This window comes from Silvania confinis (assembly GCF_025564085.1).
GTDB classification, from domain to species: Bacteria; Pseudomonadota; Gammaproteobacteria; order Enterobacterales; family Enterobacteriaceae; genus Enterobacter; species Enterobacter confinis.
On the sequence record NZ_JAMGZJ010000071.1, the window covers coordinates 115,344 to 172,052 of the forward strand.

Here is a 56,709-nt window from a genome sequence, read left to right on the forward strand (position 1 = left end):
GGCCTCCTTCATCAGGGCCACGTCTTCACGAAAACGGTTGATGAAATCGGTCGCCACCGCCGGGCCATAGCCGTTATGCCAGACCTGACGATCGTTTTTGTACCACAGGTCGATCCACGAATCCTGTCCTGCTTTCTTGCCGCTCCAGCCTTCGGTTTGCCAGGCGGAGGCAGCAGCCCCGAGGATAAAATCCTCAGGGAGGGTCATCTGTTTTATGCTCATGCGTTATTAGTCGCCTGTTGGTTTTGCGCCTTCAGCGCAGCCTGCTCGGCACGGCGTGAAGCGATCTTCACAAACGGCAGGTAGATAAGGACGGCAGTGATGATGCAGATCCCCTGCGTGACCACCGCACCCATTGAGCCCGCGGTAGAAAGCCAGGCGTTAATCAACGGTGGCGTGGTCCATGGCACCATCACCACGGCCTTCCCGGCAAAACCGGTGACGGTAGCGAAGTAACCGATAGAGCCGGTGACCAGCGGGGTGATGATGAACGGGATCGCCAGAATCGGGTTGAGCATGATTGGCATACCGAAAATCACCGGTTCGTTGATGTTAAAGATCCCAGGGCCGATAGAGAGCTTGGCGATCTCCTTCATCTCTTTGCGCTTGGTGCCAATCATCACCGCAATCAGCAGGCCGATAGTCAGCCCCGAGCCGCCGATGCTCATGTACACATCCCAGAACGGCATGGTGATGATGTTCGGGATCTCTTTGCCCTGTTCAAAGGCGCTCATGTTGACGGTGATGGCCCCCAGCAGCAGCGGCTCACGGATCGGTTTGATCATCTGATTGCCGTGGATGCCGATCACCCAGAACAGCTGGGCGACAAACATCAGCAGCAGAATGCCCGGCAGGCTTTGCACCACGCGCTCCAGCGGCTGTTGCACCACCTGGTATACCGCATCGTAAAGGTACATGCCGGTAATCTGGTGGAAGACAAAACCCAAGGTGGCGATGGCGGTAGTGGTTATGATGGCCGGGATCAGCGCTGAGAACGAGGCTGCCACGTTCGGCGGCACGGTGTCAGGCATTTTAATTTTCAGGCCCGGACGCCCCTCCAGCCAGCAGTAAATTTCCACCGACAGGATGGCGATAAACATCCCGAGGAACAGGCTGCGGGTGTCGGAGAACTGGCGCATCAGCACATCTTTAACCATGTGCATTTCGCCGTCGACCATCATCTCGACGGTGGTTGGCGTCACGCAGATAAAGCAGATCACCGCCAGCAGGCCGGGGAACAGCGACTTGATGCCGTTGATTCGCCCCAGCTCAATGCCGATCAAGAACACTGCGCCGATATTAAGGAAGTTCAGCGTGGCGTAGTTTAGCGCACTGGTGATCGGCTTTAAGGTGGCCAGAAAAGAGAGCGACTGGAAACTGGCTAAGCCGTTTTTGGGATCCAGCACCATGTTGGAGATCAGCACCGAAAACGCGCCAACAATGATGACCGGCATTAAGGTGATGAAGGCGGATTTTATCGCCATGATATAGCGATAACTGTTGAACGTAGTGGCGAAACTGCCCAGCGAGTTGATCAGTTTTTCCTGTAATGCCATCGGGTAATACCTCAGTAAAAGGGCTTTTTATTGGGATAAGGTGGACAGCCTGCTTCTATTGGCATACCAAAAATAGCTTCTGATGATAATTTGTTCTGTGATTAAGCTCTCAACGCGGTAAGAGGTATTCCAGATTGTCAGTTATCGCCATTTTGGTATGCCACTTTTCAGCACGACGATCGTCGTAGCCAAAAAGCGTGATCCTGGTGGGGATTTTGCCCTTCCCGCCCGGCTTATGCGCCAGAAGGTCTGTGATAAACTGCCGGGCATAACGGGGAAGCAGGAATAATCAATGGCAACAATGCTGGATGTCTCACTGCGCGCGGGCGTGTCAAAAGCCACGGTGTCGCGCGTTCTGAACGGCACGGGTCAGGTCAAAGAGAGTACGCGCCAGCAGGTGTTTCGCGCGATGGAAGAGCTGGGCTATCGCCCCAATTTTCTGGCGCGCTCGCTGGCGAACCGCACCAGCAACAGCATTGGGCTGGTGGTGTCGACCTTCAACGGTTTTTATTTTGGCCGCCTGCTGCAACAGGCTTCTCGCCAGACCGAGTCACACGGTAAGCAGCTGATTGTCACCGACGGGCACGATACCCCGGAGCGGGAAGAAGAAGCCGTGCAGATGCTGGCCGATCGCCAGTGCGATGCCATAGTGCTGTATACCCGCTTTATGAGCGAAAAGGCGATCATGAAGCTGATTAACAGCGTGCCGATGCCGCTGGTGGTCATCAACCGCGACGTCAGCCAGGCGCGGGAGCGCTGCGTGTTCTTCGAGCAGCAGGAGGCCGCCTTCAAAGCCGTGGAGTACCTGATAAGCCAGGGCCATCGCGAGATCGCCTGCATGACCGTCCCCATCCACACCCCGACCGGCAAGGCACGCCTGATGGGCTACCGCCAGGCGCTGGAAAAGCACGCCATTGCCTGGGATGAAAGCCGGGTGAAGTATGGCGATGCGGGCATGACCCGAGGCTATGAGCTGTGTCAGGCGTTGCTTGACGAGAAGGTCTCGTTCAGCGCGCTGTTTGCCTGCAACGACGATATGGCGCTGGGGGCCTCGAAGGCGCTGCACCAGGCCGGATTGCACATTCCAGAGGACGTGTCGCTGTTTGGTTTTGACGATGCGCCGTGCGCGAAGTGGCTGGAGCCTGCCCTGTCGACGGTCTATCTGCCGATCGACAATATGATCACTACGGCTATCGATCAGGCGATTCGACTGGCTAGCAGCCAGCCGATCGAGGCGATCCCGCCCTTTACCGGCACGCTGGTGTTACGCGATTCGGTGGCGACGGGACCCTGGTTTGATCAGAACAGTTCGAGGGCGAGCAGTTCCTGAATAGTCTGGCGACGGCGAATCAGACGCGCCGCGCCGTTATCGAACAGCACTTCCGGCAGCAGCGGACGGCTGTTGTAGTTCGAGGACATGGACGCCCCGTACGCGCCGGTATCGTGCAGCACCAGATAATCCCCCGGTGCAACCGCTGGCAGGGCGCGGGTTTCTACTTTTCCGCCTTCCTGCTGGGTAAAGACATCCCCGGATTCGCACAGCGGACCTGCCACGACGGTTTCTACGCGTGGGGCCGCGCTTAAATCACGGCCATCGGCGGCCAGCGCCGAAATGTGATGATAGCTGCCGTACATTGACGGGCGCATCAGATCGTTAAAGCCCGCGTCGATCAGCACGAAGTGACGGCTGCCCATCGCCTTGACGCTGCGCACCTGCGACACCAGCACGCCCGATTCGGCCACCAGGAAACGGCCCGGTTCGATCTCCAGTTTGACCGCATGACCCAGGTGGGCGGCGATTTTGTCGCGCGCACCGTTCCACAGGCCATAGTAGTGATCGGTGTCGATCGCCTCTTCCCCTTCGCGATACGGGATCGATAAGCCACCGCCTGCGGAGATCGCCTCCAGATCCTGGCCAAACTCAATTACCTGGCGCACCATCGCGCCGCATACCTGCTCAAGGTGCGCATAATCCACCCCGGAGCCGATGTGCATGTGAATGCCCACCAGCTTCAGGTTGTAGCGTTGCAGCACTTCCAGCGCCGCAGGCAGGTCGCTGTACCAGATGCCGTGCTTGCTGTTTTCGCCGCCGGTATTGGTTTTTTGACTGTGACCGTGGCCAAAGCCCGGGTTAACGCGCAGCCAGACGCGATGGCCCGGTGATACCTGACCCAGTTGCTCGAGCATATCCACCGAACCGGCATTTACCGGGATCTGCAGTTCATGCACCCGGGCCAGCGTCGCGCTGTCGATCAGATCGGCGGTAAAGACAATCGCGTCGCCGTCGGCTTTTGGATCGTACCCGGCGGCCAGCGCGCGCTCAATTTCACCCAAAGAGACGGAATCCACTTTCACGCCCTGCTCGCGCATCAGGCGCAGAATGTGGATGTTGGAGCAGGCTTTCTGGGCAAAACGCACCACGTCGAACTGATGCAGGGCCGCAATTTTCTCGCGGATAATCTGCGCGTCGTAGACCCAGACCGGGCAGCCAAATTCGGCAGGCAGGCGCAGCAGATTGTCGGCATTCAAATCGGTTTCAGTGTTGTTCAGTGGGCGTGGCATGGTGCTCTCCGGTCAGGCTATTTTTTTATGATTACGCCACAGGGCGAAGGGAATAAAAAATATCGTTTTATCGCCAGTCTATGCAAAAATGATATGGATGACGTTCAGACAGGTTGCGACCATGCCCGCTGTAAACTTACGCCACATTGAGATTTTCCACGCCGTGATGACCGCCGGTAACCTGACCGAAGCCGCACGCCTGCTGCACACCTCGCAGCCAACGGTAAGCCGCGAGCTGGCGCGTTTTGAAAAGGTTATCGGGTTAACGCTGTTTGAGCGCACACGCGGACGCCTGCACCCCACGGTACAGGGGTTACGGCTGTTCGAAGAGGTGCAACGATCCTGGTACGGGCTGGATCGCATCGTTAGCGCTGCTGACAGCCTGCGCGAGTTTCGCCAGGGCGAGCTCTCTGTCATCTGCCTGCCGGTCTTTTCCCAGTCGTTTTTACCCGCTCTCTTGCAGCCATTTCTGGCCCGCTATCCGGACGTCAACCTGACGATCGTGCCCCAGGAGTCGCCCCTGCTGGAGGAGTGGCTCTCGGCCCAGCGCCATGATTTGGGCCTGACCGAAACCCTCGCCACCCCGGCTGGTACCGCACGCCACGAGCTACTGTCGCTGGATGAAGTCTGCGTTCTGCCCGCCGGACATAAGCTTGCGCAAAAAGCGGTCCTGACTCCGGCCGATTTTCACGGTGAGAATTACATCAGCCTGTCGCGCACCGACAGTTACCGACAGTTGCTGGATACCCTGTTTGCCGAGCATCAGATTAAACGGCGGATGGTGGTGGAGACCCACAGCGCGGCGTCCATCTGCGCGATGGTGCGGGCTGGGGTGGGGATTTCAGTGGTGAATCCGCTGACGGCGCTGGATTATGCCGACAGCGGGATCGTTGCCCGCCGGTTCAGTATTTCGGTGCCGTTCACGGTGAGCCTGATCCGCCCCCTGCACCGCCCGGCCTCGGCGCTGGTCGATACTTTCAGCCAGCATCTGCAAACCGGCCTCAGCACCTTTACCCGCCAGCTGGAACAGCTATTAGCGTGAGAGCATAAACTCCACCGCATCGGCGGCGTGGATCGCGGCGGTATCAAACACCGGGATCGGGCTCTCCGCCGCCGGGACCAGCAGGCCAATCTCGGTGCAGCCAAAGATCACCCCTTCTGCCCCTTGATCTGCGAGCTGCTGGATCACCTCGAGGTAATAACGGCGCGAGACGTCGCTGAAGGTGCCCAGGCACAGCTCGTCGAAGATCACCTTATTGATGCGCGCCCGGTCGGCTTCGTCCGGTATTAGGGTTTCGATGCCAAACTGCGAGGTCAGCCGCCCGCGATAGAAATCCTGCTCCATGGTGTAGCGGGTACCGAGCAGCGCCACCCGGGTCATGCCGGTGGCGGTAATCGCCCGACCGGTGGCATCCGCGATATGCAGGAACGGCAACGAACAGCGCGATTCAATCTGTTCTGCCACTTTGTGCATGGTGTTAGTACAGAGCAAAATACCTTCCGCCCCTGCCTCCTGAAGCCCCAGCGCCGCATCCGCGAGGATCTGACCGGCTTTGTCCCAGTCACCGCTGGACTGGCAGGCTTCTATTTCATGGAAATCGACGCTGTGCAGCAGCAGGCTTGCTGAATGCAGCCCGCCCAGGCGGTGTTTTACCCCTTCGTTAATCAGACGATAATAAGGAATGGTGGATTCCCAGCTCATTCCTCCCAGCAGGCCGATCGTTTTCATCTCTTTCTCCTTTGCGGTTTTCCCCAGTGAAGCAAACTTGTGATCGAGTTTCCAGTTCTCTGGTTCCACATTTCCTTTTGCCAGCGTCTGGGATAAATTAAATGAAACATTGTTTCACTATAAAAGGACACAGGCATGTTTATTTTCCACAAAGAGACCTCTCTGGAAGATCTCGGCAATGGCGTTTCACGTCGTATTCTGGCGCATGACGGCAAAATGATGGCGGTAGAAGTCAATTTTGAACAAGGCGCAGTGGGTCCGATGCATAACCACCCGCACGAGCAGCTGACCTATGTTTTATCCGGCGAATTCGAATTCACCATCGGTGAAGAGAAACACGTCGTGACGGCTGGCGACACACTGTATAAGCAGCCGCATATTATGCACGGCTGCGTCTGCCTGAAGCCCGGTACGCTGCTGGATACCTTTACCCCGGTTCGCGAAGACTTCCTGAAATAAAACAATCAGGCGATGCGCAGGCATCGCCTTTTTACCTTCGATCGCAGCCAATACTCGTTCCGCTGAATAACAATTCAAGTTATTAATCATTTCGCTGCTACTCAATTCTCATGTTACCGATTTGCTACCAATATTAGTCGTTTGTAACTGTTGGCCATAACTCCCAGAATACGTAGGCTCTGGCCGTTGTTTTTACCGGTTTTTTTTCAGCGCCTTTCCCCGCATACCGCTAAAAATGCCACGCATCTCACCTTATTGAAACGCTGTTTCGACCTCGATCACATTTCCACTATTTATAGAATGACGCGGATTGAAATCCTAATAAAATAAATTAAAACGATGTTTTACAATTTGAAAACGATGGTTCATAAGTTTTAAAAAATTGCGACACCGGGCAGATTCCGTTTTAAACCATTAATTACCAGGTAGGTATGTATGAATGAAAACAAGATGCTGGGGCTGGCGTGGATATCACCCTACATAATAGGGCTGATACTCTTTACCGCTTTCCCCTTCGTTTCATCTTTCTTTCTCAGTTTTACTGATTACGATTTGATGAGCCCGCCGGTCTTTAACGGCATTGAGAACTATCGCTACATGTTTACAGAAGACACCCTCTTCTGGAAATCCATGGGCGTAACCTTTGCGTATGTCTTTTTAACCATCCCGTTAAAGCTGGCATTCGCACTGGGCATTGCGTTTGTTCTGAACTTTAAACTGCGCGGCATCGGCATGTTCCGTACCGCTTACTACATTCCGTCGATCCTCGGTAGCTCCGTCGCCATTGCCGTTCTGTGGCGTGCCCTGTTTGCAATTGATGGCCTGCTTAACAGCTTCCTTGCCGTGTTTGGTTTTGATGCAGTGAACTGGCTTGGCGAACCGTCTCTGGCGCTGATGTCCGTTACCCTGCTGCGCGTCTGGCAGTTTGGATCTGCGATGGTTATCTTCCTGGCCGCGCTGCAAAACGTACCGCAGTCTCAGTACGAAGCCGCGATGATCGATGGCGCGTCCAAATGGCAGATGTTCATGAAAGTCACCGTGCCGCTGATTACGCCGGTTATCTTCTTCAACTTCATCATGCAGACCACGCAGGCGTTCCAGGAATTTACCGGACCGTATGTTATTACCGGCGGTGGACCAACTTACTCCACATACCTGTTCTCACTGTACATCTACGACACCGCATTCAAGTACTTTGACATGGGTTACGGCGCAGCGCTGGCTTGGATCCTGTTCCTGGTAGTCGCTATCTTTGCCGCTATCGCCTTTAAGTCTTCGAAATACTGGGTGTTCTACTCCGCCGATAAGGGAGGCAAAAATGGCTGATATTCAACAACTCTCCGAGGCGAGAAGCATCGCAGAACGTGAAGTGGCGCGTACGCTACGCCGTGAAAAAATCAACGCCGGTATTCGCTATGTGATCCTGCTGTTTGTGGGCCTGCTGATGCTTTATCCGCTGGTGTGGATGTTCTCGGCGTCGTTCAAACCGAACCACGAGATCTTCACCACTCTGGGGCTGTGGCCGACACATGCGACCTGGGACGGCTTCATCAACGGCTGGAAAACCGGTACCGAGTACAACTTCGGTCATTACATGCTGAACACCTTCAAGTATGTGATCCCGAAAGTGATCCTGACCATTATCTCCTCCACCATCGTGGCGTACGGCTTTGCCCGCTTCGAGATCCCCTGGAAGAAATTCTGGTTCGCGACGCTCATTACCACCATGTTGCTGCCAAGTACCGTACTGCTGATCCCTCAGTACCTGATGTTCCGTGAAATGGGCATGCTGAACAGCTACATGCCACTGTACCTGCCGCTGGCGTTTGCCACGCAAGGGTTCTTCGTCTTCATGCTGATTCAGTTCCTGCGCGGCGTACCGCGTGACATGGAAGAAGCCGCACAGATCGACGGCTGTAACTCCTTCCAGGTGCTGTGGTACGTGGTGGTGCCGATCCTTAAACCGGCCATCATCTCTGTCGCACTGTTCCAGTTCATGTGGTCAATGAACGACTTTATCGGGCCGCTGATTTATGTCTACAGCGTGGATAAATACCCGATTGCACTGGCTCTGAAAATGTCCATCGACGTCACCGAAGGTGCGCCGTGGAACGAAATTCTGGCAATGGCGAGCATCTCCATTCTGCCATCTATCATTGTCTTCTTCCTGGCACAGCGCTACTTCGTACAAGGCGTAACCAGCAGCGGAATTAAAGGTTAAGAGGGAAATATCATGGCTGAAGTTATCTTCAACAAACTGGAAAAAGTTTACTCCAACGGCTTCAAAGCGGTACATGCTATCGACCTTAAGATCGCGGAAGGAGAGTTCATGGTGATTGTCGGTCCATCCGGCTGCGCCAAATCTACCACCCTGCGTATGCTGGCCGGTCTGGAAACCATCAGCGGCGGCGAAGTGCGCATCGGCGACAAAATCGTTAATAACCTCGCACCGAAAGAGCGTGGGATTGCGATGGTGTTCCAGAACTATGCGCTGTATCCGCACATGACCGTGCGTGAAAACCTGGCCTTTGGTCTGAAGCTGAGCAAGCTGCCAAAAGCCCAGATCGAAGCACAGGTTAACGAAGCGGCAAAAATCCTTGAACTGGATGAGCTGCTGGACCGCCTGCCGCGCCAGCTCTCTGGTGGTCAGGCCCAGCGTGTCGCCGTAGGCCGTGCGATTGTGAAAAAGCCAGACGTGTTCCTGTTCGATGAACCGCTGTCTAACCTGGATGCCAAGCTGCGCGCCTCAATGCGTATCCGTATCTCCGACCTGCACAAGCAGCTGAAGGCGTCCGGCAAACCGGCCACAACCGTGTACGTGACCCACGACCAGACCGAAGCGATGACCATGGGCGACCGCATCTGCGTGATGAAGCTCGGCCATATCATGCAAGTGGATACCCCGGACAATCTGTATCACAAACCGAAAAACATGTTTGTTGCTGGCTTTATCGGTTCGCCAGAAATGAACATCCGCGCCAGTAAACTGGTGCATCAGGACGGTCAGCTGTCTCTGACCATTGGCAACCAGACCATGCCGTTAAGCGCAGAGCTGAAAGAGAAAGTCGCCAGCTACGCTGACAAAGATATGTTCTACGGCATTCGCCCGGACTTTGTGTCGATCTCCGATGAGCCATTTGCACAAGGCGGCTGCAGCGGCGAGATAGTTCGCGCTGAAAATATGGGACACGAATTCTTCGTTTACCTGAAAGTTGGCGAGTACGAACTGACTGCCCGAATTCCTTCCGATGAAGCTAAGCCTATGATCACCAAAGGCCTTCACCGTAAGGTGTATTTTAAGTTCGACATGCAAAAGTGTCATATCTTTGACGCGAAAACTGAACAGAACATCTCTCTCTAACTGGAGTTATAAAAATGAAAAAAGTGCTTTTAAGCGCAGCAATCTCCGCCACTCTGGGCCTTACTGCTTTGCCATCGATGGCGCAGGATGTTGAATTACGTATGTCCTGGTGGGGCGGCAACGGCCGTCACCAGGTCACACTGAAAGCGCTGGAAGAGTTCCACAAACAGAACCCGGATATTAACGTGAAAGCGGAATATACCGGCTGGGATGGTCACTTATCCCGTCTGACCACCCAGATTGCGGGCGGCACTGAGCCGGACGTGATGCAGACTAACTGGAACTGGCTGCCGATCTTCTCTAAAACCGGCGACGGCTTCTACGATCTGAACAAAATGAAGGACGTGATCGACCTGAGCCAGTTCGATCCGAAAGAGCTGAAGTCCACCACCGTTGACGGCAAGCTGAACGGGATCCCAATCTCCGTCACCGCACGCGTGTTCTACTTCAACGATGACGTGTGGAAAAAAGCCGGCGTTGAATACCCAAAAACCTGGGATGAGCTGAAAGCGGCCGGTAAAACGTTCGAAAGCAAGCTGGGCAAACAGTACTATCCGGTGGTGCTGGAGCACCAGGATACGCTGGCGCTGCTGAACTCCTACATGATTCAGAAGTACAACGTGCCTGCGGTCGACGAGAAAGCGAAGAAACTCGCCTGGAGCAAAGAGCAGTGGGTTGAGTTATTCCAGACCTATAAATCACTGGTTGATAGCCACGTCATGCCGGACACCAAGTACTACGCGTCGTTCGGTAAGAGCAACATGTACGAGATGAAGCCGTGGATCGAGGGTGAATGGGGCGGGACCTACATGTGGAACTCCACCATCAAAAAATACTCCGACAACCTGAAGCCACCAGCAAAACTGGAGCTGGGCAGCTACCCAATGCTGCCGGGTGCAACCGATGCGGGCCTGTTCTTTAAACCTGCACAGATGCTCTCCATTGGTAAATCCACCAAAAACCCGGAAGCCGCAGCCAAAGTTATTAACTTCCTGCTGAACAGCAAAGAAGGTGTTGAGACTCTGGGTCTGGAGCGTGGCGTACCGCTGAGCAAAGTGGCCGTGCAATACCTGACCGAAAGCGGCGCGATCAAAGAGAGCGATCCGGCAGTTGCGGGTCTGCGTCTGGCGCAGTCTCTGCCAACCAAGCTGTCTGTATCGCCTTACTTTGACGATCCGCAGATCGTGGCCCAGTTCGGTACTTCTCTGCAGTATATCGACTACGGCCAGAAAACCGTGGAAGAAGCTTCAGCGGACTTCCAGCGTCAGGCTGAACGTATCCTGAAACGCGCGATGCGCTAATTACTTTCTTATATCAATACCCTGGCGCTTCGGCGGCGGGGTATTTTTTTATCTGAAGGGTCATAAAAGGACTGAAACATGAAAGGCAAAATCATCCCGCTGTCATTTCGCACGCGTCAGGACAGTATTACCGGACATGACGTTATACGGATGACGCCCCCGCACATCATTTGTCACCGCAACTACTTCTATCAAAAATGTTTTACCCGGGATGGCGGCAAGCTGATTTTTGGCGGCGCGTTTGAAGGCCACTGGAACTACTACCTGCTGGATATCGCAAAACAGCAGGCCACCCAGCTGACTGACGGTGCCGGGGATAATACCTTTGGCGGTTTTCTGTCGGCTGACGATCAATCGCTCTGGTACGTAAAAGACAGCCACCAGCTCAGGCGCGTCGATCTCGCCAGTCTGGAAGAGCACGTGGTGTATGAGGTCGACAATGACTGGGTCGCCTACGGCACCTGGGTGGCGAACAGCGATTGCACCCGACTCGTGGGCATTGAGATTAAAAAAAGCGACTGGCAGCCGCTCACCGACTGGCGGAAGTTCCGCGACTTTTACTTCACCAACCCGGAATGCCGCTTGATCAATATCGATCTGCAAACCGGTGAACGCCGGGTGATGCTGCAGGAAAAACGCTGGCTCGGGCACCCCATTTACCGGCCGTTCGACGACAATACCGTGGCGTTTTGCCACGAAGGTCCGCGGGATGCGATCGATGCGCGGATGTGGCTGATTAACGAGGACGGCAGCAACCTGCGTAAGGTGCGCCAGCATCAGGCGGGCGAAAGTTTTACCCATGAATTCTGGGTCCCGGACGGCTCCGCACTTTATTACGTGGCGCATAAAGAGAACGATCCGCAGCGCTATCTGTTCAGCGCCGATCCGCAGACGCTGGAAAATCGCCAGCTGATGGCGATCCCGCCCTGCTCCCATCTGATGAGTAACCACGACGGCTCGCTGATTGTCGGCGATGGCGCCCCGCACAATACCGGCGATATCAGCCTGAACGATCCGTTTATCTGGGTATTCGACATCAATAAGGGTACACAAACGGCGGTTTGCCAGCATAACACCAGCTGGAAAGTGCTGGATGGCGACCGTCAGGTAACGCATCCGCATCCGTCGTTTTCACCGGATAATAAGTGGGTGCTGTATACCTCGGATGAAGAAGGGATGCCTGCGCTGTATCTTTGTGCGGTGTGATGCCCTCACCCTGCCCTCTCCCACGGGGAGAGGGTGGTCCGGGCAACCCGCTACACGCCGATATCGCGTAACTTCTCCCCTGCCATCAGCTTGCGCTCGATATGCTCCAGGGTGACGCCTTTGGTTTCCGGAATCAGCCAGAAGGTGATCCCGATAAACGCCACGTTCAGCACCGTATAAAGCCAGAAGGTTCCCGCAGCGCCGATAGAATCCAGCAAGGTTAGGAAAGTGGCACCGATAATCATGTTCGACACCCAGTTAGTGGTGGTGGAACAGGTGATCCCGAAGTCGCGGCATTTCAGAGGTTGAATTTCAGAGCACAGGATCCACACCACCGGGGCGGCGCTCATGGCGTATCCCGCAATGCACATCATCGTCATCCCCACCGACAGCCAGGATAAGCTGCTGGAGGCGGTACCGTTATCAAACTGCATCAGGCAATAGCCGAGGATCAGCGTCCCCAGCGCCATCACGCTAAAGCCGATTTTAAGCGCTGGCTTACGGCCCGCTTTATCGACGGTAAACACTGCAATAAAGGTGGCAAACATAAAGGTCAGCCCGACCACCAGCGTGGCAATCATCTGCTGCTCGGTGGTGGTGAACCCGGCCATTTTGAAAATACGCGGCGCGTAATACATGATGATATTCATGCCGGTAAACTGCTGCATCGCCTGCAGCAGCATGCCGAGAAACACCGCCCGGCGCACGTTGCGGTTGATTTTGAACAACGACCAGCCGCCCTGTTTCAGCTTCAGGCTTTCGCGGATTTCGTTTAGCTCATCACGCGCTTTCTCCGAGGTGTCGCGCAGCATCCGCAGCACGGCTTCCGCCTCGACATGACGCCCTTTCTGCGCCAGCCAGCGCGGGCTGTTGGGCAAAAAGATAACCAGCACAATCAACAATACCGCCGGCAGCGCCAGCACGCCCAGCATCGCGCGCCAGTTGCCGCTGTAGCTGAAATACGTATCGGAAAGAAACGCCAGCACGATCCCCAGCGTTACCATCAGCTGGTACATGCTGATCATTTTGCCGCGCACGTTCTCGCTCGCCATTTCCGAGAGGTATAGCGGCGCAGTGTAAGACGCAATCCCCACCGCCACGCCGAGCAGCACGCGCGAAAGCAGCAATGCCTCAACCCCGGTGGCAAACGCGGATCCTACAGAGCCGGCGACAAACAGAATCGCGCCCACCATCAGGCTGTATTTTCGGCCCAGACGGAACGAGAGCCAGCCGTTGAACAGGGCCCCCAGTGCTGCCCCGAGCATCATGCTGCTCACCACCCACTCCTGCAGGCGATTGCTTAGCGTAAAGTGCTCGGTAATAAAGGGCAACGCACCGGCAATGACGCCGATGTCCAACCCAAACAGTAAACCGGCCACCGCAGCGGATATCGAAACAAACTGGTTCATCCTTCGGGTATCGCGAAGGGCGCGGGGCATAAAGGTAGCGTTGCTGATAGATGTCATATTTTCCTGCCTGAACAGCGTAAGACGTTAAACGAAATTACGAGAAAGCCAGAGAAAGTGTCAGGGCGTATAACGTGAAGATATGGATTTATTGGCTGGCAGGTGCCGTTCTGTGATGGACATTCCAATTTCAACTCAGGATGAATTATCACCACTATTTGTTAATCACATAATTTATAAACAATTTATTTGTGATTTTTGTCATTTTCGCAAAACACCTATGGATTTTCCTCTTTTCTTGATATGGACAATGACTAATTGTGGGCAAAAAAAACCTCCGCCCGTGGGCAGAGGTCTTTCGGCTACGGCGAGAATTAACGCGCCAACCAGCCGCCGTCAACCGCTACGGTGTAGCCGTTGATGTAGTCAGATGCGCTGGAGGCCAGGAACACCACCGGACCCATCAGATCGCTTGGCAGACCCCAACGACCCGCAGGGATACGCTCGAGGATTGCCGCGCTGCGCTCTTCATCAGCACGCAGCTGCTGGGTGTTGTTGGTGGCCATGTAGCCCGGTGCGATCGCATTCACGTTGATTTTGTGCTGCGCCCACTCGTTCGCCATCAGACGGGTAACGCCCATTACGCCGCTTTTAGACGCGGTGTAAGATGGAACGCGAATGCCGCCCTGGTAAGAAAGCATAGAGGCGATGTTGATGATCTTGCCGCCGTTGCCCTGCGCGATGAAGTGCTTCGCGGCAGCCTGCGCCATGAAGAACACGCTCTTGATGTTCAGGTTCATGACGTCGTCCCAGTCTTTCTCGCTGAAGTTGATCGCATCTTCACGACGGATCAGGCCAGCGTTGTTGACCAGAATATCGATATGGCCGAATTCAGCCACTGCGCGCTCCAGCAGTTCAGGGATCGCGTCGATTTTACGCAGGTCAGCGGTCAGGCTCAGGAAACGACGACCCAGCGCGGTCACACGCTCGATGGTTTCCTGCGGCTCAACAATGTTGATACCGACGATGTCACAGCCTGCTTCGGCCAGACCCACTGCCATACCCTGGCCCAGACCGGTATCACAACCGGTAACGACCGCAACTTTACCCTGCAGAGAAAATGCATCCAGAATCATTTTTGTTCCTTATCTTTCAGCGCCTGAACGAACAGGCAAGTTTATGCTTAACTGCCCGCGACTAGCGCAGATCCTTGACGGCAACGTGGTCCATATCATCGAAGACCTGGTTTTCACCCACCATGCCCCAAATGAAGGTATAGGCACGCGTGCCTACGCCTGAGTGAATCGACCAGCTAGGGGAGATAACCGCCTGCTCGTTATGCATAACGATATGGCGCGTCTCCTGCGGCTGACCCATCATATGGAATACACAGGCGTCTTCTTCCATATTGAAGTAGAAGTACACTTCCATGCGGCGCTCATGGGTATGGCACGGCATGGTGTTCCACAGGTTGCCCGGATCAAGCTCGGTCAGACCCATGCTGAGCTGGCAGGTTTCCAGCACATCAGGAACGAAGTATTTGTTGATGGTGCGGCGATTGCTGGTGAGGTTGTCACCCAGCGTGACCGGCGAAACATCCGCAGGGGTCACTTTTTTGGTTGGATAAGTGGTGTGTGCCGGGGCGCAGTTGTAGTAGAACTTCGCGGGCTTGCTGCTATCGACGCTCGCAAAAACCACTTCCTGCGCGCCTTTCCCGACGTACAGGGCATCGCGTGCGCCAATTTCATAGCACTGACCGTCAACGGTGATGGTGCCCGGGCCGCCAATGTTAATCACACCCAGCTCGCGGCGCTCCAGGAAGAAGCTGACGCCCAGCTGTTTGCCCACTTCGCCACCGACCGAGACCGTTTTGGCAACCGGCATGATGCCGCCGACAATGATGCGGTCAATGTGGCTGTACACCATGGTGTACTCATCCGCGACAAACACTTTCTCAACTAAAAACTCATCACGCAGCCCCTGGGTATCCAGCGTTTTCGCATGCGCACTGTGGATGCTTTGTCTGACTTCCACATTAACCTCCAGAATGAATCGGTCTCAATGACCAGGATAATTTACAAAACGATGTTCCGTTTTCTTGATGAGCACATATTATCTGCTGTGAAATAGGTTTTCAATTACATTTAAAACGTTGTTTCACTTTTTTTGTTTGTTATTGTCAAAATTGCAGTTTGGATCACGATTGTTAGGGGATTGACGAACACCGTCCGCTATTGATACTTAATGGGTAGTTTATAATTACGATTAAAAACAGGTGGTTATTAAAATTATTAAAAACGACGTCGGAAACCGTTTTTACGCTGGTGCGTAAGAAACATGCATCCGCCAGCGGGCTTTTCCTTCAGAAGTGCGCCACCAGTCACACACACTGAAACGATGTTTTGATATTTTAACACCCAGTTTTTAAACTTATATTTTACCGATCGGACCGCAGGTGATCCCTGCCGTCGAATTCAAGGAGTGCATCATGGCAAAAGGTATGCGGGTCAAACTGAACTATGACGTCAGCCGCGATCCGGATACAGGCGTGGAAATTACCCGCCTGACCCCCCCTGAAGTTACCTGTCATCGTAACTACTTCTATCAGAAGTGTTTTTTCAACGATGGCAGCCATCTGCTGTTCGCCGGGGAATTCGATGGCCACTGGAACTACTATCTTCTCGATGTGAATAAAGCCGAAGCGGTGCAGCTGACCGAAGGCACGGGCGACAACACATTTGGTGGCTTCCTGTCCCCGGATGATAAATCGCTGTATTACGTTAAGAATGATCGCACCCTGCTGGAAATCAATCTGACCACCCTGGTGGAGCGTGAAGTGTACCGCGTGAGCGATGACTGGGTCGGCTATGGTACCTGGGTGGCAAACAGCGACTGCACTAAACTGGTCGGCATCGAAATCGCGAAAAGCGACTGGACACCGCTGAATGACTGGAAAATCTTCCACGACTTCTTCCATAAAGGCCCGCACTGCCGTCTGCTGCGCGTAGACCTGAAGACCGGCGAAAGCAGCGTGATCCACGAAGAGAAAAACTGGCTCGGCCACCCGATCTACCGTCCGTTTGACGACAGCACCGTCGCGTTCTGTCATGAAGGCCCGCACGATCTGGTCGATGCCCGCATGTGGATGGTCAATGAAGACGGTAGCAACGTGCGTAAAGTGAAAGAGCACGCGGAAGGCGAAAGTTGCACCCACGAATTCTGGGTACCGAACGGCTCATCACTGATGTACGTTTCGTACCTGAAAGGTCAGCAAGGCCGCACCATTTATAGCTTCAACCCGGATACCGGCGTCAATAAAGCGGTTATGCAAATGCCAGCGTGTTCTCACCTGATGAGTAACTTTGACGGCACGATGCTGGTGGGCGATGGTTCAGGTACCCCGGTGGATGTGAAAGACACCAGCGGTTACACCATCGACAACGACCCGTATTTGTACGCCTTCGATGTGGCACAGCAAGCTTACTTCCGCATCGCCCGTCACGATACTTCCTGGGCAACCGTGGCCAACAGCCGCCAGGTGACCCATCCGCATCCATCCTTTACACCGGATGATAAAGCGGTTCTGTTTAGTTCCGATAAAGACGGCAAGCCTGCTCTCTATATCGCGAAACTTCCTGAGCAACCTGAATTGTTGCGCGAGTAATAAAAGTTTGTGTTTCTGTAACTGGCCTTGCCCTCCTTTATGGAGGGCTTTTTTTTGGCCCGCGTTACGCGGCAAATATGGATATCGCCACCAGCGAGTGATTATATTGCAGGCACAAAAAAAACCGGCTCATCTGAGCCGGTTAATCCCGGAGAGGTGGGGCTTATTATTAGAAGGAATATGCTACGCCGACACGGAAACGGGTCTGGCGGTCATCACTTTCTTTGACGCCAACGTTACCCACTTCACCATACGGGGACCAGTTTTTATCCAGTTTGTACGCCAGCTTGACGTTATATTCCTGGGAGTAATCTTTGTTGTTATTACGAATAAAGCCTTCTGAACTTTTCGCGTACACATAGTTCAGCTCGGTACGCCAGTCACCTAATGCGAAACCAACCCATGCATCGCCACGGTTTACTTTATCATCGTCTTTGTTGGCGCTTGAAGGATAACGGTTGTACTCATAACGGTAACGACCGGCAACGTAGAAGCCATTATCAAAGCTATATTGCGCGTGCAGATACGGTTTATAAATTGTGTTGCTCTCTTTACTTTCAACCGTAAAGCCAGGCGTTAAGGAGATGTTTTTGTCCGCTTTCCAGCGCCAGCTGATCTGATCTTCGTGACCATTGCCTACCATATCGGAGAATGGCTGATCGGCTTTATCGCCACCTGACTTCCATTTTGCTTCGACAGAGAAACCAAAGCCATTTTCAAAACGGTGCGATACCGACACGCGGTCTGCGTTGGTGCCAGTATCGATGTATTCGTGACGCAGATCCACGGTGACAGCCTGAGCTGCGAAAGATGCGCCGATAAGGGAAGCAAGGACCAGAGATTTCTTAAACATGAAAAAAACCCTCAATTAAAATTACGTTTCGTTTTTATGGAACTGCATTTTATTTTTTAATGAACGTAATTTTAGTGATCCTGATCGTAATTAATTGTTTCATTTTTTTTGGCAAAGCAGGGCGTGACTGGTATCAACAAAAGTGGGGTCTTAAGGGGGATTTAACCGATCGCGATCACACAAGCCTGTTATTTGGCGGGAAGCAATAACGTGAGAAATTAATTGAAAGTTTAAGAATGTACTGAGAGGCGTAAAAATATGATGAGGTTCACAAATGAAAGAGCCTCCATAAATGGAGGCTCTTATCTTGACGTATATCAACGCAATTTATCTCTCTATTGCTAATGCCACGCCCTGCCCGCCGCCAATACACAGCGTCGCCAGCCCTTTGCGGGCATCGCGCTTTATCATCTCATGGACCAGAGAAACCAGAATGCGGCATCCTGACGCGCCAATCGGATGCCCCAGGGCAATCGCCCCGCCGTTGACGTTCACCCGGCGTTCATCCCACTCCAGCATTTTACCCACCGACAGCGCTTGCGCGGCAAAAGCCTCGTTGACTTCAATCAGATCGACATCCGCCAGCTGCCAGCCCGCCCGCTCCAGACAGCGGCGGGTCGCATACACCGGGGCGATCCCCATCAAGGCCGGATCCACTCCGACGCTGGCAAACGCTTTGATCCGCGCCAGCACCGGTAAATTCAGCGCTTCGGCTTTACTTTCGCTCATCATCATCACGGCGGCTGCCCCGTCATTAATAGAAGAGGCATTGCCCGCAGTGACCGAGCCGGTCAGTTCAAAGGCCGGGTTCAGCAGCGCCAGTCCTTCGGCGCTGGCGTCCGTGCGAGGCTGCTCATCGGTATCCACCCGCTGAACCTCGCCGTCCGGCTTTTGTGCACTCACCGGCACGATCTCATCGCGAAAGCGACCCGAATCGATGGCGGCACGCGCTTTGTGCTGCGAACTCAGGGCGTAAGCATCCTGCAGCTCGCGGGTAATGCCATATTCCCGCGCCAGGTTCTCTGCCGTGATGCCCATATGGTAATCATTAAACGCATCCCACAAGCCGTCATGCACCAGGCTGTCGATCAGCTGGCTGTTGCCGAGCTGTGCCCCGGTGCGGCTGTCGGTCAGGACATGCGGGGCGCGGCTCATATTCTCCTGCCCCCCGGCGATGACTACATCCGCCTCGCCACACTGAATAGCCTGCGTCGCCAGATGCAGCGCCTTCAGGCCGGATCCGCAGACGTCGTTAATGGTAATAGCAGAGACGGTATTGGGTAATCCGCCCTTCAGCGCCGCCTGGCGGGCAGGGTTTTGCCCGGCGCCTGCGGTCAGCACCTGACCGAGGATCACCTCATCGATCTCGTGTGCTTCAATCCCGCTGCGCTCCACCAGCGCCCGCAGCACCACGCTGCCGAGATCAACCGCCGAGTGGCGCGCAAGCGCCCCCTGGAAACAGCCGATGGCGGTGCGCAATGCACCCACTATCACGACCTCTTTCATCTCTACCTCTGCGCAAAATGACACCGGCCATAGTAGAGGATTGTTATCAACTATTAATGTAATTGTTTAAAAAAAGTGAGTTTTATCACAAAGGATCCACCGCCATTGAGGCCACAAGGCAGATAACCCTTTATTTTGATGGCGATGGTGTTTGCTTTATTACAGCTTAACGATAAGTTAAGAGATGCAAACACGCGTTTACACTGGAGTAACAAATGTCCGACTGTATCATTCCAGAAATAAAAGAATCAGAAGAAGAAATCATCGCTATTCGTCGTTATTTACACGCCAATCCAGAATTAAGCCTCGAAGAGTTTAATACCAGCAATCTGGTTGCTCGCCAGCTCGAAAGCTGGGGATATCAGGTGACCCGGGAGATCGGCAAAACCGGCGTCGTCGGCTCGCTCAGCAAAGGGGATGGCAAGAAATCCATTGGCCTGCGTGCCGACATGGATGCCCTGCCAATCCTCGAAGCCACCAATTTACCCTGGGCCAGCACCGTGCCCGGTAAAATGCACGCCTGCGGTCACGACGGACATACCTCTATTTTACTGGCCGCCGCTAAATATATAGCCTCTGATACCTGCCAGTTTAACGGCACCGTGCACCTTATTTTCCAGCCTGCCGAAGAAGCGATTGGCGGTGCGGATTTAATGATTAAAGAGGGGCTGTTTGACCGCTTCCCCTGCGACCGTATTTTTGCCCTGCACAATATGCCTTACCTGCCGACCGGTAAATTTGGCTTTTATGAAGGCAACTTTATGGCCTCCGCCGATACCGTAAAAATTACCCTGCAGGGCTACGGCGGCCACGGTGCCCATCCTGAACGCACCGTCGATCCGATTGTCACCGGGGCGGCATTGATCATGTCCCTGCAAAGTATTGTGGCGCGTAATGTGCCGCCGGGGGAAACCGCGGTGGTGACCGTCGGTACCTTCCAGGCGGGTATTGCCTCCAACGTCATCCCCGACAGCGCGGTGATGGAGCTGACGGTGCGCTCGATGAAACCGGAGATCCGCGAGCTGCTGATCCGCCGTATTCAGGAGATCGTTGATTTCACCGCCCGCAGCTATGGCGCCACCAGCGAAATCGAGATCTATGACTCCTACCCGGTGCTGGTCAACGATGCCGAACAGACGGCGTTTGCCCGCCAGCTGGCTATCGAGTTCTTTGGCCAGGATGCGGTGCTCGACAGCGTCTCGCCGTCTAACGGCAGCGAAGATTTCGCCTTTATGCTCCAGCAGCGCCCGGGCAGCTATTTCTTACTCGGTAACGGGGAGAAAGGCGAAAAAGGTGGTTGCATGGTGCATAACCCCGGCTACGACTTCAATGACGAAATCATTACCACCGGGGCCTCATTCTTTGCCCGTTTAGTTGAAAACTATTGCCGTTAAGACAGGAACATATAATGAAAAAAATTCTTTTACCCCTGGTGGCATTACTGGCCGCGTCATCCGCCTTCGCGGGTGAGATTAAAGAGCTGCGCTTTGGCGTGGATCCCACCTTCGCCCCTTTTGAGTCCAAAAATCCGCAGGGCGAAGTGGTCGGTTTTGATATCGATCTGGGCAATGCGATCTGTAAGCAGCTGCAGGCAAAATGCGTGTGGGTTGAAAGTAACTTCGACGGCATTATCCCGTCGCTGAAAGCGCGTAAGTTCGATGCCATTCTTTCCGGCATGTACATCACCGAGAAGCGCAAAGAGCAGATTGCCTTCAGTGACAAAATTTACAGCGGTCCCGCGTTCCTGGTGGCGCGTAAAAACAGCCTGCCGGGCAATAGCCTGGATCAGCTGAAGGGCAAGACGATTGGCGTGGAGCAAGGTTCCGCCCAGGAAACCTATGCCAACCAGCAGTGGCGCGGCCAGGGTGTCAACGTGGTGGCTTATCAGGGTGCGGACCAGGTGATTCGTGACCTTGAATCCGGGCGTATCGATGGCGCCGTGCTCTCCGGCTTAATGGCGGATTACAGCTTCCTGAGCCAGCCGCAGGGCAAAGAGTTTGCCTTTGTCGGCGGCGCGCTGCAGGACGAGGCGCTGTTTGGCGCCGGGGCAGCCATTGGCCTGCGCAAAGAGGATGACAAGCTGCGCCAGGAGTTGAATGGCGCGCTCGCCGCAATCCTCGCTGACGGCACCTACAAAAAGCTGTCCTCACAATACTTCAGCTTTGATATCTACTCCGGCAAGTAACCGCAACCCGCCCATCAGACGCTGACGGGCGGGCATTTCCCCTCACTCACGCCAGACTCGCCTTATGCTGCAGATAGTGCCGCAGCCAGTTTCCAGCCGTCCCTGGCGGGGAGCGCTTATTCCACACCAGATCAATCGCCACCGAGCGCGGCCAGCCCGGCACCTTGAGCTGCACCAGCGTTTTTTCCGGGGCAAACTCCTCGACCAACGCGCAGGGTAGCGCGCACCAGCCGAAGCCCTGCACCGCCATGCTGAGCAGCATCAGATAGTTGGGTGCCGACCAGACCGGCCCCTGCGCCAGCACCGGCTCGCGCTCCATATAAGTATTCAACCGCAGCTCGCGCCAGCCGTGCAGTTCATCGGCGGCGATCTGGCTTTGCGCTGCCAGCGGATGACTGGTGGAGGTATAAATCGCCATATGGGTCTGCATCGGAAGGCGGATAGCCGCGATATCGGTGGGATAGCTTTCCCGCGCTTCGGTCAGGCCGATGTGCGCCCGCGCCTTTTGCAGCAGGTCGATAACATCTTCTTCTTCGCCAATCAGGCATTCAAATTCGGTGTGGGGAAAGCGCGCATCAAAGCGGAACAGCAGATCCTCGAGCACATCCGGATGCAGCGTATCCGAGAGCACAAAGCTCAACCGCGCTTCGGTCTCTTCGCTGAGCGACACCGCCAGCTCATCCAGCCGCGCACTGGCTGCCAGGATCGACTGAACATAACCCAACACCTGCTTGCCCTGAGCAGTGAGTACCGGCTGGCGGGCGCTGCGATCGAATAGCGCAAAGCCGAGATCGTCTTCCAGATGGGCAATGGCGGTGCTGATGGTGGACTGACTTTTACGCAGGCGGCGGGCGGCAGCGGAGAAAGAGCCTGCCGCCACCGTCTCGACAAACGCGGTTAACGCTTCGGGGGAATAGCGCATGATGTATCTACTTTATCGATGGATTCTAACTTTTATATATCAGTTTAAACGATAAAAATAGCAGCAGATTTTGCCCATCCCGGCAAATTAACGAGGTATCAGAGTATGCAGCACAACGACATTCAGCGCAGAAAACTGCCGGAACGCATCTTCCACGCCGTCTGTTTTGAGGGTATCGCCACGGCGATCCTCGCCCCGACCACCGCCTGGCTGATGCAGCGCCCGATCCTGGAGATGGGGGCGTTAACGATTATTCTCGCCACCACGGCGATGATCTGGAACATCATCTATAACGCCGTTTTCGACAAGGTCTGGCCGCGACATAAAGTGACCCGCACCGCGAAAGTCCGCGCCCTGCACGCCCTGGGCTTTGAAGTTGGGTTTATTTTTATCGGTGTGACCATTGTGGCGCAAGTATTGGGCGTCAGCCTGCTGCAGGCTTTCACCCTTGAGATCGGTTTCTTTATTTTCTTCCTGCCGTACACCATGCTCTACAACTGGGCGTACGACACGCTGCGCGATCGCCTGATGGCGCGACGCCAGCAGCAGCGGGTGACCGCTAAATGATCTTCCCGGCCGGAAATCCTTTCCGGCCGGCCTCTCCCAGCGTCAACGGCGACCTCAATGCGTGATTATGGTAAAATAGTCTCCTTTTTGTTGGTTTTATAGTTGATACATTTCTCTCATGTCGAAAATCTGGTCTAAAGAAGAGACCCTCTGGAGCTTTGCCCTGTACGGCACGGCCGTGGGCGCAGGAACCTTGTTTCTGCCTATCCAGCTGGGCTCCGCAGGCGCTATTGTCCTGCTCATCACCGCCCTCGTGGCCTATCCACTTACCTACTGGCCCCACAAAGCGTTATGCCAGTTCATCCTCTCGGCGAAGACAAAAGCCAGTGAAGGGATCACCGGTGCGGTCACTCACTACTACGGGAAGACGATCGGGAACCTGATCACCACGCTCTACTTTGTCGCCTTTTTTGTGGTGGTGTTAATTTATGCCGTGGCGATCACCAACTCGCTGACCGAACAGCTGGCCAAACGCATGGTTGTCGATACTCCCGTGCGGATGCTGGTCAGTCTGGGCGTGGTGCTGACCTTAAATCTGATCTTCCTGATGGGACGGCATATCACCATCCGGGTGATGGGCTTTTTGGTCTTCCCGCTGATTGCGTATTTCCTGCTGGTATCGCTGTACCTTACCGGCAGCTGGCAGCCTTCGCTGCTCACCAGCCAAATGACGTTCGATCAGCACACCCTGCATCAGGTGTGGATCTCGATTCCGGTGATGGTGTTTGCCTTTAGCCATACCCCGATTATTTCAACCTTTGCCGTCGACCGCCGGGAGAAGTATGGCGACGCCGCCATGGGTAAATGCACCCGCATCATGAAGGTGGCGTACCTGATCATCTGCCTGAGCGTGCTGTTCTTTGTCTTCAGCTGTCTGCTGTCGATCCCGCCGTCGTATATCGTGGCGGCCAAAGAAGAGGGTGTGACGATCCTCTCGGCGCTGTCGATGATGCCCTCCTCCCCGGCCTGGCTTGGGATCTCCGGCATTGTGGTGGCGATTGTCGCGATGTCGAAGTCGTTTCTCGGCACTTACTTTGGCGTGATTGAAGGGGCGACGGAGATCGTGAAATCCTCGTTAAATCAGGTTGGCGTGAAGAAAAGCCGGGCCTTCAACCGGGCGGTGTCGATTATCGGCGTCTCGCTGATTACATTTGCGGTGTGCTGCATTAATCCCAACGCCATCTCGATGATTTACGCCATCAGCGGACCGCTTATCGCCATGATCCTGTTCATCATGCCAACGCTATCGACGTACCTGATCCCGGCATTGAAGCCTTATCGTTCAATCGGTAACGTGCTGACGCTGATTGTCGGACTGCTGTGCGTGTCGGTGATGTTTATCGCCTGAGTCGGTACAGCACATGAAGCGCAAGACGGTGCTCGGGGGGCAGCGATGGATGCAGAAAATGCCCCTGCTTTGTCATCCCCAGGCGTAACATTAATGACTCGGAAGAGACGTTGTGAATGGAGGTAAACGAGACCACCTCATCCAGCGCCAGCACCTGAAAAGCAAAAGTCAGGCAGGCTTTTGCCGCTTCACAGGCAAACCCCTTGTGCCAGAACGGTTTCGCCAGCCGCCAGCCAATTTCGGTACAGGGTGAGAAGGTAAAACGATCGGGTTGATGATGCAGCCCGACCGTGCCGAGAAAGGTGCCGCTGGCCTTCTCCTCCAGCGCCCAGAATCCCCAGCCGTTAAGATCAATGAGTGCGCTAAAACGTTCTGCCAGCCCATCGCTCTCTTCCCGGCTCAGGGGAGCGGGGAAACAGCCCATGACTTCCGGATCGCTGTTCAGGGCGGCAAAAGGCGCCAGATCCTCTGCTCGCCATTGCCGCAGCCGTACCCGCGATGTCTCAGGCGCGGATATCATCATACTCGCGGGTCTTATCAAATTCGTGTTTCGCAAACGGGCACAGGGGAATGATTTTGCGATTTTCTGCACGCATCTTTTCCACTACCTTCGCCACCAGCAGCTTACCGACGCCCTGCCCTTTCAGGCTCTCATCGACATCCGTATGCTCGATAATGCTGAGATGCTCGCCGGTGGGCACAAAGACAATCTCTGCAATCTGATTGCCGTCTCCATCGTTGACGTAAAACTTGTTATGGCCTTCCTGAATGTCCATGGTTTCTCGCTTATTTGTGGCGGTATTTGAGGGCGCCGCTCGGGCAGGTGTCAATCACGCGTACAACCGTTTCAACATCCACTTCATCCGGGATTATCCAGGGTTTACGTTTCAGATTGAAGAGCTTAACGCTGCCGCGCACGCAATTGCCTGAATGCTGGCAGATATCGGTGCTAAAGTAGACGTCAATTTTTTCACCGGTATAGGCCCGGTACCCTGCGTCCAGGAGATCGTTATCCATGACATTGCCTCTGTAATTATTATGGGTGCGGCAGTAATCATAGCTCTGGCAGGCCGTTAACGTGGCTATTTAATCCAGGAATCATCACCCTCATGAACGATATGTCTCTTGAGAGGACCTTTAAAATTGTCAGAGCCAGAATTATGGCGTTTAAAAATAAACAACAATAATCTGCATCAGTGTTATTCAGTCAGGATAATTGGCGCTGTTTTTTAATTTAACCACAGGTCATATCATGAAACGACATTCGCCACTCCTGCTGGCCCTGAGCCTGGTCGTCTTAATCGGCTGCAGCAGTCGGGCTCCGGATAACGTCGCGCAGATTAATACATTGCATATTCCGCTGGTTCTGTCAGGTGAAAAATCGTCGTTGCCGCAGACGCCTCATCTCGCCACGCTGTTCGAGGCCAATAAACAGAATATTGACCGGCTGACCCGCACGATCAAGAAAACCTATTTACAGGATGTTAAAACAAACGAAGTATTTGCCATAGATAGCGACATACAACCGGTGTATGCCTCCCTGTCAAAGCTGGAAGAATTAGGCATGGTTAACCAACAATATCTTAAGGATAAAAATGAGAAAGGATTGCAGCAAATCCACGCAGCGCTGCAACCCATTATTACCGGTTAAAAAAAAGGCCCGACATCTTAACGCCGGGCCTGTTAAATAGCAGGGTTTTACTTATCGCTAATTTCTACCACGACACGGCGATCCGGGGACAGGCAGCCAATCAGCGCGTTGCCACTCTGGTCGTCACACGTTGAACCCGTGACGGATTCACTCGCACCACGGCCTTCTGCAGAAATGCTTTGTGCCGGGATCCCCAGAGAAACCAGTTCATCGGCTACGGCTTGTGCACGGCGTAAGGAGAGCTGTTGATTATATTCAGGTGCGCCAAGGCGATCGCTGTAGCCTACCACTACGGTCGATTTTTCGTTCGCGGGTTGCAGACCCGGAGTGTTGTACAACTGACGGATTGCCGCATGCCCTTCGCTGGTAAGCGTTGCTGAGTCGTAGCCAAACATCACATCTGATTTCAGGTTGAAGTGCTGTGGCGCAGGAGCCGGTGCCACAACAGCCGCTGGCGTCGCGACAACAGGGGCATCATCATGCTGGCCGAAACGGTACGTCAGCCCGGCGGTTACCGAACTGACGTCGCTGCTGACGCCGATCTGGTTGGCATTCCCCACGTTGCTTACCCATTGATATTCAACACGGCCTGCCCAGTTTTTATTAAAGGCATACTCGGTGCCGACGGCAGCCAGCGGACGCACGCCGGTTTCAAAGCGGTTGTGGCCGCTGACGTCAGACTCAGCGCGGTAGCCCATCGCCCCGGCGCGGCCGTACAGATCAAATTTTGGCGTCACGGCATAGCTGGCTTTCAGGGACATCTGAATACCCTGGCTTTTCAGTCTGGCACCAGAACCGCCCTGGTGGCCGTTAATCTGCATATTGCCTAAATAGTCGTAGCCACCTTCAACCGCCAGCCATGGGTTAATCTGGTAGCCAGTATAAATACCGCCGCCTACATTATCGCGATCGATATCAAAGTGGTTTGTGCCGCTATTATTTTCGCGCGCTTTGGCGCCGGTATTGGTATCAAAATAGTGCGACCAACCGAATTTTGCGCCGCTGTACCAGGTACCCGCATCGCCCGCCGCAAAAGCGGCAGTGGTTGTGAACGCATTCGCAATAATTAAAGCCACAATCGTCTTTTTCATAATAATCCCGTTTACACTTACCGTAGACAAATTTATTGATATATTTCAGTAGGCAAACGATATAGCGAAACGCAGACGAGGTTAACGCCTATTGTGTTTAATTTTAAATTTGCGGTCAGAACGATTCGGGCAAGGCTTTTAACTCCTGCAGATATCCGCCGCGTTTAAAGGTAATATATTCTCCGCGTTTTAAAGCCGACAGTACATTTAATATACTGCTGCGCGACAGCAGCGTTCGGTCCTGAATATAGTCGAGAATGGAAATACGCATCCGGGTCTCTTCCGGCAGGGTTATCATCTCAAGCAGATGGTTGCGTATTACCGAATAGGTACGCTGTTGCACCACTAAAGCATCGCGGTAAAGAAAGTAAGCACTATGGTAGGCAAGCACCCCGGCGGCATCTTCCCATAACCTTTTCTGGTGAAATATCGCCTTCGCCTGCTCCACATCGACCCGCAAAATTGTCGACTCCTCTTCCGCACGCAAAATATGCCCTTGTGTGGGTTGGATCATCTCGGCAATGCCAAACAGATGCGGATCATAGACCGTGACGATCAGCAGGCCATCAGACGCACGCAGTATCGACAGCGCACCTTGTAAAAAAAGGTACAGCTGGGGACGGCCTTTGTGGGTCCAGGTCATTCTTTTGCGGGGAATGACCTTAATGGGTTCTGCAATCGATTCAAGCGCCGCGGTCAAACGCTGCACGGACGCTTCGGGACGAATGGGTGGAATAAGATGCATAACATGACCTGATAACATTGGATAACAGCCAGTATAGCCCACATATTTCAGCCGGTTAGTTGACTCAGAACTGGTAACTGTAATTTACGCTGGCGAACCAGAGGTGCGGTTTATCGTAGCTGCCCGCAAAGACGGCGGGCGACTGGACCTGCGAGGATTGCATATGCAGATACTCTACGGCAACGCCGATATTGCTGGCGGGGGTTAACTGATACTGCGCACCGGTGCCAAAGCGCCACTCATCCCCTGTCGGCAATGTCATCGCCACGTCATGCTGATCGCGATAAGGTGAGCTATCAAACGCCACACCCGCATTCAGACGCCACTGTTCTGTTGGCCGGTACTGGACGCCGACGGCGGTATGCCAGGTATCCTTCATCCGGCTGGTCTTATCGACCGACTGCCCGTTGACCTGAACCTGCGGCGCACCAAACTGGCTCCAGTCCTGCCAGCCCAGATCGCCCATTACCGACCACTGTGACGTAACGTCATGAACCAGGCTGAGCATGATTTGTTGCGGGGCGCGCGCCTGAGCGGAGATCGGTAACGTCAATTCGCGTGCAGGCTGCGTCGGGAGTCGCGCTTTGCCGTCGATATTAAATTGGTAATCCGTTTTACTGGTCCAGGTTATCCCGGCTCGGGTCCGATCGGTAAGATCCATTGCCAGCCCCAGCCGGTAACTCATCGCCCAGTCATGATCCTGCTGATTATGGTCATCGCCATCAACGTTGCGCGTAAGAGACAGGAAGCCATAATTGATATTCGCCGACGCGCCCAGGGAGAGGCGGTCATTGAGTTTTATCGCCAGCGATGGACTTAAGGTCATTGCTGCCATGGTACTTTTTTTAATCAGCCGATCGCCGGCCCAATTTCCATAGTCAATACCCAGACCATAATTGCCGTATAAACCGATACCAGCATATACATTATCATTCAGTTTCTGGCTGTAATATGCGCTGGCATTGGGAAACGTTTTCATCACGTCCCCAGGACTTGTTTGTGCATTATTATCGAGCTGATAATCAATATTACCGTTCATGGCCTGAATTCCGCCGGTGAACATGTGATCCGGCAAACGGGTCATCCCGGCGGGGTTGGTCATAATCGTCGAGGCATCCTGCGCACGCGCTGCCTGCCCGGCCCCTGCCAGGGCGGTATCTTCGGTGCCGGTTTCATAAAAATAGAGGGCACTGGCATGCGCAAAGGAAGAGGCCAGCACGCCAGAGATAAACAACGCAATCTTTTTCATTTTTCAACCAAAGTCTTTCACTAAATACGTTTAAAAATAAACTTCCGCCGTTATTCAGATAACGGAATTATTTTTTAGATATAGCAATTAATAAATAGTGAGTAAAATTTAGGTTGTTTATTTTTATATTTTCACAGGTACAGATGCTTATGCAAAGGACAATGTGCGATGACGGATGATGTTGAAGGTTGATGCGAAGCAAAGAGATTCTGGAGCGGGCGAAGGGAATCGAACCCTCGTATAGAGCTTGGGAAGCTCTCGTTCTACCATTGAACTACGCCCGCTTTGAGGTGCGTAAAGCATTATAGACTTTACGCACCTTCTGACAAGACTCCCGACGACTAAGTGGCGATTAAATAATCACTTAGGACTTCGGTTTGCTGCCCTGCGCCGGTAAATAGCGCACCGGATCGATAGCCGTTGCCCGGTAACGGATCTGGAAATGCAGCGCTACGGTGTTGGATCCGGTACTGCCCATGGTGGCAATCTTCTGTCCGGCCTTCACGTTTTGGCCGTTATTGACCAGCAACGAATCATTATGGGCATAGGCAGTAATGTAATCCTCGCCGTGCTTAATCATGATCAGATTGCCGTAGCCGCGCAGCTGATTACCAACGTAGACCACTTTGCCCGCATCGGAGGCATACACCGGTGCGCCTCGGGTGCCGGCGATATCAATCCCTTTGTTGCCGCCTTCGGAGGTGGAGTACGGTATCACCACTTTACCGCTGGCAGGCCACACCCAGCAGCGCTGCCCTACCGGCGGCCATGAAGATTTTGGCACCGCGTAAGATGGCGTCACCGCGGCGGTTTTACCGCTGCTTTTCGACGAAGATTTTTTGGCGGTCGCACCGCTGACCTTCAGCTTTTGCCCCACTTCAATGGTGTAGGGTGCAGAGATGTTGTTAAGCCGCGCGAGCTCTTTAACGCTGGTGCCGGTCGACCGCGCAATGCGATACAGGGTATCGCCGCGTTTAACGGTATAGACAGGACCAGAATCCGATGATTGGCTGCCCGCGCAGCCTGCCAGTAGCAAGGCCAGGATCAGGCAAAACAGAGCAGAAACGGGATTTTTCGTCGGGCTTCCTGCGAACACAACAGTTCCTCGGTCGGCGTGAATGGCCGCGCTATCATAACAGCCTCACTGCCGATGCCCAATAGCGCCCTGGCGGACAAACAGACTGCTGACCGCCAGGTTATAATCGCCCGGCCCGATTGTACTGAACTGACCTGAACGCGGTAAGTCAGTCTCCTTCGGCGATTTCAGCATGGGAGTCACTATGGGAACACACGAACACGTTATTCTGGTAAACGATCGGGGAGCCGTTATTGGCACGCAGGAGAAGTACGCTGCACACTCCTCGCATACCCCTCTTCATCTGGCATTCTCTTGCTGGATTTTCAACGCCCAGGGCGAGTGTCTGGTGACCCGTCGCGCCATGAGCAAAAAAGCCTGGCCCGGCGTGTGGACCAATTCGGTTTGCGGCCACCCGCAGCTGGGTGAAACGCCAGAGCAGGCGCTGATCCGTCGCTGCCGCTTTGAAGTGGGTATTGAGATAACCGATATTCTTTCGATTGCCCCGGCGTTTCGCTACTGCGAAACCGACCCCTCCGGTATTGTCGAAAATGAACTTTGCCCGGTCTTTGCCGCACTGGCTACCAGCGTCGTGACCCGCAATCATGATGAAGTGATGGATTATCAGTGGGTCAAACTGGACGCGCTGCTCTGCGCGCTGGAGGCGACCCCCTGGGCTTTTAGCCCGTGGATGGTGATGGAGGCCCGGGAGGCCAAAACGGAACTGCTGGCATACGCCCCCCGCGCGCAGCAATAAAAAAGCCCCGACGCGATTAACGCCGGGGCTTTTTTTAGATCTTAACGACTTACTTCACCGGACGCATCGCCGGGAACAGGATCACGTCGCGGATGGTGTGGCTGTTGGTGAACAGCATAACCATACGGTCGATACCAATACCCAGACCTGCCGTTGGCGGCAAACCGTGTTCCAGTGCGGTCACGTAGTCTTCGTCGAAGAACATCGCTTCGTCATCGCCTGCCGCTTTCGCGTTAACCTGATCCTGGAAGCGCTGCGCCTGATCTTCAGCATCGTTCAGCTCGCTAAAGCCGTTGCCGATTTCACGGCCGCCGATGAAGAACTCAAAGCGATCGGTGATCTCCGGGTTGTCGTCGTTACGACGCGCCAGCGGAGACACTTCTGCCGGGTATTCGGTGATGAAGGTCGGCTGAATCAGATGCGCTTCGGCCACTTCTTCGAAGATCTCGGTCACGATACGGCCCTGACCCCAGCTCTTCTCAACTTTGATACCGATGCTCTCAGCGATGGCTTTTGCCGAGTCGAAGTTATCAAGATCGGCCATCTCAGTTTCTGGACGGTATTTCTTGATCGCCTCGCGCATAGTCAGTTTGACGAACGGCTTGCCAAAGTCGAACACCTCGTCGCCGTACGGCACTTCGGTTTTGCCCAGAATATTCTGCGCCAGAGTACGGAACAGGGATTCGGTCAGCTCGATCAGATCTTTGTAATCTGCGTACGCCATATAGAGTTCCATCATGGTGAACTCTGGGTTATGACGCACGGAGATGCCTTCGTTACGGAAGTTACGGTTGATCTCGAATACGCGATCAAAACCGCCAACCACCAGACGCTTGAGGTACAGTTCCGGCGCGATACGCAGGTACATGTCGAGGTCCAGCGCGTTGTGATGGGTGATAAACGGACGCGCAGACGCCCCGCCCGGGATCACCTGCATCATTGGCGTTTCCACTTCCATAAAGTCGCGGCCCACCATGAACTGGCGAATACCGGCCATGATCTGGGAGCGAATTTTGAAGGTGTTGCGGGAATCATCGTTAGAGATGAGATCCAGATAACGCTGACGATAACGCGCTTCCTGATCCTGCAGGCCGTGGAACTTGTCCGGCAGCGGGCGCAGGGCTTTGGTCAGCAGACGCAGCTCGGTGCAGTGAATGGACAGCTCGCCGGTCTTGGTTTTGAACAGCTTGCCGCGCGCACCCAGGATATCGCCCAGATCCCACTTTTTAAACTGCTCGTTGTAGATGCCTTCTGGCAGATCGTCGCGCGAAACGTACAGCTGAATACGGCCGCCCACGTCCTGCAGGGTGATAAAGGACGCTTTGCCCATAATGCGACGGGTCATCATGCGGCCAGCAACGGCCACTTCGATGTCCAGTGCTTCCAGCTCTTCGTTCTCTTTAGCGTCGAAGTCAGCGTGCAGTTGGTCTGAAGTGCGATCGCGGCGGAAATCGTTCGGGAACGGCACGCCCTGCTGACGCAGTGCAGCCAGCTTCTCGCGGCGGGCTTTCAGTTCATTATTAAGATCCGCTACCGCGTCAGCGCTCTGTACTTGTTGTTCAGACATGTTGGTTCCTCATAACCCTGCTTTCAAACTTGCTTCGATAAATTGGTCCAGGCTGCCATCCAGCACCGCCTGCGTGTTACGGGTTTCAACACCGGTACGCAGGTCTTTAATGCGAGAGTCATCAAGGACGTAAGAACGGATCTGGCTGCCCCAGCCGATGTCAGATTTGTTATCTTCCATCGCCTGTTTCTCAGCATTTTTCTTTTGCATCTCCAGTTCATAAAGCTTGGCTTTCATCTGCTTCATGGCCTGGTCTTTGTTCTTATGCTGGGAACGGTCGTTCTGGCACTGCGTTACCGTATTGGTCGGAAGGTGGGTAATACGTACCGCCGATTCTGTACGGTTAACGTGCTGACCACCCGCACCGGAGGCGCGGTAAACGTCGATACGCAGGTCAGCCGGGTTGATTTCGATATCGATATCGTCTTTCACTTCCGGATAGACAAACGCGGAGCTGAAAGAGGTGTGACGACGGCCGCCGGAATCGAACGGGCTCTTACGCACCAGGCGGTGAACGCCGGTTTCAGTACGCAGCCAGCCGTAGGCGTAATCGCCAATAATCTTCACGGTAACGGATTTCAGACCCGCCACTTCGCCTTCGGACTCTTCGATAATCTCGGTCTTGAAGCCGCGCGCTTCAGCCCAACGCAGATACATACGCGTCAGCATGCTGGCCCAGTCCTGGGCTTCAGTCCCGCCGGAACCGGCCTGGATATCGAGATAGCAATCGGCGCTGTCATACTCACCGGAGAACATGCGACGGAATTCAAGCTGTGCCAGCTTCTCTTCCAGCACGTCGAGTTCTGCAACGGCTTCGTTGAACGTCTCTTCGTCGTCGGCTTCAATCGCCAACTCCAGCAGTCCGGAAACATCTTCCAGACCCTGCGCCATTTGATCCAACGTATCGACGATGGCTTCGAGAGACGAACGTTCTTTACCCAGCGCCTGTGCGCGTTCAGGTTCGTTCCAGACGTCCGACTGCTCCAGCTCGGCGTTTACTTCTTCAAGGCGTTCTTTCTTGGCATCGTAGTCAAAGATACCCCCTAAGAACGTCGGAGCGCTCAGTGAGGTCCTGAATACGGTTTTTTACCGGATTAATTTCAAACATGGTCTGTTTTCTTTTATGGACGAGTAAAATGCGGTGATAAGGGCGGAATTGTACCGGATTCACGCCCTGTTTTATAGCGGAATAGTGATGCTAAAGTGGCCAGATATGGTCGATGATGATTTGCAGCGTGCGGTTACCGCGAAACTCGTTGATATCCAGTTTGTAGGCCAGCGTCACTTCGCGCACGCCGTTGTCCGGCCAGACTGCGGTATCGACGTTAAAGGCGATCCCATCCAGCAGCGGCCCACCGCCAACCGGCTCAACCATCACTTTGAGGTGACGCTCACCGACCAGCCGCTGTTGCAGCAGACGAAAACGCCCGTCAAACAGCGGCTCCGGGAACATCTGCCCCCATGGACCAGCGTCGCGCAGCATTTGCGCCACTTCCATGGACATATCCGCAGCCGCTAACGGACCATCGGAGACCACTTCGCCCTGCAGCAGAGCAGGATCCAGCCAGTCGGTGACCAGCTCGCTGAACAGACGCTGAAACTGATCGAACTTCGCCTCTTCCAGCGACAGGCCCGCCGCCATCGCGTGGCCGCCGAATTTAATCATCAGCCCCGGATGCAGCGTATCCAGCCGCTCCAGTGCATCACGCATATGCAGCCCCTGAATGGATCGACCGGATCCTTTCAGCGTACCGTCACCGGCAGGAGCAAACGCAATCACCGGGCGGTGAAAACGCTCTTTGAGGCGCGAGGCTAAAATACCGACCACGCCCTGATGCCACTCCGGGTGATACATCGCCAGCCCGCCGGGCAGCGTCTCGCTGCTGCGTTCCAGCTTTTCACAGAGGGTCAGCGCTTCGGCCTGCATCCCCTGCTCGATCTCTTTGCGGGTCTGGTTCAGGGCATCCAGCTCGCTGGCCAACACTCGCGCCTCGCCAATGTTGTCGCACAGCAACAGCGCCACGCCGACCGACATATCGTCCAGACGCCCTGCCGCGTTCAGACGTGGGCCGATAGCAAACCCCAGATCGCTGGCGGCCAGCTTCTGCGGATCCCGGTTGGCGATTTCCAGCAGAGCCTTAATGCCCGGACGGCATTTACCCGCGCGAATGCGGCTCAGGCCCTGCCAGGTCAGAATGCGGTTATTGGCATCCAGCGGCACCACGTCCGCCACGGTACCCAGCGCCACCAGATCCAGCAGCTCAGCCAGATTGGGCACCGTAATCCCGCGTGCGTCAAACCAGCCTTTATCACGCAGCAACGTGCGCAGCGCCAGCATCAGGTAGAACGCCACCCCCACGCCCGCCAGCGATTTTGACGGAAACGCACACTCGCGCAGGTTAGGGTTAACGATCGCTTCTGCTGCCGGAAGCGTGTCGCCGGGCAGGTGATGATCGGTGACCAGCACCGGGATCCCAAGCGATTTAGCATGATCGACACCGGCATGAGACGAGATCCCGTTATCCACCGTCAGGATCAGCTGCGCGCCGCGCGCGTGAGCCTGATCGACCACTTCCGGGCTCAGGCCGTAGCCATCCTCAAAGCGGTTCGGCACCAGATACGAGACGTTATCGCACCCCATCGCCCGCAGGCTGAGCACGCTCAGGGCGGTGCTGGTGGCGCCATCCGCATCAAAGTCACCAACAACGATAATCCGCGTCCCTTCCTTAAAGGCCAGGTATAGCCGTTCGGCTGCGAGATCCACGCCGCTGAGCTGCTGCCACGGCAGCATGCCTTTTACGCCGCGTTCCAGATCGCCCGCGCTTTGCACGCCGCGGCTGGCATACAGCCGACGCAGCAGAGGGGGCAGATCGACTGGCAGATCGGCATGTTCATCCACCTCACGGCGACGAAGCTGTATCGTTGATTTCACGTGAATTATTTACCGCCAAACTGTTTCTGGTGCGCGTCGAGGAACTCTTTCATCTCTTTCGGCCCCTGATAGCCCGGCACCACATAGCCGTTGTTCAGCACGATGGCCGGGGTACCGGTCACACCGAACTGCACGCCCAGCGCGTAATGATTCGCAATGTCGATATCGCAGGATGCAGGCTGCACGCCTTTGCTGCTCATCGCATCATCGAACGCTTTGTTGCGATCTTTGGCGCACCAGATGGCCTTCATATCCTGCTCTGGTTTGCTGTTGATGCCCGCACGCGGGAACGCAAGGTAGCGCACGGTGATCCCCAGCGCATTGTAGTCTTTCATCTCTTCATGCAGCTTGTGACAGTAGCCGCAGGTGATGTCGGTGAACACGGTAATGACGTGTTTTTCCTGCGCGGCTTTGTAGACGATCATCTCTTTTTCCAGCGCATTCAGGTTTTTCATCAGCATCTGGTTGGTGATATTTACCGGCTGAGCGCCGCTCACGTCGTACATTGGCCCCTGGACAAAGTGCTTACCGTCTTCGGTGACGTACAGCACACCACTGTTGGTCAGCACCGTCTTCATCCCGGCAACCGGCGCAGCCTGGATGTCGCTGCTGGTGACGCCAAGCTTCGCCAGAGACTGTTTAATGGCCGCATCATCAGCGTGGGCCAGACCGGAAAATGAGGCTGCCAGCAGAGAGAACAGCACTAAAGACTTTTTCATATTCATTCCTGTTGCGATTCAGCACTCACGCGCGTGGGTGATGCTGTTGATGTAGCTGCCGCAGGCGTTCCGTCGCGACATGCGTGTATATTTGTGTCGTTGAGAGGTCACTGTGCCCCAGCAGCATCTGGACCACGCGCAGATCGGCGCCATGGTTCAAAAGATGGGTGGCAAAGGCATGACGCAGAACGTGCGGCGACAATTTTTCACTGTCGATACCCGCCAGTGTGGCGTAATGTTTGATGCGATGCCAGAAGGTTTGACGCGTCATTTGCCGGGCGCGCTGGCTGGGGAACAGCACATCGATAGAGACACCGTTGAGCAACCACGGACGCCCGTATTCAAGATAGTTCTCCACCCAGTAAACCGCCTCTTCGCCCAGCGGCACCAGACGCTCTTTATTGCCTTTACCGATCACCCGTACCACGCCCTGACGCAGGCTGATGTCGCTCATCGACAGGCCGACCAGTTCCGACACGCGCAACCCGGTGGCGTATAAGACCTCAAGCATCGCTTTATCGCGTAACTCCAGCGGTTGGTCAACCACGGGCGACTGTAATAATCTCTCAACTTGCGCTTCGCTGAGATCCTTCGGCAGACGCTGCGGCAGCTTGGGCGACGCCAGCACCGCGCTGGGATCGTCCGCGCGAAATTTTTCACGATAGAGATGCTGAAACAGACGGCGGATGGCGCTCAGCAGACGCGCAGAGCTGGTCGCTTTGTAGCCGCCTTCCATGCGATCCGCCAACAGCGCCTGCAGATCGTCGCTTTGAGCAGTTTCAAGGGAGCGGCCATGATGCTGTAACCATGCCGCCAGCATCGCCAGATCGCGTCGATAAGCACTGAGGGTATTTTCGGCCAGATTCTTCTCAAGCCATAGCGCATCGAGAAATTGTTCGATCAGTGCGAGATCCTTTTCCACATCAGCCCCTTTGGTTCAGCAGTCGGTGCATTATGCCTGAATGCGCCTTGTTTCTGGTACACTACTCGCAAAGTCATAGCAAGTATTGAGACATTTTAGCGATGAATATTGGTCTGTTTTATGGTTCCAGCACCTGCTACACCGAGATGGCGGCAGAGAAAATTCGCGACATTATCGGCCCGGAACTGGTGACGCTGCATAATCTTAAGGACGACGCCCCGACGATGATGGAACAGTACGACGTACTCATCCTCGGGATCCCGACGTGGGACTTCGGTGAACTGCAGGAAGACTGGGAAGCAATCTGGGAACAGCTTGATTCGCTGCAGCTAGAAGGCAAAATCATCGCGCTGTACGGCATGGGCGATCAGTTAGGCTACGGCGAGTGGTTCCTCGACGCGCTGGGGATGCTACACGACAAGCTGGCAGCAAAAGGCGTGGCCTTTATTGGTTACTGGCCGACCGAAGGCTATGAGTTTACCAGCAAGAAGCCGATCATTGCCGACGGTCAGCTGTTTGTTGGGCTGGCACTGGATGAAACCAACCAGTACGATCTGAGCGAAGAGCGCCTGCAAAACTGGTGCGAGCAGATCCTTGGCGAAATGGCGGAGCAGTTCAGCTAACCCGCTACCGCCGTCCGTGCGTCGGTTGTTGCGAAACCATCCGACGCAGATCCCGCCACTCCCCTTCATCCATACTGTCTGCGGATATCCATAAATGGTGGCTGCGCTGTCCGTCGCCTTTGCGCAGACGAAACATCATGCCGGAATTGAGCATCCACGGGGTGCCCACAATCTCCCAGTCACTGCCCTGCCAGTGCAGACGAGAATCCATCATCAGTTTGATTTCACCCTGCCGGGTATTGATGCGCCGTTGACTACGCACGCTATCGAACACCACCAGCGAAAGTAATATCAGCCAGAGTGGGGTATAGCTAAGCGGCCACGGCATCAACAGGATCAACGCCGCAACCAGGCCGTGGAGCAAAAGAGACATCCACTGTGAGCGCCATGAGACGCGCAGATCAGATTGCCACAGGACCACGTTCCCGATTCCGTGTTTGAATTAGAAGCACCATCCGTTGCAGCTCGGCGTCGGCAGGTTTGCCGTGATTCATCAACCAGTTGAATAAGTCGGGATCGTCGCTCTCGAGCAGGCGGATGAACAGATGTTTATCGTCATCGCTCAGGCTATCGTATTCGTATTCGAAGAACGGCATGATCGAAATGTCGAGTTCGCGCATGCCGCGGCGGCACGCCCAGTGAATGCGGGGTTTGTTACTAATATCCATGTGTTCTATTCCTGCATAACGTTGAGTTCAGGCAGCATCCTGCTCGACTCTGCTGAAATGGGCATCAACCGTAAAGAAACTGCCCTTAGTGTAACGTGTTTTTTGCGGCTCCATTACTGGAATATTACAGACTCACAGCATGTCTTCAGAAAAAAACCGCAAAAAACATACGTGTTCATCAGTTTTGCGCAGCGTTACGCAGAACTGCGTGAAGGCACGAATAGCCAGATGAAACCACTTGCATTGGCTACAGTCTCTTTTACCATTAGGCCTTAACAAAGCGTTAAGCAATTCAGGACATCAATATGGCTTTTACACCTTTTTCTCCGCGCCAGCCTGTCGCCTCTGCGCGTCTGCCGCTGACGCTTATGACGCTTGATGACTGGGCGCTGGCGACCCTCGTGGGTGCAGACAGCGAGAAGTACCTGCAGGGCCAGGTGACTGCAGACGTCAGCCAGTTGACCGAACACCAGCATTTACTGGCCGCGCACTGTGATCCAAAAGGCAAGATGTGGAGCAACCTGCGTCTCTTCCGCCGCGGGGGCGGTTTTGCCCTGATCGAACGCCGTAGCCTGCGCGACGCCCAGCTTACTGAGCTGAAAAAGTACGCGGTATTCTCTAAAGTGACTATCGCCGCCGATGATGAATCAGTGCTGTTAGGCGTGGCAGGATTCCAGGCACGCGCCGCGTTGAAAAACCTGTTTAGCGAGCTGCCTGATGGCGAAAAGCAGGTCATCAGCGATGGCAACACGTCCCTGCTGTGGTTTGAACACCCTGCGGAACGTTTTCTGCTGGTCACCGACGCGGCAACCGCTGAACGCGTCACCGAAGCCCTGCGCGGCGAAGCGCAGTTAAATAATTCCCAGCAGTGGCTGGCGCTGAATATTGAAGCCGGCCAGCCGGTTATCGACGCCGCCAACAGTGGACAGTTTATACCGCAGGCGACGAATCTGCAGGCGCTCGGCGGCATCAGCTTTAAAAAAGGCTGCTACACCGGTCAGGAGATGGTCGCCCGAGCGAAGTTCCGCGGCGCTAACAAGCGTGCGCTGTGGTATCTGGCCGGTCACGCCAGCCGCGTTCCGGAAGCTGGCGAAGACCTGGAGCTGAAAATGGGTGAAAACTGGCGCCGTACCGGCACCGTACTGGCCGCCGTTCAGCTTGATGATGGTCGTCTGCTGGTGCAGGCCGTTATGAATAACGATATGGAGCCAGATAGCGTGTTCCGCGTACGCGAAGATGCGAATACCCTGAGCATTGAACCGCTGCCGTACTCGCTGGAAGAGTGATGCTATTCGTGCCGGGTGGCGGCTTCGCCTTACCCGGCCTACGGATCGACTTGTAGGCCCGTGCAAGCGTTAGCGCCGCCGGGCAACAGCCGTAGGAATCAAACCTGCCCAACGTACAAATAAATCGCCAGGAAGTGGCACACGCTGCCGCCCAGCACAAAACCGTGCCAGATAGCATGGTTGTAAGGGATACGCTTACAGACGTAAAAAATCACCCCCAACGAATAGACCACGCCCCCGACCGCCAGCAAGGTCACCCCGCCCGCCGCCAGTTTTACCGCCAGTTGATAGATAACAATCAGCGACAGCCAGCCCATCGTCAGATAAGTCACCAGCGACAGCACTTTAAACCGGTGCGCGATGGTCAGTTTGAACAGGATCCCCATTAGCGCCAGGCTCCAGATAACAATCATCAGCCCGCGCGCCAGGGGGGAATCCAGCCCGACCAGCAAAAATGGCGTATAAGTGCCGGCAATCAGCAGATAGATAGCGCAGTGGTCGAATTTCTTCAGCCAAACTTTGGCCCGCTGATGCGGGATCGCGTGATACAGCGTTGACGCCAGAAACAGTAAAATCATGCTCCCGCCGTACAGGCTGTAGCTGGTGATCGCCAGTACGCCAGCGTTAGTGTCGACAGCCTGTACCAGCAGTAGCACCAACCCGACAATGCCAAACACCAGACCAATCCCGTGACTTATGCTGTTGGCTATTTCCTCAGCCAGTGAATATCCCTGTACGGTTAAAGGCTTGCTAACCATAGAGAACTCCAGAAAAACCTACGTGAATAATGCATTGCCGACTATGCTAACTGAGAATGATTCCAGTGAACACCTGTTAGCTAAAATAAATACCACCCCATAATTACATCAATATAATCATTTAGTTAAGAGGGTATTTCAGCTAACGCATGTTCACATTAAAAATCAAAGGCATTTAAATTCAATGACATAAAACTGCGTCTGATGGGGATAAATTTCCGCGATCACGCGCTTAAGTTCCTCGCGCGTCATATTCTCCTGCTGGGCATGTTTTTCGGTCAGCGTCTCCAGCGTTACCGTTGAGGTATCCGTCACTTCAATGGTGCAGAAGTACTCTTCGTCCTCAAACCGCCCGACCCGCAGAATATCGCCGACCTTGAAGTGCGCTTCACTGGCGTCGCGGATAGTGATGGTTTTACGTCCGGCCAGAATGTCATCCTGAAAGCGCTGAAAAAAAGTAATGTCGTTTGGCTGCATGTTATTATTCCTGAAGATGAAGTCTGATGAGTGAGTTTAGCCACTGTGAGCATGTTCTCCCATTCCGCCATAGCCAGCCTCAATAATCTGGAGATGATGGTCTACAACACCGTCATTAAAAACCGCGACCAGGTGATGTACATGACCATTCGCGAACTGGCGGACGCGGCTGAGGTCTCCACCACCACCGTGCTGCGCTTTTGTCGCAAGCTAAAATGCGATGGCTATTCTGAATTTCGCGTGCGGTTTAAATTGTATCTTGAACAAAATGAACCGCAGCAGGCCAACTTTGGCGCGAGCGAGATTATCAGTTTTTTCAAAAGCGTGAACAATGACGAATTTGATATTTTACTGAATAATGCCGTCGATATTATATTATCCTCTGAGCGTATTATTTTTGTCGGTGCAGGCACTTCCGGCTCGCTGGCAAAATACGGAGCACGTTTCTTTTCCAATATAGGTAAATTCAGCAACCATATCGACGATCCTTATTTCCCGGTGACGAACGATATGGCAAAAAATGCGCTGGCGATCGTGCTGTCCGTCTCGGGTGAAACCGAGGAGATCCTGCGTTTCGCCAGCCAGTTCAGCCTGCATAAATGCAAGGTGCTGTCGATCACCAGCCACGAGCATTCGCGGCTGGCTAAGCTTGCCGACTTTAATCTCTCCTGGCATGTGCCGCAAACCCGCATTGGCGGCGTCTACGATATTACCACCCAAATTCCGGTCATTTATATTCTTGAATCGCTGGGTCGCAAACTGGCGAAGAAATTAACAGAATAAAACACCCTGTTTTTTAGGTGTGACAAATTACAATTTCCGCAAATTGTTATATCGTGACTTTTCATTCTCCTTTGTTAGACTCAAATAATAGCCAATAAATGAGATTAGCAAAGATGAAAAAACTCACCTTACCAAAAGATTTTTTATGGGGCGGCGCGGTTGCGGCGCACCAGGTTGAAGGCGGCTGGAACAAAGGCGGCAAAGGCCCGAGCATTTGTGACGTGCTAACCGGCGGCGCCCACGGCGTGCCGCGTGAAATCACCCAGCAGGTAGAAGCGGGCAAATACTATCCAAACCACGAAGCCATCGACTTCCACGGTCACTATAAAGAAGACATCAAGCTGTTTGCAGAAATGGGCTTCAAATGCTTCCGCACTTCCATCGCCTGGACGCGCATCTTCCCCAAAGGAGATGAAACCCAGCCAAACGAAGAAGGGCTGAAGTTCTACGACGACATGTTCGACGAACTGTTGAAGTACAACATCGAGCCGGTGATTACGCTCTCCCACTTCGAAATGCCGCTGCACCTGGTGCAAGAATACGGTGGCTGGACCAACCGTAAGGTGGTCGATTTCTTCGTTAATTTCGCCGAAGTGGTGTTTGAGCGCTACAAGAGCAAGGTCAAGTACTGGATGACCTTCAATGAGATCAACAACCAGCGTAACTGGCGCGCGCCGCTGTTCGGCTACTGTTGCTCTGGCGTGGTGTACACCGAGCATCAGAACCCGGAAGAGACCATGTACCAGGTGCTGCACCACCAGTTCGTGGCCAGCGCCCTGGCAGTGAAAGCGGCCCGTCGTATCAACCCGGAGATGCAGGTTGGCTGCATGCTGGCGATGGTGGCGCTCTATCCGTTCTCGTGCAAACCAGAAGACGTGATGTTTGCCCAGGAATCCATGCGCGAGCGCTATGTCTTTACCGACGTGCAGCTGCGTGGCTACTACCCGTCGTACGTGCTGAACGAGTGGGAGCGCCGCGGTTTCAGCATCCAGATGGAAGCGGGCGACGAGCAAATCCTGCGTGAAGGCACCTGCGCCTATCTGGGCTTTAGCTACTACATGACCAACGCAGTGAAAGCAGAAGGCGGTACCGGCGATGCGATTTCTGGCTTCGAAGGCAGCGTGCCGAATCCGCACGTGAAAGCGTCTGACTGGGGCTGGCAGATTGACCCGGTGGGCCTGCGTTACGCTCTGTGTGAACTGTACGAGCGTTACCAGAAACCGCTGTTCATCGTGGAGAACGGCTTTGGTGCGTACGACAAAGTGGAAGAAGACGGCAGCATCAACGATGACTACCGTATCGACTACCTGCGCGCACACGTAGAAGAGATGATCAAAGCGGTCACCTATGACGGCGTGGATCTGATGGGTTACACGCCGTGGGGCTGCATCGACTGCGTATCCTTCACCACCGGTCAGTACAGCAAGCGCTACGGCTTTATCTATGTGAACAAGCACGACGACGGTACCGGCGACATGTCCCGTTCCCGCAAGAAGAGCTTTGACTGGTATAAAGAAGTCATTGCCAGCAACGGCGAAAACCTGTGATCTCCGGCCCTCACCGCTTTCTGGTGAGGGCAAACCTCTTATCTTCCAGACACTTCTTTACAGCTTTCGCGTTGCCAAAATGCCTGTGCCCTATAAGATAGGCCCCGTGAATATTTGAGGCAAACATGATCAAGCGACAACGCAAAGCTATCCTGCTTGTAGTCCTGGCCTGCCTGGTGGTGCTGATATGCACCGTCCAGCGGATGGCCGGGATGCATGCGCTTGTCATGAATATCACCGCTTCAGGCCAGACCGTTCAGCAGAGCCAGGAAAGCAGCGAAACGCCGGTAACACCGTGCGAACTCAGCGCCAAATCGTTGATGGCGGTTCCACCCGTGCTCTTTGAAGGTGCCCTGTTCGCCGTGACCCTTCTGCTGGCGTTGCTGGCAGCCAGCCCACCGCGCCGCGAGCGTTTGTGGCCTCCCCGCGTTATCTCCTCGCCCCGATTACGGGTGCATCTGCGATTATGCGTCTTCCGTGAATGAGCATTCGCCTGACACATCAGGTTAATTAATCATTTACGGAGAAAAATTATGCTTACAGTATTCAGGCGGCTACTGGTCTGCCTGCTTTGGCTATGGCTGCCCCTCAGCCAGGCCGCCGACACCGGCTGGCTGCGCGCCGCTGATAATCAGCACGCCAGCGTCAGGCTACGTGCACAAACCGAAAATAGCGGCGAAACCCGCCTGCTGCTGGATGTTACCCTACAAAAAGGATGGAAGACCTACTGGCGTTCGCCGGGAGAAGGCGGCATTGCCCCAGCGATAAGCTGGGATCAGCCGTTGGAGGCGGTCTGGCGCTGGCCAACGCCGCAGCGTTTTGACGTAGCGGGGATCACCACGCAGGGTTACCACGGCGATGTCAGTTTCCCCATCACTTTGCGCGGGAACCTGCCTGAACGTCTTAGCGGAGTCCTGACGCTATCCACCTGCAGCAACGTCTGTATTTTGACCGACTATCCCTTTGCATTGGATTTGACGGCGTCTCCTGGCGACGACTTTAGTTACGATTACAGCCGGGCAACAGGCGCACTACCGCTCAGCGGCGGTCTAACGTCAGCGCTTAACGCCAGCTACGCCTTTGGAAAACTTACCGTGACGGCACAGCGAAATGCAGGCTGGCAGCAGCCCTCATTGTTTATTGACAGCATGGACGATGTCGATTTTGGTAAACCCACCTTTTCCGTGCGCAACGACGTGCTCACTGCCACCGTACCCGTGACCGACAGCTGGGGCGAAACACTCACTACGCTTAGCGGTAAAACCCTGTCGATAGTTCTGGCCGATAGCGGACAGGCACAGGAATCCAGTCTGGTCATCCGGCCGGGCAGCATCATCACTACGCCCTCTCTGGGTTGGGTAGTACTGATGGCGCTGTTGGGCGGCCTGATCCTTAACGTGATGCCTTGCGTTCTGCCCGTGCTGGCGATGAAGCTCGGCACATTGATGCAAACGGAGAACCATGCGCGCGGCCAGGTGCGTCGGCAATTTCTGGCCTCAGTAGCCGGGATTGTCATCTCATTCCTCGCACTGGCGCTAATGATGACGGTTTTACGCTTAGGCAATCAGGCGCTCGGCTGGGGGATCCAGTTCCAGAACCCGTGGTTTATTGCCGCAATGGCGCTGGTGATGGTGCTCTTCAGCGCCAGCCTGCTGGGGTTATTTGAGATCCGCCTCCCCTCGGCTGCCAGTACCTTCCTCGCCACGCGCGGTGGTAACGGGCTGGCGGGCCATTTCTGGCAAGGTGCTTTTGCCACCCTGCTGGCAACCCCCTGCACCGCTCCGTTCCTCGGCACCGCCGTGTCGGTAGCACTGGCAGCGCCGCTCCCGCTCCTGTGGGGCATCTTCTTCGCGATGGGTATCGGCATGAGTCTGCCCTGGCTTCTTGTTGCAGCCTGGCCGGGACTGGCACAACGATTGCCGCGTCCGGGGCGCTGGATGAACGTCGTGCGCATCGCGTCAGGGCTGATGATGCTCGGCTCGTCACTGTGGCTGGTAAGCCTGCTGACGGTGCATCTGGGCACCCTGCCCGCCATCACGCTGGGCATAGTCGTGATCCTCGTCCTGCTGCTGCTGACGGCCTGGCGCTACCGCTGGCAAACGGCACTGCACGCCGGGGCGTTAGCCCTTGTGTTTGCAGGTGCTGTCGCGTTTGCTACCGGCTCCGATGGGGAAAACCCCCGTCGCGATCGGGTGAACTGGCAGCCGCTTAGCGAGCAGTCGATTGCCCGGGCGCTGGCAGAGAACAAGCGGGTATTTGTCGACGTCACCGCCGACTGGTGCGTGACCTGCAAAGCCAATAAATACAACGTGCTGCTGCGCGACGACGTGCAGGATGCGCTTTCAGCCCCGGATATCGTTGCTCTGCGCGGCGACTGGAGCCGTCCCTCTGCCAGCATAAGCCAGTTCTTAACCACGCGCGGCAGCGCCGCCGTGCCGTTTAACCAGATTTACGGACCCGGGTTAGCGCAGGGCCATGTGTTGCCTGCATTATTAAGCCGCGAAGCGGTTATTACCACTTTGTCCGATGCGAAAGGAAAATAACATGCGAGCCTTTGTTGCTTTACTGCTGCTGTCTTTATCAACGCTCAGTTTCGCTGCCCCATCAGCTCACTCTTCCAGTGACCAGCTGGCAGAACTGCTGTTTAACGACCCCAATAGTCCGCGCACCGGAGCCAAAGAACCGAAGCTGACCATTGTCTCTTTCACTGATTACAACTGTCCTTACTGTAAGCAGTTCGATCCAATGCTGGAGAAAATCGTACATGACAACCCCGACGTGCAGCTCATCATTAAGCTGCTGCCATTCAAGGGGAAAAGCTCGGTGAATGCAGCTAAAACGGCGCTTTCAACATGGCGTCAACAGCCTGATAAGTTCTGGTCGTTGCACCAGCGGTTAATGATGAAAAAGGGATATCACGATGATGCCAGCATCGCAGCCGCACAGGTGAAGACCACGACGGACGGCATCAGGACGGATGAAAAAACAATGGACTCCCTGAAGATGAATCTGATCCTCTCACAGGTGCTTAATATTCAGGGTACCCCGGCCACCATCATCGGCGACCAGATGGTCGCCGGGGCGATCCCTTATGATGAACTGGAGGCGCTGGTGAAAGCACAGCTGGCAAAAGCACGTGGCAAATAAAGCGATGCGCCTGCTGCGCGAACTGGCCCTGTGGCTGATGATAGGCGTTGCCTTAAGCGCGGGGGTGGATTTTTTCCGCCAGCCCGCGCTGCCGCAAAATTTCTCCACAACGTCGCTGCACACCCTGGACGGTCAACCCGTTAATCTGACCGCCATGAGCGAACAGCGTCCACTGCTGGTCTACGTCTGGGCAACCTGGTGTGGCGTATGCCGCTACACCACGCCATCCGTGGCGGCGCTTGCCGCAGAGGGTGGCAACGTGATGTCGGTGGCGCTGCGCTCTGGCGATAACGCCACGCTGGAAACGTGGCTGGCGAAAAAGAAGATGGCGTTGCCGACGGTTAATGACGCCAGCGGTGAACTGGCTCGCCAGTGGGATGTGCAGGTCACGCCAACCCTGGTGGTGATTTCTCACGGTGAAGTGAAATCAATTACCACCGGCTGGACCAGCGTCTGGGAAATGCGCCTGAGGCTGTGGCTGGCGTCGTAGCGTTACTTACCGCCAGCCAGCTCCAGGAAGCTGCCGGTCACATAGGAGGCTTTGTCGCTCAGCAGCCAGGAAATGGCCTGGGCGACTTCCTCTGGCTGCCCGCCGCGCTGCATTGGCAGGACAGATTTCAGGCGATCCACACGCCCGGGTTCCCCGCCAGAGGCATGGATTTCAGTATAAATCAGCCCTGGCCGCACGCAGTTGACCCGAATACCCTGCGCCGCCACCTCCAGCGATAAGCCGGTCGTCAGGGAATCGACAGCCCCTTTCGACGCCGCGTAATCCACGTATTCCCCCGGCGCGCCGAGGCGCGAAGCCGCAGAAGAGACGTTCACAATCGCCCCGCCTTTGCCGCCATGCTTGAGCGCCATCCGCTTCACCGCTTCGCGACAACAGAGGAAGTAGCCCGTGACATTGGTGGCCAGTACACGGTTGATCCGCTCGGCGGAGAGGTTTTCGATGGTGCTTTGCTCGAACAGGATCCCCGCGTTATTGACCAGCGCGATAAGCGGCTCGCCTTCACGGTCGAGGCTGTCGAACATCGCCAGCACCTGCGCTTCATCGCTGATATCCGCCCGTACCGCAAAAGCTTTACCACCTTCTTCGACAATGTGATGAATAACATCTGTCGCAGCTTTAATGTTGTGGTGGTAGTTCACCGCCACGGTGTAGCCCTCGCGGGCCAGTTCCAGCGCGGTGGCTTTGCCGATCCCCCGGCTGGCCCCGGTTACAAGTGCAATTGCCATTCCCGATCTCCCCAAAAATAAAAAAAGCCGGGCAGCGCTGATGACGCTCACCCGGCCTACAGTCAGATCTTAAGTATTACTGATATTCGCTCATTGGCACACAAGAGCAGAACAGGTTGCGATCGCCGTAGACATCGTCCAGACGTTTCACTGTCGGCCAGTATTTGTTCGCCACGCCTGCCGGGAAGACGGCCTGCTCGCGGGTGTAACCGTGGTTCCACTCCGCCACCAGCTCATTCTGGGTGTGCGGCGCATTCACCAGCGGGTTATCTTCCAGTGGCCATTCACCCTGCTTCACGCGGTCGATTTCACTGCGGATGGCCAGCATCGCGTCAATAAAGCGGTCCAGTTCAACTTTGCTTTCAGACTCGGTTGGCTCAACCATCAGCGTGCCTGCGACCGGGAACGACATCGTCGGTGCGTGGAAACCGTAGTCGATCAGACGCTTGGCAATGTCGAGTTCACTGATGCCGGTTTCGTCTTTCAGCGGACGAATATCAAGAATACATTCGTGCGCCACGCGGCCATCGCGACCGGTGTACAGCACCGGATACGCCTCTTTCAGGCGAGTCGCGATGTAGTTCGCATTCAGGATTGCCACCTGGCTGGCCTGCTTCAGCCCTTCCGCACCCATCATGCGAATGTACATCCAGCTGATTGGCAGAATGGAGGCGCTGCCAAACGGTGCAGCCGACACTGCGCCCTGACGGGTGAGCATCCCTTCGATTTGTACAACGCTGTGACCCGGTACAAACGGTGCCAGGTGCGCTTTCACGCCGATTGGCCCCATACCCGGACCGCCACCGCCGTGCGGAATGCAGAAGGTTTTGTGCAGGTTCAGGTGCGACACATCTGCGCCGATGAAACCTGGGGTGGTGATCCCCACCTGGGCGTTCATGTTGGCACCATCGAGATAAACCTGGCCGCCGTGCTGGTGCACGATTTCGCACACTTCACGGATGGTCTCTTCGTACACGCCGTGGGTGGACGGATAGGTCACCATGATGCAGGAGAGTTTGTCCCCGGTCTGCTCTGCTTTGGCACGCAGATCGGCGAGGTCGATATTGCCGTTTTTATCGCAGGCCACGACCACCACGTCCATGCCCGCCATCTGGGCAGAGGCCGGGTTGGTGCCGTGGGCAGAACTTGGGATCAGGCAGATATCGCGATGACCTTCGTTGCGGCTCTCGTGATAGTGGCGGATCGCCAGCAGGCCCGCGTATTCACCCTGCGCGCCAGAGTTTGGCTGCATGCAAAGCGCGTCGTAACCGGTCAGTTTCACCAGCCAGTCAGAGAGCTGGTTGATCATCTGATGGTACCCTTCTGCCTGGTCGGCCGGGCAGAACGGGTGTAGCTCGGCGAATTCCGGCCAGGTGATCGGGATCATCTCAGCGGCGGCGTTCAGCTTCATGGTGCATGAACCCAGCGGGATCATCGCCTGATTCAGGGCCAGATCTTTGCGCTCCAGCGAGTGCATGTAACGCATCATTTCGGTTTCGCTGTGGTAACGATTGAACACCGGATGGGCCAGAATCGCATCGTCACGCAGCATGTTGGCCTGAATAGAGCAGCTGTCGTGCGCCACCTCTTTATCGAGGGCGTCTACATTCAGACCGTGGCCGTCACCCAGCAGAACGCTGAACAGCGCCGCGACATCTTCGCGGGTGGTGGTTTCGTCCAGAGTGATGCTCACTGCATTCAGGATATCGCTGCGCAGGTTGATTTCTGCAGCTTCGGCACGTGCCAGCACCGCCGCTTTGTCAGCAACTTCAACACACAGGGTATCGAAGAAGTGTGCGTGACGCAGTTTCTGGCCTTTTTGCTGCAGTCCACAGGCCAGAATGTCAGCCAGACGGTGAATGCGGCTGGCGATACGCTTCAGGCCAACCGGGCCGTGGTAGACAGCGTACAGGCTGGCGATGTTAGCCAGCAGAACCTGAGAGGTACAGATGTTGGAGTTCGCTTTCTCGCGACGAATGTGCTGCTCGCGGGTCTGCATCGCCATGCGCAACGCGGTGTTACCGGCGGCATCTTTCGATACGCCGATAATGCGGCCTGGCATGGAGCGTTTGAATTCATCTTTGCCGGCAAAGAAGGCCGCGTGCGGGCCACCGTAGCCCATTGGCACGCCGAAGCGTTGTGCAGAGCCGAACACGATGTCCGCACCCTGTTTGCCAGGAGAGGTTAACAGCACCAGCGCCATAAAATCGGCTGCCACGCTGACCACAATTTTACGTGCTTTCAGCTCGGCAATCAGCTTGCTATAGTCGTGGACTTCACCGGTGGTGCCGACCTGCTGAAGCAGCACGCCGAACACATCCTGGTGATCCAGCACTTTTTCAGCATCATCAACAATCACTTCAAAGCCAAAGGTTTCGGCGCGAGTGCGCACCACGTCCAGAGTTTGCGGGTGAATGTCCGCAGCAACAAAGAAACGGTTCGCCCCTTTCAGTTTGCTGACGCGTTTTGCCATCGCCATGGCTTCGGCACCCGCCGTGGCTTCGTCCAGCAGAGACGCAGAGGCGATGTCGAGGCCGGTCAGATCCAGCGTCACCTGCTGGAAGTTCAGCAGCGCTTCCAGACGACCCTGCGAGACTTCTGGCTGATACGGGGTGTATGCGGTGTACCAGCCCGGGTTCTCCAGCATATTACGCAGAATAACAGGAGGTAACTGCACGTTGGTGTAGCCCATGCCAATGTAAGACTTAAAGCGCTTATTAAGGCTGGCGATGCCTTTCAGCTCTGCCAGCGCAGCGTATTCGGTTGTCGCGTCACCCACCTGCGGCGGAGCAGCAAGCTGAATGTCTTTCGGCACGATCTGCGAAATCAGTGCGTTTAACGAATCCGCGCCAACCGTGTTCAGCATCTCCTGCTGTTGCTGAGCATCCGGCCCAATGTGACGTTCAATAAAAGCGCCACGGTTTTCAAGCTGGCTTAAAGTCTGTGTCATGAGCGATGGTTCCTGAAACGTGCAGTGAATCGTAGTTGTATGTAACTCTGTTGCCCGGTGGCGCTAACGCTTACCGGGCCTACGTTGACCTGTAGGCCGGATAAGCGCAGCGCCATCCGGCATAACATTACTCGTCTTCTAACAGTGCTTCGTATGCTGTGGCATCCAGCAGCGCGGCAACTTCCGCTTCATCGCTGGCTTTGATTTTAAAGATCCAGCCTTCGCCATACGGCTCGCTGTTGACCAGCTCCGGGGAGTCGCTCAGCGCGTCGTTGACCGCCACGATTTCACCGCCGACGGGTGCGTAAATATCGGAAGCCGCTTTAACCGACTCGGCTACAGCGCAGTCGTCGCCAGCGGTCACGGTGGCGCCAACGTCTGGCAGATCCACGAAGACCATGTCACCCAACAGCTCTTGCGCATGTTCGGTGATCCCGACGGTGTAAGTGCCGTCGGCTTCTTTGCGCAGCCACTCGTGTTCTTTGCTGTATTTCAGTTCTGCTGGCACATTGCTCATTGAATTTCTCCTGATAAAAAAGGTTTAAGCGACCGGTTTACCGGCGCGAACAAAAATCGGTTTGGTGACGCGGACCGGCATTTCGCGGTTGCGGATCTGCACCACGGCAGTCTCGCCAATACCCGCCGGAACGCGCGCCAGTGCAACACTGTAGCCCAGCGTCGGGGAGAAGGTGCCGCTGGTGATCACCCCTTCGCGATGATTGCCATTCGCATCGGTGAAGCGTACCGGCAGTTCGCCGCGCAGCACGCCTTTCTCGGTCATCACCAGGCCGACCAGCTGATCGGTGCCCCGCTCACGCTGCAGTTCCAGCGCTTCGCGGCCAATAAAATCACGATCGGCCGGTTCCCACGCAATGGTCCAGCCCATATTGGCCGCCAGCGGGGAAACACCTTCGTCCATTTCCTGACCGTATAAATTCATTCCGGCTTCCAGACGCAGCGTATCGCGCGCGCCCAGGCCTGCCGGTTTAACACCGGCTTCCACCAGCGCACGCCAGAAATCGGCCGCTTTTTCGTTTGGCATCGCAATCTCAAAGCCCGCTTCACCGGTATAGCCGGTGGTGGCCACAAACAGATCGCCCGCCTGCACGCCAAAGAACGGCTTCATGCCTTCAGTGGCTTGACGCTGCTCGTCGCTGAACAGCGTGGCCGCTTTCGCCTGCGCGTTCGGCCCCTGCACCGCAATCAGCGACAGGTCGTCACGAACGGTGATCTCAATAGCGAAGGGTTCTGCGTGTTGGGTGATCCAGGAGAGGTCTTTTTCGCGGGTGGCGGAGTTAACAACGAGGCGGAAGAAATCATCTGTCAGGTAATAAACGATCAGGTCGTCGATTACCCCACCGGAAGCATTGAGCATCCCGCTGTACAGCGCTTTGCCGGGCTTAGTCAGCTTCGCCACGTCGTTCGCCAGCAGATAGCGTAAAAACTCCCGGGTGCGACTGCCGTGTAAGTCGACAATGGTCATGTGGGAGACGTCGAACATACCGGCATCGGTGCGCACCGCGTGGTGCTCATCAATCTGGGAGCCATAATGCAGCGGCATCATCCAACCGTGGAAGTCGACCATGCGTGCGCCGCATAAGGTGTGTTGTTCGTATAAAGGCGTCTGTTGAGCCATCTTGTCCTCATTGAATAAGCAGGGCTGTCTTGTGTTTCATGCCGAAAACTCACCACGAAACCCGGCATCGGCCTCACTCCAGCACGCCGACGCAAACGTTCTCTTTTCTCTGAACTTACCACTGAAAACGGTGGTTAACCATAAGACAAAATGGGCCATCACATTAGCTTATGACCAAAAACGCCATAAAACAGCACGGAGTTATTCACTATAAAAATGTGAATTACACGATACAAAATCAATGGAATGAGAATGATGTTTAGCTCAGGATGATATTTAATGTGGCAAAATGCGCGAAATTTCCGTGACATGAAAATAGCGAGATTAGATAATCTAATGCGAAAAAGTCGGTGAAATTAGAATATTTCAAACGAGGAGATTTACCCGGCCGACAGGCCGGGAGAGGAAAGTGTGACGGGGTTCTAAATTAACGTAACCACTCTGGGAGATCGTTCAGCCCCATCGCCTGACGCAGAAGCTGAGGTTTGACGCCGGGAAGGGTATCCGCCAGCTTCAGACCGAGATCGCGCAGCAGTTTTTTCGCCGGATGAGCACCGGCAAACAGCTCGCGGAAACCCTGCATCCCCGCCAGCATCAGCGCTGCGCTGTGCTTGCGGCTGCGCTCATAGCGGCGCAGATAAAGATGCTGACCAATATCCTTGCCTTCTCGGTGCAGACGGCGCAGTTCGTTGACCAATTCCGCTGCGTCCATAAAGCCCAGGTTAACGCCCTGCCCGGCCAGCGGGTGGATGGTGTGGGCTGCATCGCCAACCAGCGCCAGACGATGTGCAGCGAACTGCCGGGCGTAGCGACCGGTCAGTGGGAAGACCTGACGCTCGCTTTCAACGGCGCAGAGCCCCAGGCGGTTATCAAACGCCACGCACAGCGCCTGATTGAACTCCTCAACGCTGGCTTCCTGCATCTGCTGCGCATTTTCTGGCGCCAGAGACCAGACGATCGAACAAAGATGCGGATCGCTGAGCGGTAAGAAAGCCAGGATCCCATCATTGTGAAAAATCTGTCGCGCCACGGCCTGATGCGGCTCGGCCGTGCGGATGGTGGCGACCAGTGCATGGTGACGATAGTCCCAGTACGTCAGGGGAATATCGGCTTTATTGCGCAGCCACGAGTTGGCGCCATCAGCACCCACTACCAGCCGGGCCGTCAACATCTCACCGTTTTGCAGGGTGATAAAGGCGTCGTTTTCACCCCACGCCACCTGCTGCAGCTGCGCGGGGGCAATCAGGGTGACGTCACTGCACTGCTGCGCTTTTTGCCACAGGGCATGGTGAATGACCGCGTTTTCGATGATATGCCCAAGATGGCTATAGCCCACGCTTTCATCATCAAACGCGATATGACCGAAGCTGTCTTTGTCCCACACTTCCATGCCGTGATAGCAGCTGGCACGCTGGGCAATAATTTCGGACCAGACGCCAACGCGCGTCAGCAGCTTTTCGCTGGCGGCGTTGATCGCCGAGACTCTGAGCTCAGGCGGCGCATCGGGAGCGACAGGCTGCGGCTGCTTTTGCTCCAGCACCGCGACGCGCAGACCGCTGCCCTGCAGACCACAGGCCAGCGCCAGTCCAACCATTCCGCCGCCGACAATGGCGACATCAACATTCTGCACTTTGTTAACTCCTTAGCGAGCGACCCAACCGAGAGTCCTCTGCGCCAGCACATCACGTGCCGGAATGAATAATTCCATCGCCATCAATCCCGCGTTACGCCCGGCCACCAGCGGCGCCCAGCGATTCGCAAACAGATGTACCAGCCCGTCGGTCACGCCGATCGTCGCCTCTTTATCGGCCTGGCGACGCTTTTGATAATGGCATAGCAGCGGATACGCGCCACAATCCTGCTGCTGCGCAAAAGCCTGCGCCAGCGTTTCGGCCAGCGTCATCACATCGCGCAGGCCCAGATTAAAGCCCTGACCGGCGATCGGATGCAGCGTCTGCGCCGCATTGCCCACCAGTGCCACGCGATGGGAGACTGACTGTGAGGCGGTGGTTAAGGCCAGCGGATAGACGGTACGCTTGCCCGCATGGGTGATGCGCCCCAGCCGCCAGCCAAAGGCTTTTTGTAATTCGGCACAGAAGCGTTCGTCAGACCAGCTCTGCACCTCATCGGCTTTGTCCAGCGGATGGCTCCAGACCAGCGAGCTGCGTCCCTGCGACATGGGCAGCATCGCCAGCGGACCGTATTGGGTAAAGCGCTCAAAGGCGCGTCCACGGTGTGCCTCGGCAGTCGCGACGTTGGCGATCACCGCCGCCTGATGGTAAGGCTGCTGCTGCCATTGGATCCCGCACTGCTGACCAAGCGCTGAGCGAGAACCGTCTGCTGCCACCAGCAGTTGCCCGTCAAGCGTGGTGCCATTATCCAGGGTAACGCTGACCGATGTTTCGCTGCGGGTAAAGTGCTCGACGCGTGTCGGGCAATGCAGCGTCACGCCGGGGGCGTCTTGTAGCAGGCGGAACAGACGCAGACCAACGTCATGCAGCTCAACCACCTGCCCCAGGGCATCGATGCGATAATCCTGCGCCTCAAGGGTCACAAACCCGGCGTGGCCACGGTCGCTAACGTGAACGGTTTCAATCGGGGTCGCGCAATCGGCAATCGCCTGCCAGATCCCGCTGCGCGCCAGGTGCTGGCAGGTACCCTGCGCCAGCGCGATAGCGCGGGCGTCAAATCCAGGATGGCTGTTGACCTGCGGCGCGACGGCTTCAATCAGATGAACCGGAAGCCGACCGTTGGTCAGCGTAGAGATCGCCAGCGCCAGCGTCGCGCCCGTCATGCCGCCACCCACGATGAGGATACTCATGCGCGGGCCGCCGCCATCAGCGCTTCGATATCGTCAGCGCTTTTCACCACCGAGGCGGTCAGGTTTTCATTGCCGGTCTCAGTGATGACAATGTCGTCTTCGATGCGAATGCCAATCCCGCGATACTGGGCAGGGACATCGGCGTCCGGCGCAATATATAGCCCTGGCTCTACGGTCAGCACCATTCCCGGTTCCAGCACCCGTGAACGATCCGGACCGTACCCGCCCACGTCATGCACATCCAGCCCCAGCCAGTGGCTCAGGCCATGCATAAAGAAGGGACGATGGGCATTATCAGCAACCAGTTGATCCACCTCGCCGCTGAGGATCCCCAGCTCCACCAGGCCGCTGACCATAATGCGCACCACCTCACCGGTGACCGCCTGAATAGAAGTACCAGGGCGATACAGCGTCAGCGCCGTGTCCAGCGAGCGCAGGACGATGTCGTAAATAGCGCGCTGGGCTGGGGTAAATTTGCCGTTAACCGGGAAGGTACGGGTGATATCACCGGCGTAGCCCTGATACTCGCAACCGGCGTCAATCAGCACCAGGTCGCCATCACGAAGGACGCTTTCGTTCTCGGTGTAATGCAGGATGCAGCCATTTTCGCCGCCGCCCACAATGGTGTTGTAAGCCGGGTAACGTGCGCCGTGGCGGGTAAATTCATGGTGAATTTCGCCTTCCAGCTGATACTCATACATCCCAGGCTGGCACTTTTCCATCGCCCGGGTATGCGCCTGCGCGCTGATCTCGCCTGCGCGACGCATCACGTCCAGCTCTTCAGCAGACTTGAACAGCCGCAACTCGTGCACCACGGGACGCCAGTCGGTGAGCGTGGCGGGCGCTTTCAGATTCTGACGCGAGCCTTTACGCAGCTTATCCAGCGCGGCAAAGACAATCTCGTCGGCATCCGCATATTCGCCCTGAGCGTGGTAAACCACGTCCAGACCATTAAGGAGTTGATAGAGCTGGTCGTTGATCTCGCTATACGCCAGCGCCCGATCGACGCCCAGTTTTTCCGGCGCGGCCTGCTGGCCTAAACGGCGGCCAAACCAGATTTCGGCCGTCAGATCGCGGACGCGGTTAAACAGCACGCTATGGTTGTGGGTGTCGTGGCTTTTAATCAGCACCAGTACCGACTCGGGTTCGTTAAAACCGGTGAAATAGCCGAAATCGCTGTTCTGACGGTACGGATATTCACTGTCGGCGCTGCGCGTGGCTTCCGGTGCCGCAAAAATCAGCGCGGCGCTGCCCGGTTGCATGGTGGCCAGCAGCGCCTGACGGCGGCGAAGATACTCTTGCTGAGTCATGACACCCTCCTGTCGTTGTTATTAGTGTAAGGTTGGTTTACGCACTTCCGGCGCGGTCGGCTGTACGCGCGTAAAGGTGTCGTGGCACAGCAGCGACGCAACGCGTACATACTCAATAATCTCTTCGACAGACA

The 56,709-nt window shown here is 55.3% G+C and carries 57 protein-coding genes and 1 tRNA gene (2 of these 58 running past the window's edge); 23 read left to right on the forward strand and 35 right to left on the reverse strand.

Features of this window, described 5'->3' with window-relative positions:
• Both M8013_RS07335 and M8013_RS07340 read right to left on the reverse strand, forming a co-directional pair.
• Positions 1 to 222: the start of a glycoside hydrolase family 1 protein gene (locus M8013_RS07335; RefSeq protein ID WP_271267138.1), read on the reverse strand. Its footprint begins 1,206 nt before the window's first position; 222 of the gene's 1,428 nt are visible here — the first part of the coding sequence; the start codon lies at positions 220 to 222; the stop codon falls past the left edge of the window.
• Entirely contained in the window at positions 219 to 1,556 is a 1,338-nt protein-coding gene (locus M8013_RS07340) for a PTS sugar transporter subunit IIC (RefSeq protein ID WP_271267139.1), read from the reverse strand. Before M8013_RS07340 ends, M8013_RS07335 begins: the two co-directional genes overlap by 4 nt.
• Before the next feature lie 292 nt (positions 1,557 to 1,848).
• Here M8013_RS07340 and M8013_RS07345 point away from each other — a divergent pair, with 292 nt between their 5' ends.
• A complete protein-coding gene (locus tag M8013_RS07345) occupies positions 1,849 to 2,886 on the forward strand; it encodes a LacI family DNA-binding transcriptional regulator (RefSeq protein ID WP_271267140.1) in 1,038 nt (345 codons plus the stop codon).
• Here M8013_RS07345 and lysA read toward each other — a convergent pair.
• On the reverse strand, positions 2,856 to 4,118 hold the full coding sequence (gene lysA / locus M8013_RS07350) for a diaminopimelate decarboxylase (protein ID WP_271267141.1): 1,263 nt from the start codon (positions 4,116 to 4,118) through the stop codon (positions 2,856 to 2,858). The genes M8013_RS07345 and lysA overlap by 31 nt on opposite strands.
• A gap of 121 nt (positions 4,119 to 4,239) precedes the next feature.
• Between lysA and M8013_RS07355 the strand changes: the two genes are divergently transcribed.
• A complete protein-coding gene (locus M8013_RS07355) occupies positions 4,240 to 5,160 on the forward strand; it encodes a LysR family transcriptional regulator (protein ID WP_271267142.1) in 921 nt (306 codons plus the stop codon).
• Here the strand turns inward: M8013_RS07355 and M8013_RS07360 are convergent.
• Positions 5,152 to 5,847 carry an aspartate/glutamate racemase gene (locus M8013_RS07360; protein ID WP_271267143.1) on the reverse strand — a complete coding sequence of 232 codons (696 nt, stop codon included), beginning with the start codon at positions 5,845 to 5,847 and terminating at the stop codon, positions 5,152 to 5,154. The genes M8013_RS07355 and M8013_RS07360 overlap by 9 nt on opposite strands.
• Positions 5,848 to 5,982: 135 nt before the next feature.
• On the opposite strand from M8013_RS07360, the gene M8013_RS07365 reads away from it, so the two are divergent.
• The 6 genes from M8013_RS07365 to M8013_RS07390 all read left to right on the forward strand — a co-directional run bounded on the left by M8013_RS07365 (position 5,983) and on the right by M8013_RS07390 (position 12,174).
• Positions 5,983 to 6,306, forward strand: coding sequence for a cupin domain-containing protein (locus M8013_RS07365; RefSeq protein WP_271267144.1), 324 nt, complete (start codon positions 5,983 to 5,985; stop codon positions 6,304 to 6,306).
• 435 nt (positions 6,307 to 6,741) lie between these two features.
• Positions 6,742 to 7,632, forward strand: a complete 891-nt coding sequence (locus M8013_RS07370; protein WP_271267145.1) for a carbohydrate ABC transporter permease — start codon at positions 6,742 to 6,744, stop codon at positions 7,630 to 7,632.
• Complete coding sequence (locus M8013_RS07375; RefSeq protein ID WP_271267146.1) at positions 7,625 to 8,527, forward strand: carbohydrate ABC transporter permease; 903 nt, start codon at positions 7,625 to 7,627, stop codon at positions 8,525 to 8,527. Before M8013_RS07370 ends, M8013_RS07375 begins: the two co-directional genes overlap by 8 nt.
• Positions 8,528 to 8,539: 12 nt before the next feature.
• A complete protein-coding gene (locus M8013_RS07380) occupies positions 8,540 to 9,667 on the forward strand; it encodes an ABC transporter ATP-binding protein (RefSeq protein ID WP_271267147.1) in 1,128 nt (375 codons plus the stop codon).
• Positions 9,668 to 9,681: 14 nt separating this feature from the next.
• The gene (locus tag M8013_RS07385; protein ID WP_271267148.1) at positions 9,682 to 10,968 is read left to right on the forward strand and encodes an ABC transporter substrate-binding protein; all 1,287 of its coding nucleotides are present in this window, start codon (positions 9,682 to 9,684) and stop codon (positions 10,966 to 10,968) included.
• A gap of 78 nt (positions 10,969 to 11,046) precedes the next feature.
• A complete protein-coding gene (locus M8013_RS07390) occupies positions 11,047 to 12,174 on the forward strand; it encodes an oligogalacturonate lyase family protein (RefSeq protein ID WP_271267149.1) in 1,128 nt (375 codons plus the stop codon).
• A 50-nt stretch (positions 12,175 to 12,224) separates the two neighbouring features.
• Here M8013_RS07390 and araE read toward each other — a convergent pair whose 3' ends face one another.
• The 3 genes from araE to kduI form a co-directional block, all read right to left on the reverse strand.
• Positions 12,225 to 13,658, reverse strand: a complete 1,434-nt coding sequence (araE, locus tag M8013_RS07395; protein ID WP_271267237.1) for an arabinose-proton symporter AraE — start codon at positions 13,656 to 13,658, stop codon at positions 12,225 to 12,227.
• A 296-nt stretch (positions 13,659 to 13,954) separates the two neighbouring features.
• Complete coding sequence (gene kduD, locus M8013_RS07400) at positions 13,955 to 14,716, reverse strand: 2-dehydro-3-deoxy-D-gluconate 5-dehydrogenase KduD (protein ID WP_271267150.1); 762 nt, start codon at positions 14,714 to 14,716, stop codon at positions 13,955 to 13,957.
• Between the two features lie 61 nt (positions 14,717 to 14,777).
• Positions 14,778 to 15,614 (reverse strand): 5-dehydro-4-deoxy-D-glucuronate isomerase, encoded by an 837-nt coding sequence (gene kduI, locus M8013_RS07405; RefSeq protein ID WP_271267151.1) that lies wholly within the window; start codon positions 15,612 to 15,614, stop codon positions 14,778 to 14,780.
• A gap of 454 nt (positions 15,615 to 16,068) precedes the next feature.
• Between kduI and M8013_RS07410 the strand changes: the two genes are divergently transcribed.
• On the forward strand, positions 16,069 to 17,244 hold the full coding sequence (locus tag M8013_RS07410; RefSeq protein WP_271267152.1) for an oligogalacturonate lyase family protein: 1,176 nt from the start codon (positions 16,069 to 16,071) through the stop codon (positions 17,242 to 17,244).
• 169 nt (positions 17,245 to 17,413) lie between these two features.
• On the opposite strand, the gene M8013_RS07415 is transcribed toward M8013_RS07410, so the two are convergent.
• Both M8013_RS07415 and M8013_RS07420 read right to left on the reverse strand, forming a co-directional pair.
• Entirely contained in the window at positions 17,414 to 18,097 is a 684-nt protein-coding gene (locus M8013_RS07415) for a porin (protein ID WP_271267153.1), read from the reverse strand.
• A gap of 327 nt (positions 18,098 to 18,424) precedes the next feature.
• Positions 18,425 to 19,603 carry an acetyl-CoA C-acetyltransferase gene (locus M8013_RS07420; protein ID WP_271267154.1) on the reverse strand — a complete coding sequence of 393 codons (1,179 nt, stop codon included), beginning with the start codon at positions 19,601 to 19,603 and terminating at the stop codon, positions 18,425 to 18,427.
• A gap of 215 nt (positions 19,604 to 19,818) precedes the next feature.
• On the opposite strand from M8013_RS07420, the gene M8013_RS07425 reads away from it, so the two are divergent.
• Positions 19,819 to 20,997 carry a M20 aminoacylase family protein gene (locus tag M8013_RS07425; protein WP_271267155.1) on the forward strand — a complete coding sequence of 393 codons (1,179 nt, stop codon included), beginning with the start codon at positions 19,819 to 19,821 and terminating at the stop codon, positions 20,995 to 20,997.
• A gap of 14 nt (positions 20,998 to 21,011) precedes the next feature.
• Positions 21,012 to 21,788: an ABC transporter substrate-binding protein gene (locus M8013_RS07430; protein ID WP_271267156.1), complete on the forward strand. Its 777-nt coding sequence runs from the start codon at positions 21,012 to 21,014 to the stop codon at positions 21,786 to 21,788.
• A 46-nt stretch (positions 21,789 to 21,834) separates the two neighbouring features.
• On the opposite strand, the gene M8013_RS07435 is transcribed toward M8013_RS07430, so the two are convergent.
• Positions 21,835 to 22,710, reverse strand: coding sequence for a LysR family transcriptional regulator (locus M8013_RS07435; RefSeq protein ID WP_271267157.1), 876 nt, complete (start codon positions 22,708 to 22,710; stop codon positions 21,835 to 21,837).
• Between the two features lie 105 nt (positions 22,711 to 22,815).
• Here M8013_RS07435 and M8013_RS07440 point away from each other — a divergent pair, with 105 nt between their 5' ends.
• Positions 22,816 to 23,277: a multidrug/biocide efflux PACE transporter gene (locus M8013_RS07440; protein WP_271267158.1), complete on the forward strand. Its 462-nt coding sequence runs from the start codon at positions 22,816 to 22,818 to the stop codon at positions 23,275 to 23,277.
• Between the two features lie 118 nt (positions 23,278 to 23,395).
• Positions 23,396 to 24,625 (forward strand): amino acid permease, encoded by a 1,230-nt coding sequence (locus tag M8013_RS07445; protein WP_271267159.1) that lies wholly within the window; start codon positions 23,396 to 23,398, stop codon positions 24,623 to 24,625.
• Here M8013_RS07445 and M8013_RS07450 read toward each other — a convergent pair.
• Genes M8013_RS07450 through yjdI form a run of 3 tightly spaced genes read right to left on the reverse strand, consistent with a single transcriptional unit; the run spans position 24,615 to position 25,642 of the window.
• The gene (locus M8013_RS07450; RefSeq protein WP_271267160.1) at positions 24,615 to 25,148 is read right to left on the reverse strand and encodes a GNAT family N-acetyltransferase; all 534 of its coding nucleotides are present in this window, start codon (positions 25,146 to 25,148) and stop codon (positions 24,615 to 24,617) included. The genes M8013_RS07445 and M8013_RS07450 overlap by 11 nt on opposite strands.
• Positions 25,129 to 25,401, reverse strand: a complete 273-nt coding sequence (locus tag M8013_RS07455) for a GNAT family N-acetyltransferase (RefSeq protein WP_271267161.1) — start codon at positions 25,399 to 25,401, stop codon at positions 25,129 to 25,131. Before M8013_RS07455 ends, M8013_RS07450 begins: the two co-directional genes overlap by 20 nt.
• Before the next feature lie 10 nt (positions 25,402 to 25,411).
• The gene (gene yjdI / locus M8013_RS07460) at positions 25,412 to 25,642 is read right to left on the reverse strand and encodes a 4Fe-4S mono-cluster protein YjdI (protein ID WP_271267162.1); all 231 of its coding nucleotides are present in this window, start codon (positions 25,640 to 25,642) and stop codon (positions 25,412 to 25,414) included.
• 199 nt (positions 25,643 to 25,841) lie between these two features.
• On the opposite strand from yjdI, the gene M8013_RS07465 reads away from it, so the two are divergent.
• Positions 25,842 to 26,276, forward strand: coding sequence for a hypothetical protein (locus tag M8013_RS07465; RefSeq protein ID WP_271267163.1), 435 nt, complete (start codon positions 25,842 to 25,844; stop codon positions 26,274 to 26,276).
• Positions 26,277 to 26,323: 47 nt separating this feature from the next.
• On the opposite strand, the gene ompA is transcribed toward M8013_RS07465, so the two are convergent.
• The 5 genes from ompA to actS all read right to left on the reverse strand — a co-directional run bounded on the left by ompA (position 26,324) and on the right by actS (position 30,457).
• A complete protein-coding gene (gene ompA / locus M8013_RS07470) occupies positions 26,324 to 27,367 on the reverse strand; it encodes a porin OmpA (RefSeq protein ID WP_271267164.1) in 1,044 nt (347 codons plus the stop codon).
• 115 nt (positions 27,368 to 27,482) lie between these two features.
• Positions 27,483 to 28,112, reverse strand: a complete 630-nt coding sequence (locus M8013_RS07475) for a winged helix-turn-helix transcriptional regulator (protein WP_271267165.1) — start codon at positions 28,110 to 28,112, stop codon at positions 27,483 to 27,485.
• 64 nt (positions 28,113 to 28,176) lie between these two features.
• Positions 28,177 to 29,361: an OmpP1/FadL family transporter gene (locus M8013_RS07480; protein ID WP_271267166.1), complete on the reverse strand. Its 1,185-nt coding sequence runs from the start codon at positions 29,359 to 29,361 to the stop codon at positions 28,177 to 28,179.
• Between the two features lie 210 nt (positions 29,362 to 29,571).
• Positions 29,572 to 29,645 (reverse strand) — tRNA-Gly (locus M8013_RS07485).
• Between the two features lie 80 nt (positions 29,646 to 29,725).
• Positions 29,726 to 30,457 (reverse strand): amidase activator ActS, encoded by a 732-nt coding sequence (actS, locus tag M8013_RS07490; RefSeq protein WP_271267167.1) that lies wholly within the window; start codon positions 30,455 to 30,457, stop codon positions 29,726 to 29,728.
• A 184-nt stretch (positions 30,458 to 30,641) separates the two neighbouring features.
• Between actS and idi the strand changes: the two genes are divergently transcribed.
• Positions 30,642 to 31,193: an isopentenyl-diphosphate Delta-isomerase gene (idi, locus tag M8013_RS07495; protein ID WP_271267168.1), complete on the forward strand. Its 552-nt coding sequence runs from the start codon at positions 30,642 to 30,644 to the stop codon at positions 31,191 to 31,193.
• A 49-nt stretch (positions 31,194 to 31,242) separates the two neighbouring features.
• Here the strand turns inward: idi and lysS are convergent, their stop codons facing one another.
• The 5 genes from lysS to xerD all read right to left on the reverse strand — a co-directional run bounded on the left by lysS (position 31,243) and on the right by xerD (position 37,333).
• Complete coding sequence (gene lysS / locus M8013_RS07500) at positions 31,243 to 32,760, reverse strand: lysine--tRNA ligase (protein WP_271267169.1); 1,518 nt, start codon at positions 32,758 to 32,760, stop codon at positions 31,243 to 31,245.
• 9 nt (positions 32,761 to 32,769) lie between these two features.
• Positions 32,770 to 33,868, reverse strand: a protein-coding gene (prfB, locus tag M8013_RS07505; RefSeq protein ID WP_271267170.1) for a peptide chain release factor 2 whose coding sequence is annotated in 2 segments (ribosomal slippage) — positions 32,770 to 33,792 and positions 33,794 to 33,868 — 1,098 coding nt in all. Because the reading frame shifts where the segments join, the coding sequence is not laid out codon by codon here.
• A gap of 90 nt (positions 33,869 to 33,958) precedes the next feature.
• Positions 33,959 to 35,692, reverse strand: coding sequence for a single-stranded-DNA-specific exonuclease RecJ (gene recJ, locus M8013_RS07510; RefSeq protein ID WP_271267171.1), 1,734 nt, complete (start codon positions 35,690 to 35,692; stop codon positions 33,959 to 33,961).
• A 5-nt stretch (positions 35,693 to 35,697) separates the two neighbouring features.
• A complete protein-coding gene (gene dsbC, locus M8013_RS07515) occupies positions 35,698 to 36,411 on the reverse strand; it encodes a bifunctional protein-disulfide isomerase/oxidoreductase DsbC (protein WP_271267172.1) in 714 nt (237 codons plus the stop codon).
• Between the two features lie 25 nt (positions 36,412 to 36,436).
• Positions 36,437 to 37,333, reverse strand: a complete 897-nt coding sequence (gene xerD, locus M8013_RS07520) for a site-specific tyrosine recombinase XerD (RefSeq protein WP_271267173.1) — start codon at positions 37,331 to 37,333, stop codon at positions 36,437 to 36,439.
• Positions 37,334 to 37,434: 101 nt separating this feature from the next.
• Between xerD and fldB the strand changes: the two genes are divergently transcribed.
• Positions 37,435 to 37,956 carry a flavodoxin FldB gene (gene fldB / locus M8013_RS07525; protein ID WP_271267174.1) on the forward strand — a complete coding sequence of 174 codons (522 nt, stop codon included), beginning with the start codon at positions 37,435 to 37,437 and terminating at the stop codon, positions 37,954 to 37,956.
• Between the two features lie 4 nt (positions 37,957 to 37,960).
• On the opposite strand, the gene M8013_RS07530 is transcribed toward fldB, so the two are convergent.
• Positions 37,961 to 38,377 (reverse strand): protein YgfX, encoded by a 417-nt coding sequence (locus M8013_RS07530; protein WP_271267175.1) that lies wholly within the window; start codon positions 38,375 to 38,377, stop codon positions 37,961 to 37,963.
• Positions 38,358 to 38,624, reverse strand: coding sequence for an FAD assembly factor SdhE (gene sdhE, locus M8013_RS07535; protein WP_271267176.1), 267 nt, complete (start codon positions 38,622 to 38,624; stop codon positions 38,358 to 38,360). Before sdhE ends, M8013_RS07530 begins: the two co-directional genes overlap by 20 nt.
• A 305-nt stretch (positions 38,625 to 38,929) precedes the next feature.
• On the opposite strand from sdhE, the gene ygfZ reads away from it, so the two are divergent.
• The gene (ygfZ, locus tag M8013_RS07540) at positions 38,930 to 39,910 is read left to right on the forward strand and encodes a tRNA-modifying protein YgfZ (RefSeq protein ID WP_271267177.1); all 981 of its coding nucleotides are present in this window, start codon (positions 38,930 to 38,932) and stop codon (positions 39,908 to 39,910) included.
• Between the two features lie 98 nt (positions 39,911 to 40,008).
• Here the strand turns inward: ygfZ and trhA are convergent, their stop codons facing one another.
• Together trhA and yqfB are read right to left on the reverse strand one after the other, a co-directional pair.
• Positions 40,009 to 40,668: a PAQR family membrane homeostasis protein TrhA gene (gene trhA, locus M8013_RS07545; protein WP_271267178.1), complete on the reverse strand. Its 660-nt coding sequence runs from the start codon at positions 40,666 to 40,668 to the stop codon at positions 40,009 to 40,011.
• A gap of 165 nt (positions 40,669 to 40,833) precedes the next feature.
• Positions 40,834 to 41,145, reverse strand: coding sequence for a N(4)-acetylcytidine aminohydrolase (gene yqfB, locus M8013_RS07550; RefSeq protein ID WP_271267179.1), 312 nt, complete (start codon positions 41,143 to 41,145; stop codon positions 40,834 to 40,836).
• Between the two features lie 51 nt (positions 41,146 to 41,196).
• On the opposite strand from yqfB, the gene M8013_RS07555 reads away from it, so the two are divergent.
• The 6 genes from M8013_RS07555 to M8013_RS07580 all read left to right on the forward strand — a co-directional run bounded on the left by M8013_RS07555 (position 41,197) and on the right by M8013_RS07580 (position 47,112).
• Positions 41,197 to 41,928 (forward strand): MurR/RpiR family transcriptional regulator, encoded by a 732-nt coding sequence (locus M8013_RS07555; protein ID WP_271267238.1) that lies wholly within the window; start codon positions 41,197 to 41,199, stop codon positions 41,926 to 41,928.
• Between the two features lie 113 nt (positions 41,929 to 42,041).
• Positions 42,042 to 43,475: a 6-phospho-beta-glucosidase gene (locus tag M8013_RS07560; protein WP_271267180.1), complete on the forward strand. Its 1,434-nt coding sequence runs from the start codon at positions 42,042 to 42,044 to the stop codon at positions 43,473 to 43,475.
• A 125-nt stretch (positions 43,476 to 43,600) separates the two neighbouring features.
• Positions 43,601 to 43,960, forward strand: a complete 360-nt coding sequence (locus tag M8013_RS07565) for a copper resistance protein (protein ID WP_271267181.1) — start codon at positions 43,601 to 43,603, stop codon at positions 43,958 to 43,960.
• Between the two features lie 48 nt (positions 43,961 to 44,008).
• Positions 44,009 to 46,018, forward strand: coding sequence for a protein-disulfide reductase DsbD family protein (locus M8013_RS07570; RefSeq protein WP_271267182.1), 2,010 nt, complete (start codon positions 44,009 to 44,011; stop codon positions 46,016 to 46,018).
• 1 nt (position 46,019) lies between these two features.
• Positions 46,020 to 46,622: a DsbA family protein gene (locus M8013_RS07575; RefSeq protein WP_271267183.1), complete on the forward strand. Its 603-nt coding sequence runs from the start codon at positions 46,020 to 46,022 to the stop codon at positions 46,620 to 46,622.
• Positions 46,612 to 47,112 carry a protein disulfide oxidoreductase gene (locus tag M8013_RS07580; protein WP_271267184.1) on the forward strand — a complete coding sequence of 167 codons (501 nt, stop codon included), beginning with the start codon at positions 46,612 to 46,614 and terminating at the stop codon, positions 47,110 to 47,112. Before M8013_RS07575 ends, M8013_RS07580 begins: the two co-directional genes overlap by 11 nt.
• 2 nt (positions 47,113 to 47,114) lie before the next feature.
• On the opposite strand, the gene M8013_RS07585 is transcribed toward M8013_RS07580, so the two are convergent.
• From M8013_RS07585 to M8013_RS07620, 8 genes are all read right to left on the reverse strand, one after another.
• Positions 47,115 to 47,858, reverse strand: coding sequence for an SDR family oxidoreductase (locus M8013_RS07585; RefSeq protein WP_271267185.1), 744 nt, complete (start codon positions 47,856 to 47,858; stop codon positions 47,115 to 47,117).
• Positions 47,859 to 47,934: 76 nt separating this feature from the next.
• The gene (gcvP, locus tag M8013_RS07590) at positions 47,935 to 50,808 is read right to left on the reverse strand and encodes an aminomethyl-transferring glycine dehydrogenase (RefSeq protein WP_271267186.1); all 2,874 of its coding nucleotides are present in this window, start codon (positions 50,806 to 50,808) and stop codon (positions 47,935 to 47,937) included.
• Between the two features lie 127 nt (positions 50,809 to 50,935).
• Positions 50,936 to 51,325 carry a glycine cleavage system protein GcvH gene (gene gcvH / locus M8013_RS07595; protein WP_271267187.1) on the reverse strand — a complete coding sequence of 130 codons (390 nt, stop codon included), beginning with the start codon at positions 51,323 to 51,325 and terminating at the stop codon, positions 50,936 to 50,938.
• Between the two features lie 24 nt (positions 51,326 to 51,349).
• Positions 51,350 to 52,444, reverse strand: coding sequence for a glycine cleavage system aminomethyltransferase GcvT (gene gcvT / locus M8013_RS07600; RefSeq protein WP_271267188.1), 1,095 nt, complete (start codon positions 52,442 to 52,444; stop codon positions 51,350 to 51,352).
• Positions 52,445 to 52,871: 427 nt separating this feature from the next.
• Positions 52,872 to 54,074: an FAD-dependent 2-octaprenylphenol hydroxylase gene (gene ubiI, locus M8013_RS07605; RefSeq protein WP_271267189.1), complete on the reverse strand. Its 1,203-nt coding sequence runs from the start codon at positions 54,072 to 54,074 to the stop codon at positions 52,872 to 52,874.
• 12 nt (positions 54,075 to 54,086) lie between these two features.
• Positions 54,087 to 55,265, reverse strand: a complete 1,179-nt coding sequence (ubiH, locus tag M8013_RS07610) for a 2-octaprenyl-6-methoxyphenyl hydroxylase (protein ID WP_271267190.1) — start codon at positions 55,263 to 55,265, stop codon at positions 54,087 to 54,089.
• Positions 55,262 to 56,575: a Xaa-Pro aminopeptidase gene (pepP, locus tag M8013_RS07615; RefSeq protein ID WP_271267191.1), complete on the reverse strand. Its 1,314-nt coding sequence runs from the start codon at positions 56,573 to 56,575 to the stop codon at positions 55,262 to 55,264. The genes ubiH and pepP overlap by 4 nt, the downstream gene beginning before the upstream one ends.
• A 21-nt stretch (positions 56,576 to 56,596) precedes the next feature.
• Positions 56,597 to 56,709: the 3' end of a YecA/YgfB family protein gene (locus tag M8013_RS07620; RefSeq protein WP_271267192.1), read on the reverse strand. Its footprint extends 466 nt past the window's final position; 113 of the gene's 579 nt are visible here — the last part of the coding sequence; its start codon lies beyond the right edge, outside the window — the gene reads right to left on this strand; its stop codon occupies positions 56,597 to 56,599.

Excerpts from the sequence above, each read along its gene's own strand:
- M8013_RS07340 (WP_271267139.1), bottom strand. The coding sequence starts at position 1,556 with ATGGCATTACAGGAAAAACTGATCAACTCGCTGGGCAGTTTCGCCACT.
- M8013_RS07345 (WP_271267140.1), top strand. The coding sequence starts at position 1,849 with ATGGCAACAATGCTGGATGTCTCACTGCGCGCGGGCGTGTCAAAAGCC.
- lysA (WP_271267141.1), bottom strand. The coding sequence starts at position 4,118 with ATGCCACGCCCACTGAACAACACTGAAACCGATTTGAATGCCGACAAT.
- M8013_RS07355 (WP_271267142.1), top strand. The coding sequence starts at position 4,240 with ATGCCCGCTGTAAACTTACGCCACATTGAGATTTTCCACGCCGTGATG.
- M8013_RS07360 (WP_271267143.1), bottom strand. The coding sequence starts at position 5,847 with ATGAAAACGATCGGCCTGCTGGGAGGAATGAGCTGGGAATCCACCATT.
- M8013_RS07365 (WP_271267144.1), top strand. The coding sequence starts at position 5,983 with ATGTTTATTTTCCACAAAGAGACCTCTCTGGAAGATCTCGGCAATGGC.
- M8013_RS07370 (WP_271267145.1), top strand. The coding sequence starts at position 6,742 with ATGAATGAAAACAAGATGCTGGGGCTGGCGTGGATATCACCCTACATA.
- M8013_RS07375 (WP_271267146.1), top strand. The coding sequence starts at position 7,625 with ATGGCTGATATTCAACAACTCTCCGAGGCGAGAAGCATCGCAGAACGT.
- M8013_RS07380 (WP_271267147.1), top strand. The coding sequence starts at position 8,540 with ATGGCTGAAGTTATCTTCAACAAACTGGAAAAAGTTTACTCCAACGGC.
- M8013_RS07385 (WP_271267148.1), top strand. The coding sequence starts at position 9,682 with ATGAAAAAAGTGCTTTTAAGCGCAGCAATCTCCGCCACTCTGGGCCTT.
- M8013_RS07390 (WP_271267149.1), top strand. The coding sequence starts at position 11,047 with ATGAAAGGCAAAATCATCCCGCTGTCATTTCGCACGCGTCAGGACAGT.
- kduD (WP_271267150.1), bottom strand. The coding sequence starts at position 14,716 with ATGATTCTGGATGCATTTTCTCTGCAGGGTAAAGTTGCGGTCGTTACC.
- M8013_RS07410 (WP_271267152.1), top strand. The coding sequence starts at position 16,069 with ATGGCAAAAGGTATGCGGGTCAAACTGAACTATGACGTCAGCCGCGAT.
- M8013_RS07415 (WP_271267153.1), bottom strand. The coding sequence starts at position 18,097 with ATGTTTAAGAAATCTCTGGTCCTTGCTTCCCTTATCGGCGCATCTTTC.
- M8013_RS07420 (WP_271267154.1), bottom strand. The coding sequence starts at position 19,603 with ATGAAAGAGGTCGTGATAGTGGGTGCATTGCGCACCGCCATCGGCTGT.
- M8013_RS07425 (WP_271267155.1), top strand. The coding sequence starts at position 19,819 with ATGTCCGACTGTATCATTCCAGAAATAAAAGAATCAGAAGAAGAAATC.
- M8013_RS07430 (WP_271267156.1), top strand. The coding sequence starts at position 21,012 with ATGAAAAAAATTCTTTTACCCCTGGTGGCATTACTGGCCGCGTCATCC.
- M8013_RS07435 (WP_271267157.1), bottom strand. The coding sequence starts at position 22,710 with ATGCGCTATTCCCCCGAAGCGTTAACCGCGTTTGTCGAGACGGTGGCG.
- M8013_RS07440 (WP_271267158.1), top strand. The coding sequence starts at position 22,816 with ATGCAGCACAACGACATTCAGCGCAGAAAACTGCCGGAACGCATCTTC.
- M8013_RS07445 (WP_271267159.1), top strand. The coding sequence starts at position 23,396 with ATGTCGAAAATCTGGTCTAAAGAAGAGACCCTCTGGAGCTTTGCCCTG.
- M8013_RS07450 (WP_271267160.1), bottom strand. The coding sequence starts at position 25,148 with ATGATGATATCCGCGCCTGAGACATCGCGGGTACGGCTGCGGCAATGG.
- M8013_RS07455 (WP_271267161.1), bottom strand. The coding sequence starts at position 25,401 with ATGGACATTCAGGAAGGCCATAACAAGTTTTACGTCAACGATGGAGAC.
- yjdI (WP_271267162.1), bottom strand. The coding sequence starts at position 25,642 with ATGGATAACGATCTCCTGGACGCAGGGTACCGGGCCTATACCGGTGAA.
- ompA (WP_271267164.1), bottom strand. The coding sequence starts at position 27,367 with ATGAAAAAGACGATTGTGGCTTTAATTATTGCGAATGCGTTCACAACC.
- M8013_RS07475 (WP_271267165.1), bottom strand. The coding sequence starts at position 28,112 with ATGCATCTTATTCCACCCATTCGTCCCGAAGCGTCCGTGCAGCGTTTG.
- M8013_RS07480 (WP_271267166.1), bottom strand. The coding sequence starts at position 29,361 with ATGAAAAAGATTGCGTTGTTTATCTCTGGCGTGCTGGCCTCTTCCTTT.
- idi (WP_271267168.1), top strand. The coding sequence starts at position 30,642 with ATGGGAACACACGAACACGTTATTCTGGTAAACGATCGGGGAGCCGTT.
- lysS (WP_271267169.1), bottom strand. The coding sequence starts at position 32,760 with ATGTCTGAACAACAAGTACAGAGCGCTGACGCGGTAGCGGATCTTAAT.
- dsbC (WP_271267172.1), bottom strand. The coding sequence starts at position 36,411 with ATGAAAAAGTCTTTAGTGCTGTTCTCTCTGCTGGCAGCCTCATTTTCC.
- fldB (WP_271267174.1), top strand. The coding sequence starts at position 37,435 with ATGAATATTGGTCTGTTTTATGGTTCCAGCACCTGCTACACCGAGATG.
- sdhE (WP_271267176.1), bottom strand. The coding sequence starts at position 38,624 with ATGGATATTAGTAACAAACCCCGCATTCACTGGGCGTGCCGCCGCGGC.
- ygfZ (WP_271267177.1), top strand. The coding sequence starts at position 38,930 with ATGGCTTTTACACCTTTTTCTCCGCGCCAGCCTGTCGCCTCTGCGCGT.
- trhA (WP_271267178.1), bottom strand. The coding sequence starts at position 40,668 with ATGGTTAGCAAGCCTTTAACCGTACAGGGATATTCACTGGCTGAGGAA.
- yqfB (WP_271267179.1), bottom strand. The coding sequence starts at position 41,145 with ATGCAGCCAAACGACATTACTTTTTTTCAGCGCTTTCAGGATGACATT.
- M8013_RS07555 (WP_271267238.1), top strand. The coding sequence starts at position 41,197 with ATGTTCTCCCATTCCGCCATAGCCAGCCTCAATAATCTGGAGATGATG.
- M8013_RS07560 (WP_271267180.1), top strand. The coding sequence starts at position 42,042 with ATGAAAAAACTCACCTTACCAAAAGATTTTTTATGGGGCGGCGCGGTT.
- M8013_RS07565 (WP_271267181.1), top strand. The coding sequence starts at position 43,601 with ATGATCAAGCGACAACGCAAAGCTATCCTGCTTGTAGTCCTGGCCTGC.
- M8013_RS07570 (WP_271267182.1), top strand. The coding sequence starts at position 44,009 with ATGCTTACAGTATTCAGGCGGCTACTGGTCTGCCTGCTTTGGCTATGG.
- M8013_RS07575 (WP_271267183.1), top strand. The coding sequence starts at position 46,020 with ATGCGAGCCTTTGTTGCTTTACTGCTGCTGTCTTTATCAACGCTCAGT.
- M8013_RS07585 (WP_271267185.1), bottom strand. The coding sequence starts at position 47,858 with ATGGCAATTGCACTTGTAACCGGGGCCAGCCGGGGGATCGGCAAAGCC.
- gcvP (WP_271267186.1), bottom strand. The coding sequence starts at position 50,808 with ATGACACAGACTTTAAGCCAGCTTGAAAACCGTGGCGCTTTTATTGAA.
- gcvH (WP_271267187.1), bottom strand. The coding sequence starts at position 51,325 with ATGAGCAATGTGCCAGCAGAACTGAAATACAGCAAAGAACACGAGTGG.
- gcvT (WP_271267188.1), bottom strand. The coding sequence starts at position 52,444 with ATGGCTCAACAGACGCCTTTATACGAACAACACACCTTATGCGGCGCA.
- ubiH (WP_271267190.1), bottom strand. The coding sequence starts at position 55,265 with ATGAGTATCCTCATCGTGGGTGGCGGCATGACGGGCGCGACGCTGGCG.
- pepP (WP_271267191.1), bottom strand. The coding sequence starts at position 56,575 with ATGACTCAGCAAGAGTATCTTCGCCGCCGTCAGGCGCTGCTGGCCACC.